This window comes from Phycisphaerales bacterium (assembly GCA_020852515.1).
Classification (GTDB): domain Bacteria; phylum Planctomycetota; class Phycisphaerae; order Phycisphaerales; family UBA5793; genus UBA5793.
The window spans coordinates 115343-171084 of record JADZAS010000014.1 but is presented as its reverse complement, the minus strand read 5'-3'; the positions used below and the strand labels follow the sequence as shown (position 1 = coordinate 171084).

The following is a 55742-nucleotide window of genomic DNA, read 5'->3' as shown; positions in this document are numbered from 1 at the left end:
CGGACAAACTGGTCGAACTTTCGGTCGCGCCGCTGTTTGGCGAGGCGATCCGCCGCATTCATCACAACGTTTCGGTTTCGGCGCTGTTCCGAAACCGCGTCGGGAGCAAACGATAATCGCCCGAGCGCGGGCGATGGTCTTATTTCACCCCCAGGGTTGAGATCGGGAAAGAAATGGGAAACACACCAACAGTTCGGGCCAGAAAGCGTGATCGCCTCGGAAGCCGCTATGCCCGCCGACTTCGCGCCGGCGGCGAACTTCCGGCGGTGATCTATGGCCACCAGCAGGATCCGCTCGCCGTCAGCGTCAACGAGAAGGAACTCATCACGCACCTGACGCACGGCCAGCGCGTCTTCAACGTGGCCCTCGAGGGCGGCGGCGCCGAGACCTGCCTCGTCAACGAACTGCAGTTTGACTTTCTCGGCAACAACGTCATCCACGTGGACATGACGCGCATCGACCTCACCGAGGAAGTCAGCATCCACGTTTCGATCAAGTTGAGCGGCAAGCCCGTCGGCCTCAAGACCGAGGGCGCGATCCTCCGGCTCGTCAAGGACAGCGTCGGCATCAAGTGCCTTGCCGCCGACGTGCCCTCGGAAGCGATCGTGGTGGATGTGTCGGCGCTCGAGGCCGGCGACTTCCTGACGGCCGGGCAGATCCAGTTGCCCGCGGGTCTCGCACTCGATGAGGACGCGGACGAAGTCATCGCCATGGTCTCCGTCGTGGCCGAAGAAGCCGAAGCCCCGGCAGAGGTCGAAGGCGCCGAACCCGAAATCATCGGCGAGAAGAAGGAAGCCGAGGGGGAAGGCGCGGAAGCGGAGAAGGAATGAAGGTGATCGTCGGTCTGGGCAATCCCGGTCCCGCCTACCAGAACACGCGTCACAACGTGGGGTTCATGGCGATCGACCGCCTGGCTCAGCGGCTCGCCCCGGGGGCGCCGCTGCGCAGCCAGTTCCAGGCCGCCGTTACCGAGACCCGCGCCGGCGCGGACAAGTGCCTTCTCGTCAAGCCCATGACATACATGAACCTCTCGGGAGCCACCGTGGCCGAAATCGTGCGGTTCTACAAGATGGATCCGGCGGACCTGCTCGTCATCACCGACGACGTCGCGCTGCCGCTAGGCGACATTCGCCTGCGCAAGAGCGGATCGGACGGCGGGCACAATGGGCTGGCGGACATCACGCGCCGGCTGGGGACCGAGGCCTTTCCGCGCCTGCGGGTGGGCATCGATCCTCCGGGGCGCATCGCCCGACACGACTACGTGCTGGGGCGCTTCACGCCCGAGCAGGCGCCGGTGATCGAAGAGCGGCTGGGCGTGATCGCCGACGCCGCGTGGTGCTGGGCCAACGAGGGCATCGACACGGCGATGAACCGTTTCAACACGCGCAAAGCGCGCAAGGATGATTCGCAGGAACAAGAGGACTGAACACACCGGCCGCGCCGCGGCCGCAACCCCTCTGCCGGTAAGCCGGCGGGAAAAGGATCTGATCATGACTGACCACAACGTGTACGAGTACGAAGCGATGTTTGTCTTCCCCCAGTCGCAGACGAGCGACATGGCCGGGGCGGTCAAGCACATCGAAGAGATCATCAACCGCTCCGAGGCGGAGCTGATCGCTCTGAGCAAGTGGGGCGAGAAGAACCTCGCCACGCCGATCGACAAGAACAAGCGCGGCCTGTTCCTGCTGGCCTACTTTCGCGCCCGCGGGACGCGCATGGCCAACATCGAGCGCGACTGCAACCTTTCGGAAATGATCTCGCGCTTCCTCATCATCCGCGCCGATCACCTGACGATCGAAGAGATGCAGGCCACCGACGGGCGCGACAACCTCAGCGCCGAGTCGAGCCTCCGCTCGGAAGGTTCATCGCGCGAAGAGCGCGAGCCGGTGGGCGCTGCGGCGGGCGATGACTCGGCTCCCGCGTCCGCGGAGTGAGTGAGGCGGCCCGAGCGTACGATCGTCGAAGCGACGAAAGGTGGAGCATCATGGCGTCCTACAACAAAGTCCTGCTCATGGGCAACCTGACCCGCGATCCGGAACTGCGCTACACGGCCAGCAATCAGCCGGTGGCGCAGATCGGCCTGGCGGTCAATCGCTACTACACCTCGGGCAGCGGCGAGAAGAAGGAAGAGACGACCTTCGTGGACTGCGAAGCCTGGGGCCGCACGGCTGAACTCATCAATCAATACTTCACCAAGGGTCGGCCGATCTTCATTGAGGGCCGGCTCAAACTCGACCAGTGGGAAGACCAGCAGGGGCAGAAGCGCTCCCGGCACAAGGTCGTCGTCGAGTCGTTCCAGTTCGTCGATTCGCGCGGCGGCGGAGAAGGCGGCGGTGGCGGCGGCGAGAGCCGCGGGCCGGGCGCTCCCCGGCCGGCGCGCTCGGGCGGCGCGCCTGCCGACGGGCCGCATCAACCCATCGACGAGGAAGACATCCCGTTCTGATTCACATTTCCCGTTGCGGTCCGGCGCGTGCCGGGCTGCTAACTTCCAAACCCATCAGATGATGGAAGGACAGCATCATGGCCAGAACCGTTGAATTGCTCCTGACGGAGAACATCGAAAACCTCGGCATCGTCGGCGACGTCGTTGACGTCAAGCCCGGATATGCGCGGAACTACCTCGTCCCGCTCGGCTATGCCGTGACCCCCACGGAAGGCGCCAAGAAGGCGCTCGCCGCCCGCCGCGCCGAGGTGGAGCGAGAACTCGCCGCCCTGCGCAAGGAACTCGAAGCGCTCGTCGAGAAGCTCGAAGGCTTCGAAGTCACCCTCGAGCGCTCGTGCAACGACCAGGGCTGGCTCTACGGCTCGGTCACGCAGCACGACATCTCCACGGCGCTGCGCGACGCGGGGTTCAATCGCGTCAGCGACCGGCACATCCGCATCGGCGCCGCGATCAAGCGCATCGATTCCTACGACATCCCCGTGCAGCTCGACAAGGACCTGCGCACGGAGATCAAGTTGTGGGTCGTGGCGGACCGCGAACTGAACCTCGGCCGCTCCGAAGAAGAGCAAGCGGCAGAGGGCGAGGGCGAGGGCGAAGAGGCCCAGGCGCCTGCGGAAGGCAGCGCGGCCGCACCCGAGGCGGCGGCCGGCTGAATCCAGCGTCCGCTCAACACGTTTTTCCGGCGACGCAGTGGGACGGACCCACTGCGTCGTTTGTTTGAGCGGCGTGCGCGGCGCCGCGGCGGGGTGCGCCGCTCTGATGGCTCGTATCATTGGAAACCGAGGTCAAGCGGCCGGCGCGGGCGGGTCGATGTAGTGGGTGCGAGGTGATCAGTGATACAAAGCAGTCGATCGATTGGAAGCGTCAGCAGGCTCGGCGCCAGGCTGTTCATCGCCGCGGCGGTGCATGTGGCGGCGCTGCCGCTGCCGGCGGGCGCGCAGATTCAAATCGACCCAGACGAGGCCGCTGCGGCGACGATCGAACTTGCCGCGGCCGCGCGGCGCGCCGTCGAAGCGCCGTATCTCAGTGAAGAAGAGCGCCGCGACAAGCGACTGTTCCACGGCGTGTGGAGCGACGCCGATCTCGACACGCCCGCGCGGCGTGCGCTGGCCGCATGCATCGCCGGTGACTGGCTCAACGCCGTCTTTGACGGTTCCGACGCGCCCGTGTTGTTGCAGGCTGAACGGCTGCTGGCGATCGGTGAAACCGACACAGCGCTGGCGCTGCTCGATGACGAACAATCGCCCACGGCGTGCCGGCTGCGGGCCGAGGCGCTGGACTGGAACGGGCAGTTCCAGGCGGCTGATGCGGCGATCGATCCGGTCGTGGCGGCGCTCGAGGCGGGCGAACTCGCGTCGGCGGTCGATCTGACCGAGGCCGCGCGCTGCCTGGCGTTGCGGGCGCGGCTGCGCGGCGAGCCGGCGTCGCAATACAGCGCGATCCTCACCATCACCAGCCGCGTGCACCAGACGATCGATCGACTCTACTGGCCCGCCAAGCTGGTCGAAGCGGAACTGCTCGCCGACAAGAACAACCCGAAGGAAGCCGCGGCGGCGGCGACGGAAGTGCTCACGCTCAATCCGCGCTGCGCCGAGGCATGGGCGATCATCGGCCAACTCAATCTGGACAGCTACAACTTCGCCGGGGCCGATTCGGTCGTGCAGGAACTCGATCGGCTCGCGCCCGATCACATTGGCGCGCGGCTGCTGCTCACGCGGCTCGATCTCGTGCAGGGCATGGCCGACTCGGCCGAGCAGCGCGTAAACCTGCTGCTGCGGGAAATGCCGCGCCATCGCGATGCGCTGGCTCTGCGTGCGGCGGTGGAAGCGATCCGCTACGACGAGGACGGGCTGCACCTGGCGCTGCGCGACTTCGAGGAAATCTCGGGCCGCAACCCCTGGGCGTGGTACACAGCGGGGCTGTACCTCTCGAGCAACCGGCAGTACGACTTTGCCGCCGAAATCCTCGGCGGGGCGATCGAGCGGCAGCCCAACTGGCCGGCGCCGCAGGTCGAACTCGGACTGATGTATCTTCAGTCCGGCAACGATGAGGGCGCTCTGAGCACGCTGCGCCAGGCGTGTGCACTCGATCCTTTCAACGTGCGCGCGGCGTTCAGCCTGCACCTCATCGAGAGCCTGCAGCAGTACGAGACCATCGCATCGGAACACTTTGAGATCCGCTTCGATCCGCAGTCGCCCGACCGCGCGCTGGCGATCGAGATGCTCGAACCTCTCGAGGCGATGCACCACGAGATCACCACCGCGCTGCACCACGCGCCGGATCGGCCCACGCGCATCGAACTGATGCCCAACCACAGCCGCTTTGCGGTGCGCATCTCGGGATTGCCGCAGATTCACACGATCGCGGCGTGCACGGGTCCGGTGATCGCCATGGAAGCGCCGCGCGAGGGGCCGGATCACTTCGGCACCTACAACTGGTTGCGCGTGCTGCGCCACGAGTACGTGCACACGGTAACGCTGAGCCAGACGAAGAACCGTATTCCGCACTGGCTCACTGAGGCCGCGGCGGTGTGGCTGGAGGACGCCCCACGCGACTTCGGCACCTGCCAGATGCTTGCCAGAGCATCGCTTGACGATGACCTGTTCACTCTCGACGAGATCAACTGGGCTTTCGTCCGACCAAAGCGGCCGAACGATCGCTCTCTCGCCTACGCGCAGGGCCACTGGATGGTGGAGTTCATGATCGAGCGCTTCGGGCACGCGGCTTTTCTCGAACTGCTCGATCAGTATGCGCAAGGCTTTCGCGAAGACATCGCCATTCCCAGCGCGCTGGGCGTCGGGCGGATGCAGTTCTACGAGGAATTTCTAAGCTGGGCCGGCGCGCAGGTGCAGCAGTGGGGCATGGCGCCCGAGCCGTCACTCGAAGACATCATCCGCAAACACCTCGCAGACGACCCGGAGTATGCGGAGCAGCGAAGGGAATCCCAGCGCGAGTACGGCAGCCTGATCGCCCGCGCGATCCGCGCCGCGTCAAAGGAGGCGATGGATCCGGTGGATATGGTCCGCCGGGCGATGGCATCGGTGCCGGATCCGCGGCTGCCGCGGCCCACGGTCTCGGATGGCATGCTCGATCGGTGGCTCGAACTGTATCCGGATCATCCCGATCTGCTGCGCATGCGCATCACGCGATGGCGTGGAAGCCGGGCGCTGGGGCCGGACATGATCCCGGTGCTGGACCGCTACGCCGCGGCGCGACCGGTCGATCCGCTGCCCCAGCAGATGCTCGCGGCCATTCACCTCGAATCGAACCAGCCTGAAAAGGCGATCCCGTATCTCGAGTCGATCAACCGGCTGCAGAAGTACGATGACACCTACGCCGTCGAACTGGCGCGCCTCTATCAGCAGCAGTCGCGCTTCGACGTGGCGCTGGACCGGATCGACAACGCCGTGCACATCGCTCCGTACGACGCGCGGCTGCGCGAGCAGGCCGCCGCGATCGCGATTCAGGCGCGCGATCTCGACGACGCCCGGCGGCATCTCGTCGCGCTCACGCTGCTCGAACCCGATCGCGAACAGCACGCGAAGCGGCTCGAGGCGCTCGATCGCATGATGCAGCCGGGTCAGTAGCGGTTACTCGCCTTCATCCAGATCGACGATGCGCTTGACCTCGATGACGTCGATGCGCAGGCCGGGGTCTTGGACCGCATCGCCGATCACGCCGACGTTGAGATTCAGGCGGCGCTCGACGTCGAGGCGGTTTTCGGGCTTGACGCTGAGATAGGCGATGGTGCGTCCCGTGAGTTCATCCTGGATCCGGTAAAGCAGCGGCAGGCGCCGACCGTCGAACACGTTTGAAGAGGCGAGACGGCCCTGAGCGGTGAAGACGGGCCGGCCGGCCTCGTCGCGCCAGATCTCGACTCGTTTAACGACGACGGGTTCGGATGCAGCGCGAGCCGCGTTCTTGAGTTTGCGCATCGCGTTCTGCTGGTCGAGGCGAATCTTGAGCAGATCGATCCGGATCTCGGCGACGCGCTTCTCGCCTTTCTTCTCAGTCTTCGCGGCGAAGGCTTCGTACGAACGCAGCAGCGGCTCGATCTCTGCGTCGAGAATCGCCACCTTGGTCATTTCGGCGTACAACTGCTCCAGATTCGGCAGTGTTGCTTCGATCTCTTTTTCTTTTTCTTCTTCTTCAGGCGCGGCCGGTTGCTCCACGGGCTGTTGAGTCGCTTGCTGTTCTTCGGCTGGCGCGGCTTCAACGACTGGCTCAGGCGCGGGCTGCTCGATCTCGGGCTGGGGCTCCGGCTGAACCGGTTCCGGTTGCGCCTGTTCCGGTTGCGACGGCTGCTCGACCGGGGCCGCCTCGGGCTGCGCCTGCGGCTGCTCGTCGGGTTCGCCTTGTGGCGTGGTGGGCGCCGGCGCGTCCGGCTCCGCCTTGGCCGCGTCTTCCTTCAGCTTCTTCTTCCACGCGGCGATCTCCTCGTCCGTCGCTTTGCGAAGGAATTGAGCAAGCACGTAGACATCCACCTGCTCGGGCATGTCGACTTTGAGAAACACGCCGCTCTCAGCCGTGGGCACTTCGCCCAGCACGTGGAGGATCGTGTCCGGCTCGATGCGCGACTTGCGGAAACACTGGGCCGGATCCTCGCTGATCGGATAGAGCACGGGCACGCGGCCGAGCGCGCGGACGGTGCCGGCCTTCTCGCCGTCGGCCACATCCTGGCGCGCGACGAAACCGGTCAGGCCCGGCGGGGGCGCGACGGCCGCCCAGCCGAACGTGTTGATGCTCTTGACGAGCACCACGTCGCCCTTCTTGAGCGTGCCGATCTTCTCGAACTGCTCCGCGCGGCCGCTGTGGATGTTGACGCGATCGGTATCGACCACCGCGTGCCACGCGTCGGACCCGGGCGGGTTCTGCGCAAGCGCCGAGTGCTGAACCGGGCCGATTACGGCAAGGATCGCCAAGGCGACCGCCACGACCGTGCTCCACCGCTGACCTACAGTACGCCATCGACCCATGATGAGGCCTCCCGGAAACTGGGTGTCGTTCATCATGACATCGTAGACGCGATCGCCGGCTTCCTCACCTTGCAGTGTCAGAGGACTCCTCGGCCGACGAACGCTCCGGCCGCGGCCGTGTGCCGGCGCCGCGGCCGCGGAAAGCCTGAACCCGATGGACAGGATGACGCCAGCCCATGCACCATTCTCGACCTAGCGTGACTGCCATGCCCACTCGTTCCGTTTTCCCCTTTGCGGTCTTTGTTGCGGGCATCGCGGCGGCCAGCGCCTCGCTGCAAGGCTGCAAGAGCCCGCTCAAGACCACCTCGGAAGCCGAACTGCGCCGGTCTCTGCAGTCGGCCGTGCATGACCAGGTCGGGGAGCGCCTCCCGCGCGACTTGACGCTGACGCCCGAACCAAGCGGCCTCGAAGGCGAGTTCATTCCCCAGAGCCGCATCGGCGAACTGGAGCGCATGGCCGGACCCGTCGCGAACACGGCGATGCCGGTCATCGAATTCGGCGCGAATCTGCAGGGCGAAGAGACCCGAACGGTGCCCGTGAGCCTGCGCGAGGCGATTCTTTCGGCGGTGGAGAACAACCTGTCGGTGCAGATCGGCGCGATCACGCCGGCGGTCCGCGAATCGGACATCACGCGGGCCGAGGCGCGCTTCGACGCGGTGTTCTTCTCCTCGCTCATCTTGACCAAGCTCGACGAGCCCTCGCCGACGGCGCTGATCCGCGGCACGCCCATCGGGCTGGGCATCCTGCAGCGCGACGAGCGCCAGCTGGCCACGGGAATCCGCAAGAATCTCATCACCGGCGGAAGCGTCAGCCTGTCAACGTCAATCACGCGCACAGAAGACGAGTCGCCCGGCCGCGAGACCGCCCCCGACCCCGCGTATGCCTCGACGGTCGAACTGGTGCTCGAGCAGCCGCTGCTTCGGGGGTTCGGCTCGGAAGAGAATCTCTCGGAGATTCGCCTGAATCGCAACGCACACCGCCGGGCGATCGAAGAGTACCGCTCGACGCTGCTGCAGACGGTCAGCGACACCGAAGCCGCATACTGGAATCTCGTGGCGGCGCGGCAGTCATTGCTCGTGCGCCAGCGCCTGCTGAACCGCGGCGTCGCGACCAAGGACATCCTCGTTCGGCGCGGCGAGTACGACACGGAGCAGGCCCAGATCTCCGACGCCATCGCGCGCGTGCAGAATCGGCAGGTGGATCTTCGCCGTTCGCGCGATGAGGTGCTCCGCGCTTCAGATCGGCTCAAGCAACTGATGAACGCGCCGGGCCTGCCGGTGGGCGGCGAAATGCTCATCGAACCCGTGGACGTGGCGGTCTCGGAAGGCATCACCTTCAACTACGCCGACATCATCTCGACGGCGCTGCAGAACCGGCCGGAACTGCGCCAGGCGCTGCTGGCCATCGACGATGCGTCGATCCGGCAGATGCTTGCCGAGAACCTCCGCCTGCCGGCGCTCGATCTCTCTACCACGGTCCGCTGGAACGGCCTGGACAACTCCTTCGAGGACAGTTACAACCGGCTCGGCGAGCAGGACTTCATCGATTACATCCTGCAGCTGCGATTCGAGCACCCCATCGGCAACCGCGAGGCGCAGGCGAACTACCGCTCGGCGCGCCTGATGCGCGTTCAGTCGGTGCTGGGCTACCGACAGGCCGTGCAGAACGTGACGCTGGATGTAAAGACGGCGCTGCACGACGTGAATCTCAACTTCGATCTGCTCGGCCCGACGCGCGATGCGCGGCTTGCCGCCGCCGAGAATCTGCGCACGATCGAAGTGAAGGAAGAGTTCACGCAGGCGCGGACGCCGGAATTCCTGAATCTCAAATTACAGCGGCAGGAGCTGCTCGCGGCGGCGGAACTCGAGGAGATCCGGGCCGTGGTCAACTACCAGATCGCCGTGGCCAATCTCTACAACGCCATGGGAATCGGGCTCGAGCGGAACCAGATCAAGTTCGCCGTCCCCGACCCTGGGCAGTAGGGGACGGCGAACAGGAAGAAGGAGAGAGTCGAAGCAAACGGGCGCGGCTCTCTTTCGGGAGCACGAGCCCGGGGCCGCCGGTGAAGCGGCCCGCAAACCGGGGCTTGGGAGGCGGACGCCGCGGTCGGGCGGCGCCCGCTTGAGGCTGGCCACGAGGCCCGGGTTCACCTGTACACTCGCAAAAGCCGCCGGGGGTGGACAAAAAACTCCCGCTGTCGGCGCCCCGCGCGGCTCATGGCTTGCGTTGCCAGCGCGCCGGGGCGTTCCTACTGTTGGGCTCTCATCGGGCTAGATTGTGAAATATGTCACGAATTCGCCGCGGCAGCCAGACCGGCCCCGGCATGAACCAGCAGAAGGACCCTCCCAGCATGGCTAGCAAGGGCGAAGTGATCCAGGTCATCGGCTCCACCTTTGATGCGCAGTTTCCCGAGACCGACATCCCCGACATCTACAACGCCGTAAAGGTCAACGCCAAGAATCGCGGCGTCGAGATCAAGATCACCGGCGAAGTGCAGCAACACCTCGGCGGCGGCCGCGTCCGCGCCGTCGCGCTCGGATCGACCGACGGCATGAGCCGTGGGATGGAATGCCTGGACACCGGCTCATCGGTTCGCGTGCCCGTGGGCGAGGCGGTGCTCGGCCGCGTGTTTAACCTGCTGGGCGAACCCGTGGATAAGAAGGGCCCGGTGCACGCCAAGGAAACCCGGCCGATCCACCAGATGCCGCCTGAGTTCAGCGAACTCTCCGCCAAGACGGAGATGCTCGAGACGGGCATCAAGGTCGTTGATCTCTTGTGCCCGTTCGTGCGCGGCGGCAAGATCGGCCTGTTCGGCGGGGCGGGCGTGGGCAAGACCGTCATCATCCAGGAAATGATCGCCCGCGTCGCCAAGAACTTCGGCGGCTACAGCGTGTTCGCCGGCGTGGGCGAGCGCACCCGCGAAGGCAACGACCTGTGGCGCGAAATGGGCGAAGCCGTCTACACCGACGCCGACGGCAAGCAGGCGCGCGTGCTCGACAAGGTCGCCATGGTGTTCGGCCAGATGAACGAGCCGCCGGGCGCGCGTCTCCGCGTTGCTCTCTCGGCGCTGACGATGTGCGAACAGTTCCGCGATGAGTCCGGCAAGGAAACCCTGCTCTTTGTGGACAACATCTTCCGTTTCACCCAGGCCGGATCGGAAGTTTCCGCGCTGCTGGGCCGCATGCCTTCGGCCGTGGGTTACCAGCCCACGCTCGGCACGGAGATGGGCGAGCTGCAGGAGCGCATCACTTCCACCAGCCGCGGCGCCATCACCTCGGTGCAGGCGATCTACGTGCCGGCCGACGACCTGACCGACCCGGCCCCGGCGACGACCTTCAGCCACCTTGACGCGTTCGTCGTGCTCGAGCGTTCGATTGCGGAAAAGGGCATCTACCCCGCGATCGACCCGCTGGCTTCGACGAGCCGCATCCTCGATCCGGGCATCGTCGGCGAGCGGCATTACAACATCGCCAAAACTGTGCAGGGCATCCTGCAGCGCTACCGCGACCTCAAGGACATCATCGCGATTCTCGGCGTGGATGAACTGAGTGAAGAGGACAAACTGACCGTCAGCCGCGCGCGCAAGATCGAGCGCTTCCTCTCGCAGCCGTTCCACGTGGCCGAGGTGTTCACCGGCCAGCCGGGCATCGACTCGAAACTCACCGAGACGCTTGACTCGTTCGAAGCGCTGTGCAAGGGCGAGGGCGACGACCTGCCGGAAGGCGCTTTCATGTACGTCGGCACGCTCGAAGACGCCCGCGCCAAGGCCGCAAAGATGGCCAGTGCATAAGAGCTGCCCCTGACAATCCAGACTTCAGGGCCTGCGACATCGGTCGCGGGCCCTTTTCATTGGTGATTCGCCCGCGCAGTGCCATGACGGCAGGCGCTCGCGACATCTGCCCGCAGCGCCGCAGCGCGGGAGGTTGTCATGCTTACACGCCGAACACTGACGATTCGCGCCCTGCTGTCAGCAGTCATCGCGGGATCGCTGCTTGCCGCCGCTGGGCCGCGACCGGCCGGGCGCCAGTCGCGGCCGATGACGCCCTTCGTCACCTGGTCCGGCGCGTTCAGCCAGGTGCGCCAGCCGGCGATCGAGCGGGCGGTGAGCCGCGAGCAGTGGGCAGCGCTGTGGAAGCGCCACGTCGGCCGCAATGGCGAGCGGAACGCGACGAACGTGCTAGTCATCCCCGAGATCGACTTCGATTCGTGCATGGTAGTTGCGGTCTTCGGGGGCGAGATGACGCAATGCAACGGCAGTCGCATCGTTCGGATCGACGAGTTCGACGATCACCTGCTGCTGCGCTATGAGCGGCTGGATTTCGAAGTCTCGGTTCGCAACGGCGCCGATGCGCGGCTGGTGGATGTGACGCCGTACGGCATCTTCGTGCTCCCGCGTTCGCACAAACGAATCGTGGTCGAGGAGGCGGTGCCGAGCATGTTCGGCCGGCCGGCGGACGCTCGGGCGGTGGGCGAGATTCCGGCCTTCTAAGCAGGGGCACGGAATGAAAGCGCCCCCGGGCGCTTCTTTGATGCCGGGAGCGGTTATCTGGGGCGTCCCATGGAGAGGGATGGCCGTGGCGGCGGCCGGCGCTGTCGCCAGGGGGCGAATTGTCCGATGGTGACAGGCTGAATGAGCATGTCCGGCCGGGGGCCGGCGCTATGATTGCCACCCATAAGGCGGAACATTTCCGGACGGCACAGCGGCCGGCCCGCACAGAGCACACGACCACATTCCAGGAGGCTGAGATGTCCCTTCTTTCCATCGATCATTCATCGCGCCGCAAGGCGTTTCGGCGCGGCTGGACCTGCGGGCTGATCCTCACGGCCGGCCTGGCCACCGTCGCCTGCGGTCAGGACCACCCGGCGCCGCCCGCCGCCACCGCCGCCGGAGACTCTGCCGCCTCCAGCGACGTCTACTTCGGCCCCAAGTTCAAGAAGGACCGCGTCGTCGTCTACGAGTTCCGCGCTGAGAACATGAGCGTCCAAACGCAGAACGACCTGGACATGATCGACTCCAACTTCGTCAACTCGGTCATGCGCTTCACGGTCAATGACGTCAACGAAGACGGCTCGGCGGACCTGACGATGACCTACGACCGCATCTTCACCTCCGGTGAGGCGTACTTCGGCGGGAGTTACGTCTTCGACTCCACGCAGGAAGCGCAGGACCCCGACACCGACGCCAAGATCATCGACGCGCTGCGCCAGCTGGCGAATTCGACCGTCAAGTTCCACGCCGATGCGCACGGCAACGTCGATCCGGCGAGCGTGACGGGCACCGAAGACGCCTGCGCCGCGATGGATGAAATCGTGGCGCTCAAGGGCCGCGTCGGCGAGTTCAACTCAAACGGCCTGGCCGAACTCTTCGAGAGCACCTGGCGCGTCGGCAACGAAACCTACTCGCGCAACGTCACGCAGCCCTGGCAGGACGTCCAGAAGACGCCCGTCGAGGGCCTCGGCACCTGGACGTTCACCAGTGACTACCAGCTGCTCGACCAGACGCCCGAAGAAATCGTGCTGGGCATGAAGATGGTCATGGACCTCGAGTTCCAGCCGCCCGACGTGCAGATCGAGGGGATGCTCAAGGTGCTCGAAACCAAGTTCGACATGCTTCGCGGCGACTTCCGCTACCGCTGGGATCCCGTGAACAACGAACTCGTCGAGCGCAGCGGTGAACTCGAGTTTCGCTGGCTCATCGTGCAGGAAGGCATCTTCGAGGGCGAAACCGTCCGCACCGACCAGCACCAGCACGTGAAGTCCTCCATGACGCGCATCGAAGGCTGATCCGCCACGCGGCGCGACCGATCGAACATCGAAACACCCCCGGGTCGTATACTCGGGGGTGTTTGCGTTGCCTGGCGGCCGGCTTGAAATTTGAATGACCATGCGTTCGCTTCCCATCCTCATGCCGCGCACGAGCGAGCAGCGGTATTCGTGCCACGGTTGCGCCGGCTGCTGCCGCGACTTCACCGTTCAGTTGCGGCCTGACGATCTTGCCAGACTCGAAGCGCAGAACTGGACGGAGCGTCTGGGCCAGTCGCCCATCGTCGAGTTTCGCGGGCGGCAGTGGCTGCGCCAGCGCGAAGATGGCTCGTGCATCTTCCTCGAATCGGACGGCCGCTGCCGCATCCACGCGGAGTTCGGCCTGGAGGCCAAGCCTCTGGCGTGCCAGATGTTTCCGTTCATGCTCTCGCCGGGTGAGAAGGGGCTGCGCATCGGACTGAGTTTCGCGTGCCCTTCGATGATTCACAATCGCGGGGCCGAGATTGCCTCGCACGCCGACGACGTGCGGCGGATGGTGCGGCTCATGCCAGAGATTGCGCAGGGCCGGGTGCGACCAGTGCAACTCAACGCCAGTCTCGAAGCGAGCGGCGAAGAAGAGGAGCAGGTCGTCCGCACGTTCGAGCGGGTGCTGGGCCGGGTCGATCTGCCGATGAGCACGCGCCTCGACGGCGCTGCGTGGCTCACGGAGATGCTCGCGCAGGCCAAACTCGAAAATGTACGCGGCAGCCGGCTGCGCGACCTGCTCGATCTGCTGGGCGATTCGTTTGAAGAGGAGATCGAAGCCGCACCGCCTCAGCCACCGACGAAGAGGCAGATGAAGGTGTTGCGGCAGATCGTCTTCGCGCACGTCGAAGATGTGAAGATCGGCGCGGCCCATCGGCGCGGCATCGGTGGGCTGGCGATCGGACAATTCTGGCGGCATCACACGTTCGGCCGCGGCAGTGGCGCCGTGCCGCCGTTCGCGCGCGGCTGGCCTGAGGGGCTCACGTTCGACATGGCCGATCGAGCCGGCCCGGCGACGGATGATGCGCACGTCAGCGCCGTCGACGCCATCTGGCTGCGCTACCTGCGCTCGCGCATCATCACCGGCCGGGCGTGGGGGCCGGGGTACTACGACTGGCCGATCATCGAGGGACTTCAGGCAATCTGGATGATGGTCGCGGCGACCGGCTGGCTGGCGCGGCTGCACGCGGGGGCGCAGGGGCGGACGGAAGTCAACCTCGCGGACCTGGAAGCCGCGCTGCTCCGCACTGACCGCGCCGCCGGCCGGGCGCCGTGGCTGGGCTCCAAGGGCGAGCGGCTGCGCCTCGCCTGGCTCACGCAGGGCGGCGGCCTGAGGCGGCTGGTGCACGCGATGCGCTTCACCGACGAGACTTCGGAGGAAGACGACGAGGCGGATGCAGGTGATTCTCCGGAAGTGCTCGGCCGCTGATGACGTTTGCAGGTCGGGGGCTACACTTTCCGCTTCCGCGATGCGCATCGCGGTTCATGCTCACTTCTCAGGGTGAAAGGGCGCCTGCCCATGAAAGTTCACGAGTACCAGGCCCGCCAACTCCTCGCTGACGCAGGCATCCCCGTTCCGCCTGGCGTCGTCTGCACCGATGCGACGCGCGCGGCTGAAATCTATAAGCAGGTCTGCCGCGATGCGGGCACCCAACTGGCCGTGGTCAAGGCGCAGGTGCACGCCGGCGGGCGCGGCAAGGCGGGCTTTGTCAAGCTCGTGCGCTCGGCGCAGGAAGCCGAGGACGCCGCCAAGTACATGCTCAGCCACCGCATGATCAGCCCGCAGACGGGCGCGGAAGGGCTCGAAGTCAAGAAGCTGCTCATCGCGGCCGGCGTCGATATCGCCCGAGAGTTCTACCTCGCCATCACCACCGATCGCTCGCGCAACACCAACACGCTCATCGCGTCGGCCGAGGGCGGCGTGGAGATCGAGAAGATCGCCGCCGAGCGGCCGCAGGCGATTATCAAGATGCCGCTGCATCCGCTGGTGGGCCTGCAGGCGCACCAGGCGCGCGAGGTGGCGTTCCGCCTGGGCTTCACGGGCGGGCAGGTCGGCCAGGCCGTGAAGATCATGCTCAACCTCGCGAAGCTGTTCGTTTCGAAGGACTGTTCGCTGGCGGAGATCAATCCGCTCATCGTCACGCCGCCGACGGAGTCGCAGCCCGACGGCGTGGTCATGGCCATCGACGCGAAGTTCAACTTTGATGACAACGCGCTCTTTCGCCACAGCGACATCAACGAACTCTTTGACCCGACGGAGGAAGATCCGGCGGAACTGCGGGCGTCCAAGTTCGGCCTGTCGTTCATCAGCCTCGATGGCAACATCGGGTGCCTCGTGAACGGCGCGGGTCTGGCGATGGCGACGATGGACATCATCAAACTGCACGGCGGCGAGCCGGCCAACTTCCTCGACGTCGGCGGCAGCGCCACCGAAGAGGCGGTGACCGAGGCGTTCCGCATCATCCTCGCCGACAACAAGGTGCAGGGCGTGCTCGTGAACATCTTCGGCGGCATCATGCAGTGCGACCGCATCGCGCGGGCGATCGTCAACGCCGCCAAGGAAGTGGGCTTCAGCGTGCCGCTGGTCGTGCGTCTCGAAGGCAGCAACGTCATCGAGGCGCGTCAGATCCTCGACGCGGCGCGCAAGGAAATCCCGACGATGTGCACCGCAGGTGATCTCACCGACGCGGCCAAGCAGGTGTGCGCTGCAGTGGCGTAGTCAGCGCGGGTTGTTCACCCAGCCGAACGGTGTGGTCCAGTTGCCCATGTTGTACTTGCGGCCCTTGACGGCGAAGAGGAAGTCCCACGCATCGAGATCGCCCGGCTCGCGCCAGTCCCACCGACCCGCTTCCGCAGCGCGGATACCCCACACCGAGCCGTCGATGAAGCCGATGTTGCCGACGCCTGTATGGCGATCGGTAATCTGGTCTTCGTTCGCCCACGCGCCGTCGTCGATGTCCTGATTCCACCAGTATTCATCTTCCTCCACGAGCGATGGCGGCGGGATCTGGTTGAGTGGCGAGTTGTTTCCTTCTTCAGGGCGCTCGCGATAGAAAAAAGGCCACTGGAGTTCCAGCTTCGCGCCGCCCATGTTGTGCGGCATTGTGTAACTGAACAGCTGATTCGCCAGGCGCTTTTCGGTTGGGCATTCGAAGATCAACTCGACCTCCTGCACGTACTTCCACAACAAGCCGTTGTAGGGCGGCAGGTTGTGCGGAAAGACGTAGCCCTGTCGCGGCGGGTTGTTCTTGCCGCACCAGTCGAGTCCGCGGGGATGTGTCGCAGTGCCGGGCAGGATGTTCTTTGGATCATCCTGCGCGTAAAAGTGCTGAGCGAGCAGAATCTGCCTCATATTGCTCTTGCACTTAGCGTTCCGCGCCGCTTCGCGCGCGGCCGAGAGCGCCGGCAGGAGCAGGGAGATGAGCAGGGCGATGATGGAGATGACCACGAGCAGTTCGATGAGGGTAAAGCCACGTTCGGGGCCGGCGCCGACGGGACGCGACGCAGGCCTTGCCGGAGAACCATGCTCCATGAGTCTCTCCTTCGAACCGGTTCAGAAGCGCAGGCGAACGGACAAGCCACACGATGAGTTGAAGCGGATGTACGAGCCGCCGTAGTACGAATGCGAGCCGCGGTACCCGCCGTAATGCCCACCCCCATACCCACCGTAGTAGCGCGAGCCGCACGAATACGAGGGGCGATAGCAGAAGGCGTAATTCGAAAACGACGGCCGCCAGTAGTAGTAGAAGCCGGGGTAGTACTCGTAGCCGTACCACGCGCCGTACCCGTAGCCCGACCGGTAGCGCCGGGCGTAGTACATGTTCTCGTAGTACGAGTAGTTCAGGTGCCGGCGATGGGCATAGGGATCGAGCCGCAGATCGACTTCACCGCTCGGCTGGCCGCCGCTGATCACTTCCGTCCGCACGTAGCCGGGCTGGATGTACGCGGCCGTCTGAACCGGCGCGAGGGTGGAAGCGCTGCTTACGACGCCCTGTCTCGTGATCAGCCGCGCCCGATTCGGCTGCGAATACACTTGGCTGTAGGTCCGCTGAACCGGGCGGGCCTGGATGGTGACGCCCTGATCCCGGCCATCCACGACGACCTGCCCAACCGCGACCGAGGCCAGCGATGCGGCGATGCAGATTGACGCCACGCCGAGACGGGCCATTGAGAAAATGCGACGACGCGACTTGATGTTCGGTGACATATGCTGACTCCGTTCCGCGCCCGACCGCCGGGACCTATGCCGTCTCTTCGATAGCATACCTGATTCCGGCAGTTCGTGCACGTCAAATCCGAGGTTTTTGCTCCATTATCAGCTTCCATGCAACTCTATCCGCTTCGTTTCAAACCCGTCTTCGTCCCCAAGCCGTGGGGAGGCCGCCGCATCGCGAGCCTCGGCCGCGACCTGCCCCCATCCGGCGAGCCGATCGGCGAGTCGTGGGAGCTGGTCGATCTGCCGGGCTGCTCGAGCGTAGTCAGCAACGGCCCGCTCGCCGGCCGGACGCTCCACGACGTGCTTGCGGCCGACCCGCGAGCCGTGCTTGGCGACGTGCGGCCCACGGGAGAGGGCGGCTTTCCGCTGCTCGTCAAGTATCTGGATGCGCAGCAGAACCTCTCCGTGCAGGTTCACCCGGATGCGGCCCATGCGGACCCGGATCGGGGAATCCGCAGCAAGACCGAGGCGATCTACATCCTCCACGCCGAGCCGGGTGCGGTGGTGTACCGGGGAATCAAGCCGGGCATCACGCCGCAGCAGTTCCGCAAAGACATCGAAAGCGACCGGGTCGTCGAAGATCTGATCCAGACGCCGGTGAAGCAGGGGCAGTGTCTGTTCCTGCCCGGCGGCACCTGCCACGCGTACGGCGCCGGGATCATGGGCGTGGAAATTCAAACGCCCGGCGACACCACCTATCGCCTCTACGACTGGGGTCGCACCGACCGGGAAATGCACATCGATCAGGCGATGGCGTGCATCGATTTTGAGGCCCGCGACTTCGCGCGAGCCGAGCGACGCACCCACGTGGCCGGCGTGTTCACGACGATGAGCAAGCTGTGCTCGTGCGATGCGTTCACCATCGAGAAGGTGCGCATGGTCGAGGAATACGGCCAGGAGATTCCGTACGACCGCCCGGCGGTCTGGGTGGTGCTCGAAGGCGAGGGCGTCATCACCGGCAGCGCTGCGGGCATCGACGTGGAGTTCGGCAGCGGAGATGTTCTGCTGCTGCCCGCCTGCCTGCACGACGCGGCAGTGAAGATCCGCCGGAATACCGTCTGGCTCGACGTCCAGTTCCCCCGCGCAGGGACCGATATCCTTCTGGCGTAGCCGGTTTCCCGCCTGCCCGGATTGGAATACGACGCCCCGCCAGGCGTCTGATTGATGACATGCCGCTTGCCCTGACCGAACACGATCTCGGAAGGCTGATGAAGGACCTTGGGCCTCGCCTGCTGGCCCTGGCCCGGGGAATCTGCCGCGATACGGCGGTGGCCGAGGACGTGGTGCAGGAGGCGTTCGTCAAACTGTGGAACAAGCCGCCGGATGGGCCTGAGCAGGTCGTGCCGAGTTGGCTCAAGCGGGTGGTGGTGAATCTCTCGATCAACCACCTCCGCCGCAGGCGCAACACCGAGCCGCTGCCCGAGTTCAGCGACGACCGCAACCTGCGGCACGAGCAGCGGCCCGACAAGGCCGTGGACCTGGCCGACAACATGGCGCGGATGCAGCGGGCGCTGGGGCGCCTGCCCGATGACAAGCGGGCGATTCTGGTGATGAAGGTGTACGAGGAGATGAGTTACGACGAGATCGCCACGGCCCTGGAAGTGCCCATTGGCACGGTCATGAGCCGGCTCAATCGCGCGCGAGCGGCGCTGCGCGATGAGATGGAGGCGGAACTGAACCACGCGGAAGCGGAGCCGCTGATCTTCCCGCTTCGACGCAAGCAGGGGTGAAGACGACCGAGGTGATGACCATGCAGCGCTACGAATGTCAGGACGTACAGGCCGTGCTTTCAGGGCTCCTCGACGGCGAACTCGATGCGACGACTTCGCATCTCGCCGAGGCGCACCTGTCGCAGTGCGCGCCGTGCCGGACGCTGCTGCAGCAGGCGGAAGAGACGGATGACCTGCTCCGCGCGACGGTCGGGTCCTATGCCGCTTGGCCATCTGACCTCGATCGCCGGATTCGCACGGAGGTGTTCGGCCAGGCCGAGGATGCAGCGCACGCGCGAGGCCGCAGGCGGTTGCTCTTTGCCGCGTGGAGCGGCTGGTCGATCGCCGCGGTCGTGATGCTCGGTTTCGGATTGGCGCTGTCGCAAGGCTGGCTGGGTGGATCCACACAGCCCGGCGGGAGCGTGGCGGTGAACGAGATCGCCGCACCCAGTTCGCCCCGGCAGTGGGTCCCGCCAGTGGGCAGCGAGATGGCCAGCACGACGCTGTTCGACCGTCAGCAGCGCGATGTGCCGGCTGTCGGTGAGATTGCCGCGGCGCCCGAGTCGCCGGAAGTTGGCGGAACTGTCGAAGCGCATCCCGGCGGCGAAGCGTTGGCGACGGCGCCGGCGGCGGAGAGTGAGCCGGCCGAATCGGCTCGGCAGCGCCCCGAGACGCCGTCGTTCAGCCAGGCGGCCCTCGCGGGAGTCGAAGCAGAGATGGAGGCGTCCGGCTGGCTTCAGGCGCTGGCGGCGAATCTCCCGTCTCGTGCGGTGGAGGAACCCGAGCCGGCGCCCATCGCGGCCGAGCAGCCGGAGGAAACGCTGGCAATCGCGAGCGAACCGGCCGGGAACGCGGGCACGGGCGAGGTGCTCCACCAGGCGTCGATTCTGCTGACGGTACTGGAGCAGGCCGGCGATGAATCGTTCAGCGACGTGCGCCTCGTCCAGCAGGCGCTCAGCAGTGATGATGTGCTCGAACGGCTGGCGGTGGCGCGCAATGATCTGCAGTCCCCCGATTCCGTTGACCTCGTGAACCGGGCGTGGTCGATGCTGGAGTGGACCAACGGCAGCGTCGATCAGGATGAACTGGAGCGCGTGAAGCGGTCCATTGCCATGCAGGATCTTCCGAGGCGTCTGGAGCGGCTCAGTGACGAGTACTGGAACTGATTCGGCGCGAGGCGGCCCCACGGCGTGGGCGGGAGCGGCGGCCACGGCATCCATCGGCGTGCTGCTGCTGCTTGTTGCCGGCGGGTGCAACACGACACTTGCCGATTACTCAAGGCGCCCGCCGGTGACGGGACTGGCCGCCGAATCGAACCCCGGTGCGACACCAGGCGCAGCGCCCGGCGAACCCGTTTCGCGCGTGATTCAGATCGAACCCGAGCCCCAGCGCGACGCCCAGCTGGATGCGCTGGTGAAAGAGTCGCTCGACCACCTGCGCTCGGGGGAGATTCCTGAAGCCCTTGAAGTGCTCACGCAGGCCCAGACGGTCGAAGGCTGGATGCACAGCGAACACGCCCCGGCGGTGCTCTTCTGGACCGGGCACTGCTACGACCAGCTGGGCGAGCGGAATGCGGCCATGGCGTCGTTCCGGCGCATTACGATCCAGTACCCGCGATCGGCGTTCGCCGAGCGGGCGGTGCGGCGGCTTCGTGAACTGCGCAGCCGCCAGGGACAGAATCGCCCGTAAATCTCGCCGTTGGCCGGCCCTGCGCGCGGCGTAGGCGGCGGTGGGCTCCTATATTTCTGACTCATGGCCAAGAAGCTCCCCAAGTCGCTGGCGATCCTCGATGAAGACCTCTGCACGGGCTGCGAGGCGTGCGTCTCGGTCTGCCCGGTGGACTGCATCGACACCCTGCCGGGGCCGCAGTTCCAGTCGGTCATGCAGGCCTGCCACATCGACCTGCCGCGCTGCATCGGGTGCACGCTGTGCGCCCAGGTCTGCCCGTGGGATGTCATCACGATGGTGCCCACCGACCAAGTCGTGCAGGTGGAGAAGTACGCAGCGCAGTTGTCTTGACGCGAGTGGTTCGATACCGTTGGCGGGTCTGCGTCGCGATCGAGATCGTCCAGTAAAAACCGGCCGCACGGCGCGGCGACGGATGGCAACGATCAAATCGCGCGAATCGGCTGAATGAATCGCAACGACCCTGCCGATAGGTATGGCACTGTGAATCCAGAGTCGACACGTCGGATGTTCCTGCTCGCGGGACTTGGCTTTCTCGCAGGCTGCGCCACTACGCGCCGGTCAACGTCGCTGCCTGATGTGCCGTGGTCCTACGGCCGGGCGCCCGGCTCCGGTCAGTCGCCACGCAACGACTACCCCGTACTCGAACCGACGGCCCCGAACCCCGTGCAGCCACCGCCGTCGCAGACGTTCGGCGGCATCATTCCGCGCAGCGGCTGGGCGGCTGGCTCACCCATTCCCACGCGGATGGACCCGCTCACGGGCGTGCACCGCATCACGCTGCATCACGACGGCATGACGCCGTTCAGTTCGACGAGCCAGGGCGACGCCGCAGCTCGCATCGATTCGATCCGCCGGGCGCATCAGGCGCAAGGGTGGGGCGACGTGGGCTATCACTTCATCGTCGATCCCGCCGGCCGGGTCTGGGAGGGCCGCCTGCTCCAGTTCCAGGGCGCGCACGTCAAGGACAAGAACCCGGGCAACATCGGAATCGTCTGCCTGGGCAACTTCGAGCGCCAGAGCCCGACGTCGGCTCAGGTCGATGCGCTGCGCGAGTTTGTCTGCCGCGTTCAGTCGGCGTACCGCATTCCCACCTCGCGCGTGCAGACGCACCGCGAACTGGCGCCGACGCTGTGCCCCGGCGGGGCGATGCAGGCGCGGATCGCGCAGTTGCGCCAGGTCGGCGCCTTCGCCTGAGCTTTCCACCGATTCTTCAAATGACCCGTTGATTCAGTTCCAGCTGCAGCCCTTGGGCCAGTCGGTGGCCTGATGCTGCACGTCGGCCAGCAGCCGCTCGAGCCCGCGCAGTTGCGATTCGGTGTACTCGGCCCGCTCGATCGTGTCCGGCTCAGCCAGAAGGCGATAGCGGCGCTCGGCGTCTTCGGCGGTGGTCATGAGCAGGTGGCCGACGATCTCGATGAGCACGTGCGAGGGGATGTCATCGCGCTCGAACCACTTGAGCACATCCGCGCCCAGCCGCATGCTCGACAGCGGATCACCTTGGAGCAGTTCGCGCACGCGGTGGCGCCAGCCGACGAGTTCGGCCTCGTGGTTTTCCGGGTTGGCGTCCAGCGGCGCCAGGCGGGCGATGCGGTACGGCCGGCCTTCGTCGGGCATCTCTTCCTGAACGACGGTGGCCCGGCAGATGCCCTGGAGCATGATGTTGTAGCGGCCCATGGGCAGCCGCTCGTACTTCTCGATCTGCCCGAGACAGACCACCGGCCGGATCGGCGGGTTGCCGTGGTACTCCTGCTGCCAGCGGTTGCCCTGGAAGGTCGCCATCGCGATCTGGCTCGAACCATCCAGCGCTTCACTGACCATCTGGATGTAGCGCGGCTCAAAGATGTGCAGCGGAATCGTCGCGTGCGGGAGAAGGCAGATCCCCGCCAGCGGAAACAGTGGGAAGCGGCGGCTGAAGTTGATCTGGATCATCTCCGGCATCGCCCGATTGTACGCCGGTGGGCCCGCGCGCTGACAGCGGCCGCACGGACGGCAGAAAAAGCCACGATGCCCGACGGCGCCAGGCGCCGCCGGACATCGTGGGCGAAGGAATGAAAGGAGGCTGATTGATCAGGCGTCGGGCTGGGGCGTCTCTTGAACCTGCCTGCGGATTTCCGTCTGCTGCTGCTGGATCTGCTCGAGCATCTCGCGCACGCGCTGCATCTGCTCATCCATCTGCCGCATCATCTCTTCCATGTCGGGCGCGGCCTGGCGGAGCATCTGCTCCGTGTCCAGTTGGAAGCGGCGGATCTGCGGCTCGGTCAGCCTGAACGAGCGGATCTGCGGAAGCGACTCGATCTCAATTTGCCGGTTGAGCGATTCAGGCGTCATGAACTGCAGCATGTGATCGCCTTCAGTGACCAGGCCGAACTGATCCGCCTTCCACTGGACGAGCGCAGCTTCGATTGTCTTCTTCTCGCCGCGGCGCATGACCGTCAGCGAAACCTTCGTCTCGGGCTCTGCGGCCGCAATCGCCTTGCGCAGTTCGTCGGCGGCGACAGATTCAAAGGACTCTTCGCCGACGGTGGCGCTGACGATGATGTCCCCGGCCTGCAGGCCGGCGCTGGCGGCGGGTGAATCTTCGACGATGCTCTGCACGCGCACGCCGGCATCGCCTCCGAGGCCGAGGTAGTCGCGCAGGTCGCTGCTGATCGGCGCAAGGTGGACGCCCAGCATCGACTTGGGCTGCGTCCAGAGGCCGAAGTTGGCGCCGGCAAACGTCTCACCCAGGTTCTTGAGATGTTCCGCATCAACCTGGAAGTTCAGCGCCCCCGGGCCGTCAACTTTGAACAGTTCCATCGCGCCGCCGTCAAGATCATCCTCGTCAAAGACCTGGATGTCGAGGTCTTTCAGCGCTTCGCGCAGTTCATCCATGTCATCGACTTCAATCTGCTGGCCGTTGACCCAGAGTTGAATCTGGTCTTCGCCATCCACGACTTTGCGCTCGATGCGGATGTCCTGCTTCTCGCCGTCAGGCGGGGCCTTGGACGTGACGATGCTCGTGACGTTGGTGCGCGACGGCCGGACGATGACCGTGTCCGTCGAGTCGCGCTTCTGCACCGCGACCTGGGCCTGGGCGGCGGAGGCGGCGACCAGAAGCGAGGCACTGGCACAAAAAAGGGCGGAAAGACGAGAGCGGGTCTGCATGGGATCCATCCTTTCAACTGCGAAGGAAACGACCGGTCAGCCGCCGACCGACTTGCCGGCGGCGTCCTGGCGCTGCTGCTCGAGGAGCAGTAGGTCCGTCAGCACCTCCTCAATACGACGCAGTTGAGCCTTGATTCCGGCCAGTTCTTCCTGCAGGGCCTTCGAATTCGGATCCGGGAAGACGGGGGCATGCTGCGGCATCGCCATCCCGGTCTGTGGATCGGTCTTCGGCACCGCAATGGACGTGGGCCTCGCTGCCTCGATGAGATCCCGGATGACCTGCTCGTTGTCCGACGCGTTGAGCGAGATCAGTGGGGGGCGGACCTGGGCCATCGCCACGGGGTCGTAGCGGTCGAGGCGCACGGCCAGCTCGGTTTCCCGGCCGCGCCGCACGAGCACGACGTTGACCAGATCGCCGGGCACCGCGGAGGCCATGATCTCCGAGAACTGGGCCATGGTCATCGGCCGCCTGCCGTTGCACGCGACGATCACGTCGTAGACCTCGAGGCCGGCCCGGGCGGCGGGCAGGTTGGGCTGAACTTCGGTGATGGTGAGCGCCTCGCCGGGCTTGACGTTGAGTTGAGCCGCCAGCACTCCTGAGACCGGTTCGAGCAGCACGCCGAACATTGCGCGCGGCGAGACGTGGAGCACATCGCCCGCCGGGTTGACAAACGTGATCGTCCGATCGGGCAGCAGTTCGATCGCGCGCTTCTCAATCTGCACCCAGTCGCTGGTCCGGAACGTGTCATTGCCGATGCGCAACTCGTAGGCGCCTTCAGCCGACTGCCGCACCTCCACGCGGGCGCTCGCGTTGATCGAATCAGGCGGCAGAGCCGCCGCCGGACTCTCTCCCGGCGGATTCGCGTTGCGATTGTTCTGCGCCAGGGCTGACCCGGCCGCCAGCAGTGCGGCCGCGAACAGCGCGGCCTGCAGTAATCGGCTCGAGTGTTTCATGCAGTTGCAGTGCATTTCGGTTTTCATGTGCGTCATCCCCACGTCAAAGGCGTCAATCAATACCGGCTCGCGAGAAGCACCGGCTGGTTGGCGGCCTCGCGCAGCACTGGGTTGGAGTTCTCATCCAGCTGGATGTTGTACAGGTCCACGCTGCGGCGTTCAACAATCGGCCGAATGTACGTTACGACTTCGCCTGACTCCGTCCGGGCGACGTCGCGAATCTCGATGGGAAGTTCGCCCACCACGTGCGGCTGAGCCAGGTACTGCACCAGCAGTGTCTCCTGCGCGGGCGGGATCGTCGGCGCCTGCGGAAGCAGCGTCGAGCCAGCCCAGACAACGCCCATGACCAGCGCCGCCGCCCATCCCAGCGCCGGCCGCCACGAAGTCATCGACCAGCGGCGCGAATGCTCCGCGCCCTGCGGCGCCGGCAGTTCGACAGTCATTGCCGCACAGACTTGAGCGTCAAAGCCCTTCTGGAGCGTCGCCATCATCCGCTGCTCTTCGGCCAGACGCCGCCAGGGCTCGGTGCTCTGCCCGGCCAGGGTGCGGAATTCATCCCAGTGCTCATTCTGAGCCGTGCCGTCAACGATGGCGTCGATGAGTTCTTCGAGTCGGGAAGGGATTTCGGATTCGTGGTGCTTCACGTTGGTCATGATCAGGTTCCTTGCGTGCCGGGACTGCACGTCTGCGTGTGTTCATCGGGAGACGGCTCGCCCGTGCGACCGAGCCACTCCTCGCGGAGCATTTTTCGAGCGCGGCTCAGCCGCGTTTCCACCGTGGTGCGCGGCAGGTCGAGCAGTTCAGCGATCTGACTTGACGAGAGGCCGCGAACGCACCGCAGCAGCAGCGGCTCTCGGAATTCGAGGGGCAATGTCATGGCGTGCTCGAGCAGGCCGGCCGCTTCGTCCAGCGTCTGCCGAGCTTCGCCGGGCTCCTTGAAGCGGTCCTGCACGTAGAGGTCTTCTTCCATGGAGTGGTTGCCGCGCCCCTTGAACGAGCGGGCGGCTTCGCGGGCGATGTTGATCGCGATGCGCCGCAGCCAGGGCCGGAACGACTCGGCGTCGCGAAGGGTGTGCAACTTGGACACGAACTTGACGGCCACGTCCTGCATGAGATCCTCGATGTCCAGTTCCCGCGGCTTGTGAGAAAGGAGTACGGCCGCGAGCCAGGGGCGATGCGCCCGCCAGAGGTCGCTTTGTGCCCGGTGGTCACCCTGCATGGCCAGGACCACCACGTGATCCGGTGCTTCCGTTCCCTGGTCGGGCATCACTCCTCCGGATGCGCGCCGCAGCGCCGCTGGGCAGAAAACCGCTCTCCGGCCGCCCTGCACAACAGTAGGGGCCGCCGGCAACGCCTGATTCGGCTGCAGCGGCAGGTCCGGATGCACAAAAACGCGCGAAATCGGACCTTCGCGGGCGATGAGTATCATTCCCGCCATGACCCGCCGCCCCGACGACTTTCGCATGCCTCTCGGAGATCACCTCGAGGAACTCCGGACCCGGGTCATCATCTGCCTCGTCGCCCCTCTTGTTCTGGCGGCGCCGACGCTGTATTTCGGCAAGCAGATCCTCGAATGGCTGCTTGATCCGATCCGCGAGGTCATGATCCGCGCCGGCCTGCCCGGCCGCATTCAGTTGCTCTCGCCCACCGAGCCGATGGTCTCGTATTTCAAGATCGCCCTGCTTGCGGCGGTGCTGGCGGCGGCGCCGGTGATCCTCTGGCAGTTGTGGAAATTCATTGAGCCCGGCCTCTACGAGCGCGAAAAGAAGGTCGCGTTCATTCTGCTGCCCGCCAGCACGCTGCTGCTGGTGCTGGGCATCACCTTCAACTATTACGTCGTGTTCCCGATGACCCTGCGCGTGCTCGTGGGGTTTGCCCAGGGCATGCAGCCGACGGTGTCGGTCGCGCCGCCTGCCGGGGAAGTCACGCCGCCCCAGGTGCTCGACGGGCTCATCACCGTGCCGCACTACGAGTACGACCCGCCCGAACTCAAGATCGGCCAGATGTACTACAACACGGGGCTGCACCAGTTGCGCATGCGCGGCGAAGACGGGCAGATGTACGGCGCCGATTTCCAGAGCGACACCGGCTTTGCCCAGCAGTACGAGATCAAGGCGTACCTGAACATGATGCTCGGCATGACGCTGGCGTTTGCGATTGCTTTTCAGTTGCCGCTCGTGCTGCTGCTGCTGGGCTGGGTGGGGGTCGTGGACATCAAGTCGCTCAAGTATTACCGCCGGCACGCGCTGCTGGGCTGCGCCATTGCCGCGGCGGTGATCACGCCGCCGGACGTGACCTCGATGATCGCGCTGCTCATCCCGCTCTACCTGCTTTATGAACTCAGCATTATCCTGCTGCGCTTCGTGCCGGGCGGGCGGCTTTCGCCTCCTGAACAGTGAGCGATAACTCGCGCCGCGGGCCCGGATAAACTCGTCGATCCCGCGACTTTTCCCATTGTGCGGCCGCGGGCGTATATCACGGGAAGGACGTGGGCGTATCCACCGATGAAGGCATGACTGAGAACCAGCCGCAATCCGGGTTCCTTGCGAGGGGCGGCCCTCGGACCGGCGCGCTGGGCTCGCTTCTGGGGTGGGTGAAGCGCTTGACGATTCTTCGATCGACACCACGGGGCCCCGGCCAGGCGCCAAGCCGCGCGACCGAGCGCGACATCCGCATGATGCAGCGCGCCATCGAACTGGCCCGCAAGTCGGCCGCCGCCGACGAAGTGCCCGTGGGCGCCGTGGTCTATCGGGGCGATGAGATCATCGCCGAAGCCCACAACCTCCGCGAGGCGGTGCGCGACCCCACCGGGCACGCCGAACTCATGGCCATCCGCAAGGCGGCCGAAAAGCTCAAGACCTGGCGCCTGAGCGACTGCTCGCTGGCGGTCACGCTCGAACCGTGCCCGATGTGCGCGGGGGCGCTCGTGCAGGCCCGGCTCGGGCGACTCGTATACGCCGCGGCGGATCCGAAGGCCGGGGCGGTTCACTCGCTCTACAACCTGTGCACCGACAAGCGGCTGAATCACAGCGTCGAGATCGTGCACGGGGTGCTGGCGCAGGAGGCGGGCGAGCTGCTCAAAGCCTTTTTCCGCCGCCGCCGCGCCGAACAGAAGTCGCAGCGCGATGGCACAGCCGCCCCGGGGCACCGCCGCCGCATCGGCTGAACCTCCTTGTCACGCGGCATTTGCGCGATGTGAATTCTTCACACTCGGTAAAATCGGCGGCGCAAGCGGGTATACTCCTTGGCCGCAGATTCGGCGATCGGCCTGAGGAGGGCCCGAGGAATGCAGGCGCGCAGCGTCGCTCTCGACAGCAAGGTGCTCGTACTCAACCGCCTGTACATGGCAGTGCGCGTCATCTCCGCGCGGCGGGCGTTTCGACTTCTCGTCAAAAACCTCGCCGAAGTCATCAGCGTCGAAGACGGCCGGTACTGCAACTACGACTTCCAGACCTGGACCGACCTCGCCCAGCTCCAGCAGCAGTTCGAGCGCGACCGGCACGACTGGGTGCGCACCGTGCGCTTCGACATCGCCGTGCCGCGCATCATCCGGCTGCTCGGCTATGACCGGCTGCCTCAGCAGCAGGTCAAGCTGAACCGCAAGAACATCTTCGCACGCGACCGCAATCAGTGTCAGTACTGCGGCCGCGCCTATGCCACGAGCGAGCTGAGCATCGACCACGTGATTCCCAAGAGCCAGAAGGGCAGCGACACGTGGGAGAACCTCGTGTGCGCCTGCACGGGGTGCAACGCGCGCAAGGGCGGCCGCACGCCCGATCAGGCGAGCATGACGCTCGTGCGCCGGCCGATCCGGCCCAAGCGCAACCCGATGATTACCCTGCGCCTGGGCGATGATCGCTACGCCTGCTGGCAGACGTTCCTCGATAACGCGTACTGGTCAGTCGAACTGCGCTGACTCCCGCGCTAGTTGTTGCTGGCCGCCGGTGCTGCATGGCGCAGCGCGTCGATCGCGGCGCGGTAGTCGCCTGTCTTGAAGATGCTCGAGGCCGCGGCGATCACATCGCAACCGGCGGCGAGGCAATCGACCGCTTCGCGCGGCCCGATGCCGCCATCCATCTCGAGGCGCTGGTCCTCGCGCAGGCGCGAACCGATCGTGCGCGTCTTGTCCAGCGCCGGCGCGATGAACGACTGGCCCGAGTAGCCCGGGTTCACGCTCATGACGAGAACCAGGTCGAAGAACTCGATCAGCGGCAGAACGCGCTGCACGTCGGTGGGGGGGTTGATGGCGATGCCGGCCGATCCGCCGCGCGCATGAATCGCCTGCACGATCTGCCGCGCCGCGGCCGGTTCGCCGACGGCTTCAACATGGAACGTGAGGTGGTTCGCCCCGGCTTTCATGAACGGCTCGACGAAGGCGGCCGGGTCGGTGATCATCAGGTGCACATCGATGAAGACATCCGGAAAGTGCCGGCGGACGGCGGCGCACATGTCCGGGCCCATCGTCAGGTTCGGCACGAAGTGGCCGTCCATCACGTCGAGATGCAGCAGATCGGCCCCGGCGTCGAGAACGGCCCGGCACTCCTCGGCGATTCGGCCAAAGTCTGCAGAGAGGATCGAAGGGGCGATGAGCGGCAGGCGAGCGGGGGAGCGAAAGAGGTCCTTCATGCCGCATCTTAGGGCCGACGCGCGACCGGGCTCTGTCCCCTGCCGACAGTCCAATCGAGAGCGGATTCATTGCCACGGCTTCGTGCCGTGTCGACCACCCCGGCCGACCTCGCTATCCTTGCCTTCGCGTCGCACAGGGCCAGAGCCCTGTCGATCACGGGGTGTAGCTCAGTTTGGTAGAGCGTTGCGTTCGGGACGCAAAGGCCGCAGGTTCAAATCCTGTCACCCCGACTTTTCGAGAGATCAAGCCCTTCGGCGAGCACGTCGAAGGGCTTTCTCGTTGAAAGCACGAGGTTTGCGCCGTCCAGCCGGCAGTTCAAACAGACGATTTCGAGCAGTCGCCGCTTGGTGTCGTAATCGGCCGCAACCCACTGTTCTTGCAGGGTTTGCGAGAGTTCAAACACTTTCGCCGCCAACTCGGCCGTCTCGTCGTGCGAGCGGTCCAGCACGTCCAGTTGCAGCTTGATGGACGCCAGCCGGTCGCGGAGTTCCGTGTGCTTGCGGGCGAAAGTCTCCTGGTCCACATCCTCGGACAGCCGCAGGTTGAGCAGCCGGTCCTGCTGATTGACCAGCAGCGACGCCTGCCGCGTCAGTTCCTCCCGCTGCGCGCGGGAGTCCTTCTGCGCATCGCGCGTCTGCGAGGCGAGCACCAGGCGGAACCAGTCGCGGACCGCCGGGTCCTCGACCTTCATGCGGCCGAACAGCGCGAGCACCTGATGGTCCAGTTCCTCTTCTGTCACCCGCACCCGTGGATGCCCGGGCGCGGTGTAGCCGCTGCACCGGTAGTAGACGTAGTGCCGCTCGCCTGACTTCGTCTGCTTCGTCTTGCGCTCGCCGGTGACGGCGCGGCCGCAGTGGGCGCAGGCGATGCGGTCGCCGGCGTAGATCATCTGGTGGGCGTGGTAGACGTGGCCGCCGAGCAGCGCCTGCACGCGGTCCCATGTGGCGCGATCGATGAGCGGCTGCTGCCTGCCCGGATACCACTGGCCCTTGAACGGAATCTCCCCGATGTACGAGCGGTCCGTCAGCATCGCGTGCAGCTTGCTGCGGGTGAATCTCGGCGCTTCCGGCCGGTAGACCATGCCGTCGGCGTGCAGGCGGTCGCGCAGCGCGTCGAGCGTCAGCGGCTCGTAGGCGTAGAGATGGAAGATGCGCTTGACGTTCTCCGCCGCGGGCGGATCGACCTCGGTGACGCAGCGGCCGTCACGCCGGACGTTGCGGTAGCCGTACGGCGCCTTGCCGACGAACCAGCCTTCCTGGACGCGCCGGGCGAGTCCCTCCTTCACGTCGAGCGACTGCTGCTCGGTGTAGAAGCTCGCCATGTTGGCGAGCGTGCGCCGCATCATGCGGCCGGCGGGATTGTTCTCCGTCGGCTGCGAGACGGAGATGAACGGCAGGTGGTACTCGCTCTCCAGCCGCTCCAACTCCACGTAGTCGAACAGGTTGCGCGCGGCGCGGTCCACCTTGTAGAAGAGCAGCCCGTCCAGTTCCTCCGCGTGCTTCTTCGCGTAGGCGATCAGCTCGCGGAAAGTCTTGCGCTCGTCGCTCTTGCTCGCCGTCTCGGCGATGCGGAAGAGCCGGACGATCTCGCCGCCGGCGGTGACGGCGTAGCGCTTGAGGGCATCCTCCTGAACCGCGAGGGAGAATCCTTCCCGCTCCTGTTCCCGACTGCTGACCCGTGACAAGGCGACGAACCGTTTCATGACGCTCACTCCCGCGACAAAACCGCGAACAACTCTCCGGCGTTGCGGATCATTGTAACGGCGTCTTCGGGCGTGAGCCTCTCGGCGTAGTACGGCTGCCAGACCTGGAGCGTGCGGCGGATGAGCTCCGGCGTGATCCACTCCGGTGTACCAGGAGGGACGGCGACGACCGTGTCGTTGCGCGCCCTCTCCGGTTCTGGATGGACCTGCCGCGTCCGCACGCCGTCACGTCCTCCCTCAGGCCTGTTGCTGCCGCGACATGCGGTCGCGCAGGCGGTGGTAGGCGTCCGTGACTTCCTTGAATCGCTGCACCGCGAGTTCGACCAGGTGCGGCTCGACGTTCTTCCCGGCGAGGCGGTCGGGGTGGTACCTGTGACAGGCGACCCGATACGCCTTCGTGACCTGCTCGAAAGTGGCGCCGCGTTTGAGGCCGAGCAAGGCAAGGTCGGCGTCGAGGGAGCCATCCGGCGACGGCGCTTCCTGCGTTCCCTCTTCATCGGGATACCAGCGGTGGTTCGGGCGACGCCCGTTGCCTGCGGTGCGCCCTGCGCGAGCGCGTTGCGCTGAGAGCGATTCCAGGACCTCGACAATGGCATCGAACTCAGCCTGTGCCTGTCGCAGGAAGAAATCCCGGCCGGCGGGCGAGTAGCTCACAGTCGGCAGAACACTCAGCCTGTAATGGAACATCGTCCTGCCGTTGGCCTCCGCGAACCCGGTCACAAGGACCACCGGGACATCGCTCCAGCGCAGGTCACGCTCGCACGGCACGCGCGTGACGGACCGATCGCCCCGGCGGTAACAGTCAACCACCTCGTCGCGCTCCAACGCGACACAGCCGCGGCTGGCCAGGTACTGCGCCACCGCGCCCCTGACATCACGGAGCGGCAGGTCCAGCGACCGGGTTCCGGTCCACTCCACGGTCACCTCAGGCGCGCGCCTCTTGCTCTTCGACCAGGCCAGTGCCGCACCGCCGAGAACGAGTTCGATTGCAGGAATCAACAGGTGATGCATGGCGTCACTCCCTTTCCTGTTGCGGGGGTTCGGGTTCGCGGCCCTTGTCGGCGTCGCGCTGCTGCTCCGCCTGCTTGAGGCGCTCTTCGAGAATGGACGGTTGCTCGTCGGGGTCGCGCGATTCACCCTGCTTTTCGATCATCACCTCACCGGGAGTTTTCGTTCCCGCGATGCCATATACAGTGGGCTGCGCCACATTCGACTCGGGATAGAGAGCGCCGCGGAGTTCCGCGAGGCCCTGGCGAAACATGGCCGAGGCGTGCCCGGCGCCGATCTTCTGCGTTGGCTCTTCGCGTGCCATAAGTGTGCTCTCCTGTGATTGAGTGCGTTACCGTCCGTCGCGCATGCGGCGGAAGGCGTCTGCTACGTCGCGTTGTTCCAGGAAGGAATCGTGAAGCGCCATCGAGCGGTGGTGCTGGAGCGCGCCGCTCATGCCGGTCGAGACGGCGGCGCACACGCCGGCCAGCACCAGGTATGCAGCGAGCGGCACGCTGAAGGTGGCGGCGCACAGGGCGAAGCAGCCCATGTAGACCGGCTCGATGACCGTCTTGATGCGGTGCTCCGAGCTGCGCTTCCAGACCTTCGCAAGCGTCGGCGTGCCGTTGTAAAGCGTGTGCGGCTGCGGCCCGCCGCGCCGGATGCGTGCCTTCGACCGTATCCGCGCGCTGAGCAGCGCCACCCAGTAGAGCGCCAGGAAGACGAACATCGGCTCGGCGCTATAGCCCTCCCAGAAGGCGGGCCAGAAGAAGATGCACACCGCCCCGGCTGCTGCCTGGAGGCCGAAGTAACGCTCGCCGAACGAATCCGATCGGCGCAGAATCACCTCGACCGTGACGGCGAGCGACCGCGTGAGGAACGTCATGACGCTCGCGAACTTGTTGAACTCGTTCTTCGAGAACAACGGATCCGGTTCCTGTCTTTGCAGCATCGCTGAATCTCCTGTCTGTGTGCGCGCAGTGACCGCGCGGGCGGTCTGCGCCGCCTTTCCTTGCCGTTCACTTGACGCTGGCGTTATGCCCTCTGGTTGAACTGCACCGGGAGCCAGCTGCGACCCGATGCGTTGAACACCTTTCCGTTCTGAAACACGATGCCGTCTACGATCCACGAAGGAGGCCCGCCCGTGCGCAGCCGCGTGAACTCGCGCGGCTCCACCTCCGCCTCCATGACCTCTGAAAACCCGCCGCTGGTCGTGCCGTTCTCGCGCACCCAGTCGAGGCCGAGCAGCGCGCTCACCTGGTCGTCCGCCGCGTGGGAGTGATTGCCGCTTGCCCGGCACTGCAAGGTGCGGCCGATGAGCCGCGAGGCCCACTCGTTCGTCACCGGGTCACTGTTGCCGTGAAAGACCTTCGTGTTGAGGTTGGCCAGCAGCGAGTCGGTCTCGACGCGGCCCTTCTCGTTGCCGCCGAGGGCCGCCACGAAGTTGCTGTAGTTCTGGCTGAGCAGCACGGTTGCGACCCACGCCGACCGGCACGTCGCCTGGAACTGGAAGTCGTAGCTGGTGAGGAAATGCTGCGCCTCGTCGGCCCAGATAAACGCGGGCCGGGGATTCTCCTGCACATTCCGCCGTTCGAGTTGTTTCTGCGTGCAGTATTTCCACAGCACCTGCGCGAACTGCCCGACTTCACCGAACTCCTTGACCGGCAGGTCGATGAGGATGATCTTGCCGTCCTGCACGGCCTCCGGCGTAATGGTCGTCTCCGTGCAGAACATCTCGCGGAGCAGACCGCGGTTGAACGGGTCGAGCCACCCCAACACCGTTGCTTGGATGGTGCTTCGTGTACGCTCCGCCAGGGCAGGCCATTCCAGCAGAAAATGGTCGCACGCCACCCCGAAATCATGCTGCTGCCGCGGCGTCTTCGACTTCGCGTCCGCCGCCTTGATGCAGCGGAAGCAGGCCGAGGATTCCTGGAACTGCGGGTCGCACACCTGCGCCGGCGACGTGGGCGCCGTGAGGAACACCTTGACCAGTTCCGGCACCGACACGCTCCCGGTCGCCAGCGCGAGAATGTCCACCGCGCAGCGCAGGCCCATCAGGCCGCGATCCCGCCAGAAGCTCCCGTCGTCGCTCGCGCCGCCCGTCCGGCGATTGCGATCCTTGATCTCCATGACGTCCTCGAACAGCGTGACGATGTTCTCGGTCAATCCCGCGCCCGCCCCCTGCCGGGTCAGTTCATGTGCCAGAAAGTTGAAGCGACGCGTGCAGTCTGTCCCGACGACCACGAGATCATCCAGGCGATTCGTGTCACGGCAGTAGCCCTTCCACAGGGCGCGTTCGTCCGCCTTGGCAGTGAGCACCAGCCCGCCGAATCCGCACGAGAGCATCGTGCGGGCGATGAGCCGGCCGGAGCCGCTCGTCTTGCCCGAGCCGGTCGCTCCCAGGATGAGCGTGCCCTCCACCGCGTCGCGTAGCGTCCAGGCGTCGTCTCGCGACCAGTGCAGCAGCGGCAGCGCGAGCAGGTCGGACGGCTCGCGCACGGCGCGCTTGCGTTTCCTGAAGAGTCCGAGCATGGGTTACTTGCCCGCCTTTCGCTTGGCGTCCTGTTCCGACTTCCACAGCGTGGCGATGATGAACAGCGTGACGACTCCGATGAGCTCCATGATGAATCTCCTACTTGCCGTTGCCCGAGATGCTCCTGGCGACTTCCGCCAGCGGCCGACCGTCGGCGCCGGCGTGCCTGAGCTGCTCGGCAAGGTCCATGAACCAGTTGACCACCGCATCGACGGTGAGCGTCGGCGCGGAGACGGCGACCGACCGGCCCTCGCCGAGCTTGATGACGACGCGCTCGCGAGCGACGCGCTGCCGCGTGCTCGTGCGTGGAGCGGGCCGTCCCGCCTTGACGGCCCTCGTCTCCGCGACCAGCCGGTCGCGCGTCAGCCGGCCTTCGAGCACCGCCTGGATCAGCCGCTCGCGCTCCGCCGCGTCCGGCACGGTGACGATCTGGTAGGCGCTGCTCATCGGGATGCGCCCCGCGTCGATCAGGTCCTGCACATCGCGCGGCAGGACGAGCAGCGAGAGCAGCTTGGAGATGGTGCCGGGCGACGGCCGGCCGAGCCGCAATGAGGTTTCCGCCGCCGACCAACCCGTCGCCTGCATCAGCTCGTGAAGAGCGCGGGCGTGCTCCGTGACCTTCAGGCCCTGGCGCTGGGTGTTGGCCAGCAGCTGGAGGGTGACACGCTCCGCCGGCGTCGGGGCCTTCTCGGCGATCAGCATCGGCACCGTATCGAGGCCTGCACGACGCGCGGCGTCGAGACGGCGGTGCCCGTCGTCAACGACCAACGCGTCGCCCTCATAGTGTCCGAGCAGAGGCACCAGGATGCCGTTCTGCGCGAGGCTCTGCGCCAGCGACGCCTGCTCTTCCTCGTCGAGCCGCGCCCGGATGTTGCCGGGCGACACGGGCTCGCCAGTCGGGATCTGTTGAACGACGTGTGCCGGCATGGTCAGTTCCTCCCGGCCCGGTCGCGCAGGTTCTGGAGTTCGACCTCGTCAAGCAGCTTGCGTGTCTCCCGGTCTTTGAGCGCCGAGCGGCCGGTCAGGATGGCCGCGATGATGTAGACCGCGTCGTCCACCGGCAGGCCGGGCAGTAGGTCCAACGGTGAAAAAGTCAGCAGGACCAGGCCCGACACGACGAGCCACTTCGTGACTTCCAGCGCCACGGCCCTGAGGCGACTGGCCGGCAACGACAGCAGCACGATCATGGTGAACGCGAGCAGCGACCCACAGATCACTAGTGTCTTGAGTAGGGACAGGAATTCGGCCACAGCAGGCTCCTTTCACGACGACCTCACGCGCGACCTTTGCTCGGCCCTTCGGCTGCGCTTGCCGCTCCGCTACCATCTGGCCAAAGTCTCGCCGGTTGCACCGGCAGTGTGAATGACGCGCACCGGGATTTCTCGGTGACGTTTGGGGTTGGCACGATGAAGCAGGCAAGACAACGATCGGCTCCTCTCCGCCTCGATGAGGTCGAGCGTCTGCGCCTCGCACGGAGCCTCACGGTCGAGGACCTCGCAAAGAAGGTGGGCGTCCAACTCCGCAATGTCAGACGTTGGCTGAGCGGCGAACAGCGGGTCTACTTCAAGAACCTGAGACGATTGGCGGCCGTGCTCGGAACGACGACCGATGCCATTCGCGCCGATCTCCCCGAAGCCGTTCCGCCTCGCCCACTCAAGCCGTGTCGGTTCGTCATCGAGATCCGTCTCAAGGGCTACCTGCACTCCGTGCAGCAGAAGGACCACCTCGTGCGCCTGACCCCGGACATCATCCAGGCGCTTGCGCAGGAGGGCATCACGATCACGGGGCAGAAGTCAGGCGTAGTCACATCCCGCATCACCGGCCCGGCGGCATGGCGTGTTCTCATCGCTGTTCCCGCACGGGAAGGTCGCCGGCGCTGCTGGGCGATGTTCGCCATCAAGCCAGCCAGGGTGAGGACCTTCATGGATGCGGGCGAGTTCAACGCCGATGGCGCCACTGATGGCGAGCTCATCACGTCCGGCTGGGGCAGCAGAGTCCCGCGAGCACAGATACGTCAGGTTGCCCGACTGTTCGGCTGCGACGAGGACACGGTCCTGGACCTGACGGCAGCGCAAGCCCGAGACCGTTAAGAGTTTATTTACTCTTTGGATGTAGCCTCGTCATCAGAGAGGAAGACGAGGCGTGTTACAGCATAACTACGACGTTGCGATCATGAACATGCTCAACGAGCTTGGCGGCCGATACGATCTCAAGCCGTACGACTTCTCCGCCGTCGTGTGCGGCCGCGATGAAAGGCCCTACGGCATCGAAGTGCGCTTTGAGTCGGCTCCAAACGATGACAACAAGGAGGCGGCCCTCGACCGCATGCTCACGAGCCTCGGCATCCCGAACGACCCCGATCAGGCGCCACGGATAACCGGCTCCGAAGCCGACGTCTACAACATCATTGAAGCCGCCTTGCAGCGGGCGCCGCGACAAGCGCGCGGCAGATAGTCAGCGCGGCTCCGCCTCGTTGGGTCGTGATGACTCAGGCGCGTTCGGCTTGCCCATCACCGCGACAAGAATGGCGTCTTCCATCCCGTCCAGATCGAATGACGACTCCTCGGTCGCCGCGATCAGCGACGTGATGACGAAACGCACATATGACGCCTGCTTCGCGACATCGCCCGGGAACAACCGCCGCAGCAGCCAGATGAGCCGCGTCAGCGGGTGCGGGTACGCATCGGCATCGTCGCAGAACGGATAGCGGCTCAGCAATTCCGGCGACAGTGCGAACAACAGGAACAGCAGACACACGGTGCTCGCGGCGGCTTCCCCATCGGAACACATGGCGCGGAGATGATCAACGGCGAAGCGGTCAGCCTCCGCTTCCAGCCGGTGGAACACGTCGCGCGGTGGTCCGCTCTTCGAGGCGTACGCGCGACATACGCCCACGTGCCCGCACTCATAGTGACCGATCTCGTGAAGAATGACGAAGCGCTCCATTGCAACCGACACGCCCTGTTCAGCCGACCCGGAGTTGCCCCGCCTGGCGTCCCATGCGGCGATGGCCGCCATGCGCGCGGGGTCCACCGTGCAGCCGAGCGCGTCATAGGCCGCAACGAGCAGCGAAGACCGCCACCAGGACTGCGGCGGCGAGTCACCGGTATCCGAATCAATCGGCCGCGGTGCTTCAAACGAGTTCACACCCAATGCCCGCGCGACCGTCAGCCCCCACAGGCGCAGCTTCATCAGCCCGATGGAGACCGCGATGCACTCATCCCCCTCGTCGCCGGCATGGCCGGCCAACGCATCAAGCGACACGCTGGCCAGCGCCCCGACACGCGCAAGCGAGAGGGCATGCGTCTTCAGACCAGGGCGCAGCGCGGCCAGGGTGGCGGTAAAGCGTTCACGGATCAGCGCGTCGGCCCATTGTTGCGAATAGAGCAGCCACGATCTGCCATTGATTGCCCCGTGAACACAGCCCGCCGAAGTATCGACGGCAAGGTCGGCCGGGTTCCACCCCATCTCGATCAGGCGATCGTGCAACAACCCGAACGATTCATCCTGAAGTGCGCGCAGAGCGTGGGATGCCGTCATGGATGGTGCCGGCGGCGCAGACGCCGAGTGCGGTTCCCACGCAGCGGGCTGATCTGACTCGCTGTTCACACGGTGCTCCAGCAGGGGACATGCTCACGCCACTTGTGAGCATACTACTGCCGACCCTCCCCGGCCTGGTGAGCGGGTGCGCTCGATTCGCTGCACACCCCGCTCCGACCCTTCAGGAGGGCACGGGCGCCGCCGCCTTCGCCGGTGTCTCCCTCAGGTACTGGTAGAGTGTCTCGCGGCTGATGCCGAACTCGCGGGCGAGACGTGCCTTCTTCTCGCCGCCGGCGGCGCGAACCCGCAGTTCGGCGATGCGCTCCGGCGAGAGCGCCCGCCTGCGGCCACGATAGACGCCGCGCTGCTTGGCCAGGGCGATGCCCTCGCGCTGCCGCTCCCGGATGAGTTCGCGCTCGAACTGGCCCACCGCGCCGAGCACGGTGAGCATGAGGTTCGCCATCGGCGAGTCCTCGCCGGTGAACAGCAGGTTCTCCTTGATGAACTGGACGCGGATGCCGCGGCGGGTCTGCTCCTGGACGATGCGGCGCAGGTCGTCCACGTTGCGGGCGAGACGGTCCATGCTGTGGATGACGATCGTGTCGCCCTCGCGGGCGTAGGAGACCAGCGCCTTGAGTTGCGGCCGGTCGGTGTCCTTGCCGGAGGCGTGGTCAGCGAAGAGGCGGTCGAGCTGCACGCCTTCGAGCTGTCGCTCCGCGTTCTGGTCGTACGTGCTGACGCGAACGTACCCGATCCGTTGCCCCTTCCCCGACACCTGCTCTCCATGAACTGTCAGGCGACATCTATGACATCGCGCCGCACCTGTCAACAAATACTTGAAGTGAGTCCAGTCTGACAGAACGGGCCGGAACTGTCTGACATCAGGATGGGGTACACCCTAACCTGACATCTCACGCGCCGCCCGGCGAGCCTGTCATCAAACCGTAACACAGTTGTGATAGGATGAGCTTGATATCGTGTATACAACTATACAACGGGGGCACAGATGTCAGATCAGGAAATGCCAGCGCGAGCGCTGTCCGAGGAGGATATGCAATTGGGGATGCTGGCCTTGAGGCTTGCGGAGCGACTGCGCAACAACAAGGACCTTGTGGCCGGATTGTTCTCACGGACTTCCGCCGATCCTTCACCAGCCGCAGACTCACCGCAGAGTGAGTCGTTCGCTGCGGCGCTGGTGGATCACCTGCCGGAGGAGCAGAAACGCCAAGCCTCCCTTGGGCTGAAACTGGCAGAACGGTTGCGCGCCGACAAGGGCCTGCTGGGCGAGTTGTTCTCACAGACGCCCGCCGATCAAGCACCAACAGAAAGCGTGACGCGGAATGACTCAGCGGCCACGACGGTCAGGGATCACCTGCCGGACGAGCAGGCGCGGCAGGCCGCGCTCGCACTGAAGTTGGGAGAGCGTATACGCGGCGACGAGGGGCTTGTGGCCGAGTTGTTCTCATGGAGTTCCGCCGATCAATCAACACCGTCGGGCGCATCACAGCCGGTCGAGACGCACGTCACGCCGCAGGACGATCACCTGCCGGAGGAGCGGGCGCGACTCGCGGCGCTCGGACTGAAGCTGGGGCAACTGGTGCAGGAGGGAGAGGGAATCGTGACGCCCATGTTCGGACAGGCTACGTCCGCTACCGAGCCGCAGCCGGGTCATGGCCTGCCTGAGAACGCGCGCAGAGACTCCGGTCGCACCGACCCGGCTCGCGGCAGGTAGACCGGCACCGTTCATTTGAAGACCTTTCTTCCACCGTCGATGTGATTGTAGTCGGCGGAGACCGCCGCCATCGGAGATCCCCACGCGCGGTGGAAGGTGCGATGCGCGAACGACATGCGCCGGTGCAGCGTCAATACTCAGCAGCGCAACTGTAACAGAAATGTCATTCACAAGCGGCGCGCGATGCGCTATGGTAGGTCACGTCAACAACCAACGCCACCATGTCCGCACCCAACCCGCTCCACCTCGCCAACACCGCCCAGCAGATGGCCCGCAGTGCGCCGGCCTCCGACGCCGTCGTCTTCAACAAGGTCGCGATGGTCTGCATGGGGGTGATGGCGGCGGCCTCCGTCATGCAGGTGCTTCAGCCCCTGCTCCGCGACCTCAACCGCAAGCACGCGGCCGAGGACCAGCACCGGGGGCGCGGCCGCGGACGCTAAACGTCACCACTCGATTGAGTCGATCACCGTCTCGCGGTCGCCGGCCTGCAAACCGATGGTCCGGTCCGCCTCACGCACCCACGACACGCGATGCCGGGCGATACCCTCGAAGAGCCTGACAGCGGGACGAATCTCCGCGTTGAGGTTGCGCCCTTTGATGCGGATCTTCTGGCCCGCCGCCGAGAGCGTGATACCCTCCGACGGGTCGAAGGCGACACGCTCCAGCCAGCCGTAGCCGATGGCGACAATGGAGCCGTCTTTGCGGCGCAGCTCCAGCATAACGGCACGGTCACGGATGCCCCGCAGCCAGCCGAAGGCGCCGAGGTCGTCGCAGGCATCCGCTTCCGCATGGTCGGTCGCAATGCCGAGGCGGGAATCCCGGTTCGTCACGTAGCGTTGCAGCACGGCGCTATCGCTCATGGATCAGTCGCTCCTGTTCATGGTGCATGATGCGCGCGACGGCGGGGATGGCCAGCCGTTCCAGTCGCTGAATCGTGGCGGCCCGCTCGCGCAGGTCGCGCCCGGCGACGAACTCCGTCGCCGTGAGCCGGTCATCCGTCCGGCTCACCGCCTCCAGCAGGGCTTCCTTGTCGTCGGTGTAGATGGTCGCCTGCTCGCGGCCGCGCGAGACCGAGACGTAGAACTGTTCGCGTGACGACGCCGGCAGTGAGTCGGACGACTGACCGATGAAAACCCGGTCCACCGTCTTGCCTTGGGACGCATGGCTGGTCACGACGTAGCCGTGTGCCAGGTGGCCGTAATCCTTCGCGACGGTCCATCCGTTCGCGAGCACGATATCTCCGCCGGCGTCGAAGCCGCGCACCGCGTAGAGCGCCCCGTTGTTGAGCCGGTGCCGGCCGTCGGCCGTGGTCCCGTTGCGCGTGATGCGCAGCACGTCGCCGGGGGCGATCGGCAGCACCGACGGCCGGTAAACCTGGAAACGCTCCGCCTGGTCGAGCGGCAGCGGCGCATCGCCGACCACCACACGCTCGCCCTTGCGATGCCCCTTCGCGTTCTGGTGATACACGAGCACGTCGCCGGGTGCGTAGTTCAGCGGGTCGGCCTTCTCGGCTTCCGTCAGGTTCGCACTCTCCAGCGCCAGGAAGGTGCGCTCCCCCTCGCCCAGCCTTCCCGCCTGCTTGAGCCGGGCGCGAATCTCATCCGTGATCCACTCGCCCTCCAGGTGCGTCGGCGACACGACGAGCGCCGTCTTGCCCGCTTCCACCGTCGCCACGAAATCCTCCGCCAGTGCCTTGTAGCGCTCGGTCTCGCCGACCTCGCGTATCCAGCCCAACATGTCCAGTTCACGAAAGCCGTCCTCCGTCCGTCCCTCGGAGAGCGCCCGCACGGCTTCCCGATAGTCGCCGCGCTGCCGCAAAATCTCCCGTATCTCCGCCGGGACCAGCCCGGCTTCTTCTTCGAGCAGCCGCAGGGCCGCGCCACGTTCGACGCTGCCGTGCTGCCGCCGGTCGCCGGAGAGAATGACCCGTGCGTCGAGACGCTCCGCCAGGTCGAACACCCGGCCCATCATCCGCGAGCCCAGCAGCCCGGCTTCGTCGATCCAGATCACCTGCCCGGCGATTTGGGCCTGCAACCGCTCGTCCACCAGCAGACGCGCCACCGTGTCGGCGTCGGCGAAGCCCTCGACTTCGCGCAGCACGTCGCGGCTGGCGTCGGCCGAGGGGGCGAACACGAAGACCCGCCTGCCGCCGGCCTCGATGCCCTCAACCGCTTCCTTCATCATCGTCGTCTTACCCGTGCCGGCGGCGCCGCGCACCAGGATCACCCGGTCGTTCGAGTCCAGCACGTGCTGTACGGCCCGTCGCTGGTCGGCGTTCAGCCAGTCGCGTTTGAGCGCGTAGCCGGGAACGCCGAGCGGTCGGCACGTTCCGCGGCCGCTGCGCGCGAAGGCGAGCATCCGCGTCTCTTCCTCCAGGACGCTGCGCGTCGTGGCGAGCCGCCGTCCCTTGCGCTCGGCCACGACCAGGTGCTCCGCCGCCAGGCTGCGCATGACAGACTCCGGCGACGCCTTGCCCATCGCCCGCTTCATCGCTTCCGCGAGTATCTTCCGCTCCGGCACGACGGCGCTGCGCTCGAAGCAGTGGCCGACGGCGTGCAGCGCCGCCTCGCGGGCCGCCCGGCCGTCCTCCGGCAGGGTCTCCATGCCGAGCCGGGCCTTCACCCCCTCAAGCGCCGCCAGCTCGTCGGCCGTCATGCGGGACATCCACTCGCCCCGCAGCTCGTCGAGCGTCAGGTCCTTCTGCTTCTTCTCGCGCGTCTTCGCGCCGAGTTCGCCCTTCGCTTCCGGGTTGGTGATGCCTGCTTCGCGGGCCTTCTCTTCAATCAGCGCCGTCCGCCGCGAGAACCTGTCGATGGCGGACTGCGGCACGCCGGCAAGTTCCCAGCCCTGCTTCGTGCGCTGCGTCGGCAGGCCGAGTTCCTCCAGCCGCCGGGCCAGTCGCGCGTGAAAGACCGCCTCGAAGAACGGCGCGTCACGCTTGAGCGCGGCAAACTGGCCTGCTTTCCAGCGGGATTCGTCCCCGTCCCACGTCGTGTTGAACACGAAGCAGTGGGCGTGCAGGTGGGGGTCCGGCACGCCCTCGACCGGCCTGGCCGTGAAATGCACGAACTCGCCCATGACGAGGGTGCCGGTCGTGCGGTCCTCGTTGCGCCCGCCCGCGCGCACCCGCGTCTGCACCTCGGCCTCAATGTCCTCCATCGTGGCTTCGACGGAGTCGCGGAAGGCGTCCAGGATGCGCCCGTCGCGCGTGAGGCCATAGAGGATCGACACCGACTTCGGCACGTGGAAGTTGAAGTCGTAGCCGACGCGCCGCTCGCGCTTCGTGCGCGGCGTCAGCGGTGCGCCCGTCGCCGGATGGCGGTTGTCACACAGCGCATCCCAGTCTTCGCGCCCGACAGTGCCCGAGAGCCCCAGACGCGCCGCCCCGTTGCCTCTCCAGACACCGACGAGTTCCTGCCCCTCCGAGTAGTAGTCGGAGGTCGAGTAGTAGCTCTTGGCCCGGTCCGGCGAGTTGTTCTGGGTGATGCGAAGCATGGTGACGCGATAGTTCCTACCGCGTCATTCGCAATCGTCAAGAACTTGTTCGCGCGGGGGTTGATTTCTTTCACGGCGCGCGTTTCACGGACGACGCGCACTGCACCCCGTGGCTGATTGCGGCCACGATGAGCCTATCGAAGCGGACGGAACTCGACCCCGTACAGCTGTGTGAGCGTGTGGCGGCCCGACGTGGAAGCGTCCTCCACATCGCTGAGCAGTGTGAGCGCCTCATTCTCAAGGCGCTTCCGCTCCTCAATCGGCCAGAGCGGGTCCCCATCCGCACCATGCCTGACGCAATCGAGAAGCCACTGGTCTCCCGCCATGTACAACCCGATCTCACCTATCCGACGAAGTGCTTTCGTCCACTGCGCGCCGATCTGCAACGCCCTTGTGTCCACGTCGAGAGACGAGATTGCAGCAATGTCGGAAGCGATCGACTGCAACCTCCGGCCCTTGGCAATCTCACCGCTCGGCAGCGTGCGGAGCTTCTCCAGCTCAACAGAGAGCGCGGACCAGTACCGATAAGTCGCGCCTTTCTGTCGCTCGAATCGTCGCTCCTGCTCCGCCTGCGTTGCTGATTTGTGTGTGCTCGCGCCCTGGCGGACTTGTACATCCGTTGAGGTCGGTGCGTGGCTGGGAGCATTCACATCAGCGATCAATGCCTCGTTACCTACCAATGCAGCCGATGAACCCAGCAGTCGGAGCGGAATCCCGACGAGCAGCGCACCGGCAACCGCTCCGCCGCACGCAATCCATGCAATCGTACCGACTCGCGGTCGTCTCTCTCCCGCGTGTGTCCGGCCGGCTTCCGCTCGTTCGACTGCCGGGTCAACGGTCGGTCGCACCACCATCGCTGACGCCGGGTCCACGGTCACCCCGTTGCTTGCGGCCTTGCGAACCGCATCGGGCAGCGACGCGGCTTCGACCCGGACTCTGACCGGCTTCCCGTTGCTCCCACGGACGCCGTTGATCTCGAACATGATCCGCCCTGAGTCAGCCGGCGCGCCTCCACGCAACGTACCCGGCGCAGCAACAGCTCGCGCGCTGGACTCGTGGAGCGTCATGCTGCGGCCCTTCGTCGCCGGGAAGCGGTCGCGCCGAGCAGCGCGAGCAGCGCCAGCGAGCCGGGTTCCGGGATGCTGGTGAACTGCGGGTTGAAGATGTACTGGTCGGCCGAGCTCCCGAACCCCGTGCTGGCGGTGAAGCCGACGAGCGCGGTCGAACTGCCGACGAGCGCCGGGATGTCCACGGCGTAGGCCGCGTCGAACGAATCGAGCGTCACCGTGTCGAGGATGCTGACGCCGAGGATCGAGCCGTCGTACTGGAGCGAGACGAGGACCGGGTTGCCGGCGCGGAGATCGACCGGACTGATGGAGGGCGACCCGCCCCCGAAGAGCCCGTCGGTGTACAGACCCGACCGTGAGGGCAAGCCCAACTCCAGCGTGACGGCGACGCTGTCCTCGATGCCGTCGTACCCGCATTCATCGCCGGGTGAGGCCCCGAGCGCGTGGATGCCGTCGGGGTCGTTCTGAAGAACCAGGGCGGCGCCGAACCCGCTGCCCGTCGCGCCGTTGAGCGCCTGGTAGGTGAAGGACGCGGTGAACGCCGACACCGTCTGGGGCGTCTCGTGCCAGATGCTCCGTGTCTGCTGCAGGACATCGTTGAGATAGGTGAGGCGGATGCCATTGTCCACCAGCATCGGGGCGGGCCCATCGTCCCCCTGGTTGATGGTCCACTCCGAGAAGTTGCCAAAGCCGGTGATGTCGGCACGGGCGGAGTATGCGGAAGCCAGCGAAACGCCGGCGATGAGCACACGGGCAAGACGGGTATGCATGATGATCCTCTTTCCTCTCCAGGGGCCAAGCACGACAACGGCCGGCGATGCCGCGCACACAGGCGGCGTCCCGGCTGAGCCAGGTCCAGCTGCAACGGACCCTCACAGCATCAGGCGGAAACTGCGCCCGCGGAGGGCAACGGAATCTCCGGGCTTGCGCGCTTTTTCCCCGTGTGCGACGGATGCGGCGCTGTTGAAGGCCTGTCAGCCCGGTCGGGTCAGCCACCTCCGCCCGGGTCTCCGCCCGCCGATTGGCCGGCATCGAGTTCGGCCAGTCGCCGCCGCCACTCCGCGGCCTTGGCCTGGGCCGCCTCGCTGGACGGGGCCTGCTTCTCGAAGACCTCGACCAGCCTGGCGATGTTCTCGCGCAGGAAGCGCGGCGGGATGCCCTCCGCGGCATCGAAGCTCTGCTGCGCCCAAAGAAGGTGCGTTTCCGCCTCGGCCAACCGGCCGGATTCCACCAGGCACCAGCCGAAGTTGCTGTGCAACCGTGCCACGCGCGGGTCATCCTCGGGTAAGCCGCCGGAGGCCTCGGCCAGCGCACGCTCGTAGCTTTCGATCGACTCATCGAGACGGCCCAGCAGGTGGAGCGTCCTGCCGATGTTGCCCAGGAGCAGTGGGATCTGCGGATGCCCCTCGGGGGAGAGCCGCCGGAGCATGTCCAGCGCAGCGGTGTACGGTGACAGTGCGTCGCCAGGTCGGCCCATTGCGTCAAGGCAGAACGCCAGGTTGTTCAGGCACACGGCGGTGCCCGGATGGTCCCCGGCGAAGAGACGCTGCGACATCGCCAGCGCGGCCTCGTACTGCGGCAGCGCCTCGTCGAGGCGGCCGGTGTCCTGCAGGCAGCCCGCCAGGTTGCCAAGGCCGTTCACGATGAACGGGTGGCCATCGGGATAAAGGCGTCGGAACATCTCCAGCGCCTCGCGCTGCGGGCCGATCGCCTCCGACGCGCGCCCCAGATCGGACAGGCACACCGCCACGTTGTTGCTCGCCAGCGCGACGTTGAGCGAGTTGCCTGCCTCCAGCGCCCGGTACATCGCCAGCGCCTGCTGGTGATGCGCGAGCGCGTCATCCAACCGCCATAGCGCGCGGAGCACCTCGCCCGCGCTGCTCAAGCTGAGCGCCACGTCGGGATGGTCACCGGGAAAGAGCCGTCGGCGCATCGCCAGCGCTTCCTGCTGGAATGCCAGCGCCTCGTCGTACCGCCCGAGCCCGAACAGGCTGTCGCCGACCTCCTGGATGTTCTTGGCCAGGTCGGCCCGGTCGCCGGACGCCACCCGCCGGCGGATATCCAGGGCGGATTGCGCGTCCGCGAGCGAGGCGTCGAGGTTCCCTTCCGTCCGCAGCAGCGACGCCCGGACCGCCAGCGCGTTCGCGTGCTCGATGCTCTCGGCGCCCGCGATCGACGCGGCAAGGTCGGGCAGCGTGTCAAGCATGTCGTGCGCCGCCCTGAACTGGCCGATCTCGCGATAGGCGTCCCCGATGGTCATCCGGTGGTCGAGTTCCGCCTCGGGAGCATCGCGCAGGTCGCCCCGCCGGATGCGTTCCGCGGCGGCGTCGAGCGCTGCGCGGAGCATGGTGGTGTCGCGGCCAAGCGCGATGGAGGGCCTTGCCCCTTCCAGGAGGTCACGCAGCATGAGGCGCTGGCCTTCGACGTGCGCCGCCAGTCGCTCGCGCGCCCGCTCGGCGAGCAACGCGCGTTCGGACGCCAGCCCGATCCCGACGGCGCCCATCACCACGGCGGCGCCGACAGCCGACGCCGACACGACGCCTGTCCGGTGTCGCCGCACGAACTTCCGCAACCGGTACACGCGGCTGGGCGGCGCGGCCGCGACCGGGGCACCGGCGAGATGGTGTTCCACATCGGCCGCGAGCTCGGCGACCGAGCCGTAGCGGCGCGAACGGTCCTTCTCCATCGCCTTCATGGCGATCCAGTCGAGGTCGCCGCGTACCAGCCGAATGAGAGTGCGCAAATCCTCGTTCCTGGTATCCGCGAAGGTGGAAGCGCTGCCCGCGGCGCCTGTTGCCGCCCCCGTCGAGGAAAGCCGAGCGCTGGGCAGCGGCGGATCGGTGTCGCAGATGGTGGCCGCCAGCGCTTCCAGCGATGCCCCGCCACGCGACCGCAGGTCGAGAGGCGGCGTGCCCGTGAGCAGTTCATAGAGCACCGCGCCCAGGGCGTACACGTCGGCGCGCACGTCCACGTCGAGCCCGAGCCGCCCGGTCTGCTCGGGCGGCATGTACTCAAGCGTCCCGACGCCTCGCCCGACCTCCGTCGCCAGGCCGTCTTCGACCCCGTCACCGAACATCGCCTTGGCCACGCCGAAATCGATCACCTTCGGCACGGCCCGGCCGCCCCGCTCCGACACCAGGATGTTCTGCGGCTTGAGATCGCGGTGGATGATGCCCTTCTGGTGCGCGTGCTCAACCGCGCGGCAGACCTCGACGAAGAGTTCCAGCCGGCGGCGCACCGGCAGGCGGGCATCGTCGCAATACCGGGTGATCGGGACGCCCGGCACATGCTCCATGACGAAGTACGGACGGCCGCGCTCCGTGGCGCCGGCGTCGGTCACCCTCGCTACACCGGGATGGTCCATGATCGCCAAGGCCCGCCGCTCGGCGTCGAAGCGGGCCAGCACCTCGCGCGTGTCCATGCCCGGCTTGATGATCTTGACCGCCACCTTCGGGCGGACAGGATTCTCCTCTTCGGCCAGCCACACCTCGCCAAACGCTCCCTGTCCGAGCCGTTCAAGGAGCCGGTAGCGTCCGAGGCGCGATTGGGACGCGATGTCAGGGTCAACCGTGTCGGTCGCCTCGGCAAGCCCGGCGGCGGCGCAGGCCCCGCCCGTCCGCATGGTCTCCTGCCGCTGCGCGTGAAGCAGCGACTCGACTTCCCGGCGCAGGTCGGCATCGCCGGCGCACTCGCGGGTGAGCAGCTCGGCCCGCGCTTCCTCGCTCAGGTCGAGCGCCGCAATGAACAGGGACTTGGCCCGCCGGAACCGTTCGTCGGTCATGGCCGCTCCCGATCGTCATCCCCATCGAGCCGTCTGGCCAGCCAGGCCCGTGCGAACTCCCACTCGTACTTCACAGTTCGCTCCGAGACGCCGAGCACTTCGGCCGCTTCCGCGTTCGTCAGACCGGCGTAAAACCTCAACATCACAGCCCGGGCCGCCCTTTCATCGTGGCGTTCCAACTCCTGGAGCGCTTCTTCGAGCGCCATGTACTCGACGGCCTGTCCGTCCGCCGCGGCCAGTGTCGCGACGGCGTCAAGGTGCATTCGTTCGTGGCCGCCGCCACGCTTGAGCGCGCCGCGCTCCCGCGCGTAGTCGATGAGAATCCGGCGCATGGCCGTGCCGGCCGCGTCGAAGAAGTGCGCCCGGCTCCGCCAGGGAACCTCGCCGCCCCCGAACATCCTCATGTATGTTTCATGAACGAGAGCGGTCGCCGTGAGCGTGTGGCCGGTGCGTTCCTCGTTGAGCCGCGCCTGCGCAAAGGCGCGCAGCTCCTGGTACACCAGCGGCATCAGGCGTCGCGCCTTCTCCGCCGCGTCGAGCGAGTCATCGCCCAGCAATCGCGTCAGTTCACCCGGGGGTTCGTCCATGCCGTTCGCATTCTACTCGCACGGGCGGTATCACTCGATCCCAGGCACTGCGTATGCCGCGCTGGACACGCCCGCCAGCGTGTGGCATGGTCGCTCCATGGCCAGGGGAAAGCCCAGACTCCACCGCCTCGACCGCGCCGGAGAGCGGCAGCGCCGTGCCCGGGCCGCGGAACTCTTCGCCCGCGGCTGCACGCAGGCGGAGGTAGCGCGCCTGGTGGGCGTCAGCCGCATGACCGCTTCACGCTGGCACCGCAAGTGGAAGATCGAGGGCGGGGATGCGCTTCCAGTCGCCGGGCGCACCGGCTGCAAGCCCAAGCTGGCCGACGAGGAGCTGGCGCGGCTGGAGCCGCTGCTGCTCGCCGGGCCGGTCGCCTGCGGCTTCGATTCGCAGCGATGGACACTCGCCCGAGTCGCCGAACTCATCCGGCGCGAGTTCGGCGTCGCCTACCACCCCAGCCAGGTGCAGAAGATCCTCAACGCGCTCGGTTGGTTCCACCGTCCGCGCGGGCGTCCGAAGCGCGGCGCCAAGACGGGAACCGGCCCGTTCGCCTGGCGGAAGCGGACTCGCAGGGTGAAAGGCCGGCGGGGCGGCAGGCCGGCAGATGTGTGAGCTCCGTCCGGCCACGAGAATAGGGCCTGCCGTCGCCGGCAGGCCCTTTCCGAGCAGCAACTCGCGTTGCGGCTAGATCGTGCAGTCGCCGGAGTATTGAGCTCCGAGCGCGTTCACGATGCCGGCGGCGCCGAACACGATGGCGACGCCAATACCGACGATGATCGCCATGCCCCACGACACCTTGCCCAGGAGGGCGCCGATGCCGATGATGGTGATCGCGATAGTCGCCAGGCCCTTACCGGTATTGCCGGTGAACCACTGGACCACCGTGCAGAGCACGCTGCCCATCGGTGTGTCCTGGCCCGCGAAGGCCAGGTCCGGCATGAGCACGATCGCCACGCCGGCGAGCATCAACAGGCAGGCCTGCCATGTTAATGCAAGAGTCTTGGAGTGAGTCATAAAGACCTCTCGTAGTTGTAGAAAACGTGCCGATTCGACGATCTGGCACATTTTCAGACTAGCCCATTCCGCGGCGCTTGTCGCGCTCCTTTTTGTGATGGTTTTGTGACGGCCGCACCCGGCGCAGCAAACCGTTGACAGTGCTCACTTTTTGCGGGGTCTCGGTCCTGCCGCCGCAATGCCGGCGCTGCCACCGGCCCGGCAGATGGGTCTTCCGGTGCGCGTACCCGGAGCAACGCCGCCCGCCTCATATTCCTGGACCGCCCGCGGCGGATGTGGCAGTATCGCTCGATGGCCCAGTTACCGACGCACTCGCGCCAGCCACATTACCTACTCGCGGTCGCCTTGCCCCTCGTGCTCCTGGCGGCGCACCTCTGGTACTTCTACCCGTTCATTGCCGACGACGCCTTTATCAGCCTCCGGTACGCGCAGCGCCTGGTGAACGGATATGGGTTGACGTGGAATGACGGTGAATACGTGGAGGGGTACTCAAACCTCCTGTGGGTTCTCCTTGCGGCGATACTCCATCGGGCCGGCATGGATCTCGTGGACGCGGTTCGCCTGCTGGGCATCGCTTGCACGCTCGGGACCTACGCCGTCCTCTGCTGCTACCTGCGATCGCTGAGAATGCCGCCGGCAGAAGCCTGCTTTGTGCTGTGCTGCTTCGCGGTCAACGCCACCGTCGCCGTCTGGGCACTCGGCGGCCTCGAAGCACCCCTGGTGATGCTGCTGTTGACCGGCGCCGTGTTCGCCGTTCGCGGATCAGTATCTGGGCGACCGGGAGCCGGCCTGTCGGTGGCCGCGCTGCTGCTCGGACTGCTTTGCTGGACGCGCCCCGAAGGACCGATCTACGTCCTCTCCCTCGGCGCCGGCATGCTGGCATACTCCAATTCACCGCTGCGCGACCGTGTTCGCGACGTTGTCACGGTCAGCGCAGTGCCCTTCCTCTTCTTCGTCGCCCAGCTCTCGTTCCGCCTGGTCTATTACAATGCGTGGGTCGCCAACTCGGCTGCCGCCAAGGTGGCGCCATCGCTCGCTCATATGGAACTGGGCATCCTCTACACCTGCCGTGCGATGCTCTCGGTGCTTCCCATCGTCGCCTATTGCTACCTTGGACGGACCGCTGTCGCCGCCGGCAAGTTCAGCGACCCACTCGACCGGACGGCCATCCTGATGATCCAGGTCGTCGTCGCGTGCGTCATTCTCGCCGGCGGCGACATCTTCCGGGACGGGTTTCGATTCTACGTGCCCATCTTTCCGCTGCTCCTCTTCCTCGCCGCACGTGTCGCCGCCGCCCGCGCGGCAGTGACCCCGAAATCGCAGCACCCCGTCTTCCTGTCAGTCGTGGCTGCCACGATTGCTATCCAGTTCAGCATGGTTGAGTTCCGCGACCCCCGCGGTACCGACCTGTCGTTCGTCACGAACGTTGTCGCGATAGGCAAGGCGCTCAAAGCGCGGTGCGGCGATGCGCGACCACTGATTGCCGTCACCGCCGCGGGCGCCATTCCATTCTACTCGGAGCTTCCCGCCCTGGACGTGCTGGGGCTGAACGACGCATACCTGACGCAACACCGATTCGACCCTGGCAAGTCCTTCGGCCAGGGGATGCTCGGACACGAGCTGTTTGACCCCGCGTACGTGAAGCGACGGAGGCCCGATATCCTCGTTTTCGACCTGCCCAACGTCCAGCCTACCTGTCATCCCGGTTCCTGCGATGACCTTCTCAAAGACTACGTCTCCGACGTGCTTGTGATCCCGGGGCACCGCGTGCCGATCTATGTCCGGCGTGACAGCACGAAGGCCTGTGGAACGCCATGAGCGGTGCGGCCCTTTGACGCCCCCCGGCGGAAGGGCCATCCACTCGGCGCACGCGGAGCAGTCCGGCCTTTAGCACCATCGCCGCTGCTCTTGAACCCTGTTGACACACGGCCAGGCACGATGCGACAGAAGCACAGGCCCCTCGCATGCACTTCCTGTCCGGCAATGCGGGGTCGCCCGGGCGTTGACGTGCCGGGCTCGTCTTAACCTTTCCCCGGTCTCCTGCACCCACACACGGCCTGATTGACGGCATCGCTACAGCCGCCGCCGGTCCGGTCAAGCAGAAAACCGGTTCCTCCCAATCTTCACTGCGTTGCAGACCGGGTCCCTCCCGTTTTCCGCTGTGACCGGTGCGCTCCGCCCCGGCTGGAGCGGCTGGTGTACGCGTGCCATCAGGCCGCGATGGGCGCGGCCGGAAACCTCAGAAAAGGAGACTCACATGTCCGACACGAACACCAACGCTTCCAAGGCTCCCACGCACATCGCCTACCAGGTGCGCGACCGGGAGGGCAAGAAGGGCTTCTGGACCCGCATCGGGTCCGCCTGGCCGCACAACGACGGCAAGGGCTTCAACATCCAGCTCGAATGCGTGCCTTTGGACGGCCGCATCACGCTCCGCGTCGCCAGCGACAAGAAGGACTGACCCATCCGCAATCGGGCGGGCCGCAAGGCCCGCCCTTCTCTATCGAAAGGAGCATCACATGACCAATGAACCGACCAACGCCGACCGCGCCGCCTGGGCGAAAGACGCGCTCGCCGCCTTCACCGTCCGCACCTACGGCGGCGACCATCCCGACACGATGGACCGCGGCGACCTGGAGACCGCCATCTTCGACCTCATCGCCGATCTGCTGCACTTTGCGAAGCAGCAGGGCTTCGACACCGGCAACATCGTCACCGAAGCGTGCTACCACTTCGAGTGCGAGCTGCGCGAGGAGGTGACGCCATGACCGCCGTCGCCCTCATCAACCCGTTCTTCGCGGCGCGGCTCCGCCGCAAGTCGCGTCCAGTGGCCGCGGGAGTTGCTTCCGCACCCGTCGAAAAGCGAGTCATCGGCAACGCCACGCTCTACCGCGCAGACTGCTTCGACATCCTGCCGACGCTCTCCGGCATCGGCGCCGTCGTCACCGACCCTCCTTACGGCATCGGCTTCCAGTACCGCAGCTATGACGACGCGCCGGAGAAGTACGACGCCATGATGGAACGGCTCGTGCCCGAGCTGGTCCGCATCACCGGCAACGGCCCGTGCTTCGTCTGGCAGAGTCCGCTCACCGCCGAACGCTGGCACCGCTACTTCCCCAAGGGCTTCCGCATCATCGCTGCCTGCAAGGTGTATCCCGAGCAAGGTCGCCAGCGTTGCCTGAGCTGGGACCCGGTGATTTTCTGGAGCGGCCGTTCGCTGCTCAAGGACGAACTGCCCCGCGACTGGCACGTCGCCGACCTGCGGCCGTGGACCGGCTACACCGGCGACAACCCCGTGCCCTGTCCGCGACCGCTGGAACAGGTGCGCTGGTTCTGCGATTCGATTCCCGCCGATTCCATCCTCGACCCGTTCATGGGCTCCGGCACTACCGGCGTCGCCGCGGTGCTGGCCGGCAAGCGCTTCGTCGGCATCGAGCGCGACCCGGTCTACTTCAACTACGCCTGCAAGCGCATCGAGGCGGCGCTGAACGGTTCATCGCCGGAGGCGCGAGCATGAACTTTCCGGTTTACACGCGGCACAGCCTGAGGCATTCTTGAGCATGTACACCGTTGACGGAGGAGAACAATGACGCAATCCACGCTTCACCAGTTCGTGCTTTCATCGCTGTCCCTGCCCGAGCGCGTCGCGCTCGCCCAAGAGCTCTGGGACAGCGTTCACGCGGACGCCTGCGCCGCGCCCTTTACGCCCGAGCAACTCGCGGAGATTGACCGCCGCGTGGCCGCCCTGGACGCCGGCGAGATGACCAGCGAGCCGTGGGACACGGTCCGTGACCGGCTCCTCGGCGCTTCATGACCCGCGTTGCCCCGCTTGGCTTCTCCGCCGCCGCGAACGAGGACATTCGCACCGCCTACCACTGGCTGGAAGAGCTGCGTCCCGGTCTCGGCCGCGCCTTTGTCCAGGAACTCGACCGGCTGACAATGCACATCCGCAATAACCCCGCAATGTACCAGCGAGTCCGCGGCGAGTGCCGCCGAGCGGTGCTCAGCAGGTTCGACTACGCCATCGTCTACCGCGTGTTCGACGACGCCGTGCAGGTCGTCGGGGTGCTGCATTGTCGCCTGGACCCGGCTGTCGCCGCCGACAGGACAGAGGCCGCGTCCGGCTGACGACATGACCGCTCCATCCGAATGAACTCCGGCAACAGCCCAGGACGCACACCATGTGCCCGCCGGAGAGAACAGCTGCTCTTTGACTGGTCGAAGCCAGGCGACACGCCCGTCCCCTCACCGCTTCCCCAGCCGCATGTGCAGGAGCCCACAATCGGCGTACAGGACCAGCCCGCAGCCTCGGAACAACCAATCAACATTCCACCGGCCGCCCACTCCTATCCGCCCGGCCATCCGTGGCATTACTGCCGCGAGGGTGACAGCGCTGCGCCGATGCCCGTCGATGCCATTCCACCGGCGACAGCCATTGAACACACATTCGACCGCGAACTGCCGAGGTCAGGCCCGAAGAGGATCGTCAAGGCGCGCGAACTGCTGAACGCGGAACGTCAAGGGCTGGAAGCGGACCGTCAGCGATACCAGGCGATCGTCGAGCGCGGCGCCGACGCCCTGAGCCGCTACGACCGCGAGATCGCTCACGGCGGCGACCTGGAGATGGCCCGCGCCAGCGCCCTCGCTCTCACCTTCAACCACATCGCGTGGCGACTCGGCCGCATCGCCGTCCTCGAACGCGAACTGTCCCGCGCGAATGCGCGTGGTCGCTGACCGTTTCCGCGCGCAGTACTGCGCCTCCCTCCCCTGACTTCCGCGTGCTCGCCACGGCCCGCGGCTGTGTCGCCCGGCTTCCTTCCGTGGGGGTTGACCTGTTGATGCACATCCTGGCGTCCGCCGCCCCCGCGTGCGGCCTGCGGCCTCAAGGGGACCGTGTTGTCGCTTCGCTCCTGCCCGCACCATCCCCTTGACGCGGCGGCTTTCCACGGCCGCCGTCCGGTGTGCATCGGTCAACCAGCCACGAAAGGAGACTCAACCGATGGACACACCGCTCACGCATGCCGAACTCCGCCAGTTCACGGGCGACCTCGAACGCTTCCGCTGCCCGCTCGCCCGCGGCGTCATCTACACGCCGGGCATCCGGTACCTTGCCAGTCGAGGCGGCGCGTACTGGCTCATCGACGAGATTGCGCTGGCGATCGCTGGGGGCGATGTTGCCCGTGCCGGCAGATCCGACGAGCGCGTGCTCAGCCTGCACTTCTGGCGGCTCGAAGTCCGCGAGGACCGCTCGGCAACGCTGACCGCCCGCGCCGACTACGGCGTTGCTCCCTTCGTCACCCGCCATATCCCGTGGACCGACTTCCCGCTCGACCACGTGGACGTGTGGGCCGGCTACGACGGCCGCTACTGGACGCTCTACCTGCCCTCCGAACACTGAGGGCTTCGTCCCCTCATCTTCACGACGCTGGACAGCGGGCGCCGTTCCGGCTGTCCAGTTCTGTGCGCGCCGTTGCGAGCTGCCTCCCTGCTCCCTGGTTCCCGCATCGCGCCGGAGCATGGTCCGCGCCAGGCGGGGCATCGCCTGTCTCGTCCCATGCGCGTGAAGCCGAAGAAGAGGAACCCTCGGACTCGGGACCATACCGGCAGATGGGTGGGTTGAACCTGGCGTGTCCGCCGCCCGTCGTGTCGGGTCCCAGCCGCCGGTGAGGACCCGACGACGACGGCCGTATACGGCAGATTCAGCACAGTTGAACGACTGACTGGGAATTCCGCCCAAGACGCGCGCTGAATCTCCATCGCA

The 55742-nt window shown here is 66.2% G+C and carries 60 protein-coding genes and 1 tRNA gene (1 of these 61 cut by a window edge); 36 read left to right on the top strand and 25 right to left on the bottom strand.

From position 1 onward, the window contains the following. From IT430_09670 to IT430_09640, 7 genes are all read left to right on the top strand, one after another. Positions 1-116, top strand: the final stretch of a protein-coding gene (locus IT430_09670; GenBank protein ID MCC6908196.1) for a ribose-phosphate pyrophosphokinase. It extends 847 nt beyond the left edge of the window; 116 of the gene's 963 nt are visible here — the last part of the coding sequence; its start codon lies off the left edge, out of view; it ends in the stop codon at positions 114-116. A gap of 57 nt (positions 117-173) precedes the next feature. Continuing rightward, positions 174-830, top strand: a complete 657-nt coding sequence (locus IT430_09665) for a 50S ribosomal protein L25 (GenBank protein ID MCC6908195.1) — start codon at positions 174-176, stop codon at positions 828-830. Continuing rightward, positions 827-1426, top strand: a complete 600-nt coding sequence (locus IT430_09660; GenBank protein MCC6908194.1) for an aminoacyl-tRNA hydrolase — start codon at positions 827-829, stop codon at positions 1424-1426. Before IT430_09665 ends, IT430_09660 begins: the two co-directional genes overlap by 4 nt. A 64-nt stretch (positions 1427-1490) precedes the next feature. Further along, entirely contained in the window at positions 1491-1934 is a 444-nt protein-coding gene (gene rpsF, locus IT430_09655; protein ID MCC6908193.1) for a 30S ribosomal protein S6, read from the top strand. A 50-nt stretch (positions 1935-1984) separates the two neighbouring features. Continuing rightward, entirely contained in the window at positions 1985-2443 is a 459-nt protein-coding gene (locus tag IT430_09650) for a single-stranded DNA-binding protein (GenBank protein ID MCC6908192.1), read from the top strand. A gap of 77 nt (positions 2444-2520) precedes the next feature. Then, positions 2521-3096 (top strand): 50S ribosomal protein L9, encoded by a 576-nt coding sequence (gene rplI / locus IT430_09645; protein MCC6908191.1) that lies wholly within the window; start codon positions 2521-2523, stop codon positions 3094-3096. Between the two features lie 180 nt (positions 3097-3276). Then, positions 3277-6030: a hypothetical protein gene (locus IT430_09640; protein ID MCC6908190.1), complete on the top strand. Its 2754-nt coding sequence runs from the start codon at positions 3277-3279 to the stop codon at positions 6028-6030. A 3-nt stretch (positions 6031-6033) separates the two neighbouring features. On the opposite strand, the gene IT430_09635 is transcribed toward IT430_09640, so the two are convergent. Further along, positions 6034-7419, bottom strand: a complete 1386-nt coding sequence (locus tag IT430_09635; GenBank protein ID MCC6908189.1) for a hypothetical protein — start codon at positions 7417-7419, stop codon at positions 6034-6036. Positions 7420-7625: 206 nt separating this feature from the next. On the opposite strand from IT430_09635, the gene IT430_09630 reads away from it, so the two are divergent. The 6 genes from IT430_09630 (at position 7626) to sucC (ending at position 15925) form a co-directional block, all read left to right on the top strand. Next, positions 7626-9401, top strand: a complete 1776-nt coding sequence (locus IT430_09630) for a TolC family protein (GenBank protein MCC6908188.1) — start codon at positions 7626-7628, stop codon at positions 9399-9401. Between the two features lie 368 nt (positions 9402-9769). Next, entirely contained in the window at positions 9770-11209 is a 1440-nt protein-coding gene (gene atpD / locus IT430_09625; GenBank protein ID MCC6908187.1) for a F0F1 ATP synthase subunit beta, read from the top strand. 138 nt (positions 11210-11347) lie between these two features. Continuing rightward, positions 11348-11908, top strand: coding sequence for a hypothetical protein (locus IT430_09620; GenBank protein MCC6908186.1), 561 nt, complete (start codon positions 11348-11350; stop codon positions 11906-11908). Positions 11909-12165: 257 nt separating this feature from the next. Next, positions 12166-13203 (top strand): hypothetical protein, encoded by a 1038-nt coding sequence (locus IT430_09615; GenBank protein ID MCC6908185.1) that lies wholly within the window; start codon positions 12166-12168, stop codon positions 13201-13203. 94 nt (positions 13204-13297) lie between these two features. Further along, on the top strand, positions 13298-14635 hold the full coding sequence (locus IT430_09610) for a YkgJ family cysteine cluster protein (GenBank protein ID MCC6908184.1): 1338 nt from the start codon (positions 13298-13300) through the stop codon (positions 14633-14635). Positions 14636-14725: 90 nt separating this feature from the next. Continuing rightward, on the top strand, positions 14726-15925 hold the full coding sequence (gene sucC, locus IT430_09605) for an ADP-forming succinate--CoA ligase subunit beta (GenBank protein ID MCC6908183.1): 1200 nt from the start codon (positions 14726-14728) through the stop codon (positions 15923-15925). Here the strand turns inward: sucC and IT430_09600 are convergent, their stop codons facing one another. Further along, positions 15926-16738 carry a DUF1559 domain-containing protein gene (locus IT430_09600; GenBank protein MCC6908182.1) on the bottom strand — a complete coding sequence of 271 codons (813 nt, stop codon included), beginning with the start codon at positions 16736-16738 and terminating at the stop codon, positions 15926-15928. 21 nt (positions 16739-16759) lie between these two features. Continuing rightward, a complete protein-coding gene (locus IT430_09595) occupies positions 16760-17413 on the bottom strand; it encodes a hypothetical protein (protein MCC6908181.1) in 654 nt (217 codons plus the stop codon). A gap of 117 nt (positions 17414-17530) precedes the next feature. Here IT430_09595 and IT430_09590 point away from each other — a divergent pair, with 117 nt between their 5' ends. The 6 genes from IT430_09590 (at position 17531) to IT430_09565 (ending at position 22014) form a co-directional block, all read left to right on the top strand. Next, entirely contained in the window at positions 17531-18532 is a 1002-nt protein-coding gene (locus IT430_09590) for a class I mannose-6-phosphate isomerase (protein ID MCC6908180.1), read from the top strand. Between the two features lie 59 nt (positions 18533-18591). Next, complete coding sequence (locus IT430_09585; GenBank protein MCC6908179.1) at positions 18592-19152, top strand: sigma-70 family RNA polymerase sigma factor; 561 nt, start codon at positions 18592-18594, stop codon at positions 19150-19152. Beyond that, positions 19149-20297 (top strand): zf-HC2 domain-containing protein, encoded by a 1149-nt coding sequence (locus tag IT430_09580; GenBank protein MCC6908178.1) that lies wholly within the window; start codon positions 19149-19151, stop codon positions 20295-20297. The genes IT430_09585 and IT430_09580 overlap by 4 nt, the downstream gene beginning before the upstream one ends. Beyond that, positions 20278-20820: a hypothetical protein gene (locus tag IT430_09575; GenBank protein ID MCC6908177.1), complete on the top strand. Its 543-nt coding sequence runs from the start codon at positions 20278-20280 to the stop codon at positions 20818-20820. Before IT430_09580 ends, IT430_09575 begins: the two co-directional genes overlap by 20 nt. A gap of 63 nt (positions 20821-20883) precedes the next feature. Beyond that, positions 20884-21150 (top strand): 4Fe-4S dicluster domain-containing protein, encoded by a 267-nt coding sequence (locus IT430_09570; protein ID MCC6908176.1) that lies wholly within the window; start codon positions 20884-20886, stop codon positions 21148-21150. 114 nt (positions 21151-21264) lie between these two features. Next, entirely contained in the window at positions 21265-22014 is a 750-nt protein-coding gene (locus IT430_09565; protein MCC6908175.1) for an N-acetylmuramoyl-L-alanine amidase, read from the top strand. Positions 22015-22047: 33 nt separating this feature from the next. On the opposite strand, the gene IT430_09560 is transcribed toward IT430_09565, so the two are convergent. From IT430_09560 to IT430_09540, 5 genes are all read right to left on the bottom strand, one after another. Next, entirely contained in the window at positions 22048-22758 is a 711-nt protein-coding gene (locus IT430_09560; protein MCC6908174.1) for an LON peptidase substrate-binding domain-containing protein, read from the bottom strand. Between the two features lie 129 nt (positions 22759-22887). Beyond that, positions 22888-23964, bottom strand: a complete 1077-nt coding sequence (locus IT430_09555; GenBank protein ID MCC6908173.1) for a PDZ domain-containing protein — start codon at positions 23962-23964, stop codon at positions 22888-22890. A 36-nt stretch (positions 23965-24000) separates the two neighbouring features. Next, a complete protein-coding gene (locus tag IT430_09550) occupies positions 24001-24945 on the bottom strand; it encodes a PDZ domain-containing protein (GenBank protein ID MCC6908172.1) in 945 nt (314 codons plus the stop codon). A gap of 29 nt (positions 24946-24974) precedes the next feature. Then, on the bottom strand, positions 24975-25571 hold the full coding sequence (locus IT430_09545) for a hypothetical protein (protein MCC6908171.1): 597 nt from the start codon (positions 25569-25571) through the stop codon (positions 24975-24977). 2 nt (positions 25572-25573) lie between these two features. Further along, complete coding sequence (locus IT430_09540; protein ID MCC6908170.1) at positions 25574-26185, bottom strand: sigma-70 family RNA polymerase sigma factor; 612 nt, start codon at positions 26183-26185, stop codon at positions 25574-25576. A gap of 169 nt (positions 26186-26354) precedes the next feature. Between IT430_09540 and IT430_09535 the strand changes: the two genes are divergently transcribed. The 3 genes from IT430_09535 (at position 26355) to IT430_09525 (ending at position 28834) form a co-directional block, all read left to right on the top strand. Then, entirely contained in the window at positions 26355-27317 is a 963-nt protein-coding gene (locus IT430_09535) for a preprotein translocase subunit TatC (protein MCC6908169.1), read from the top strand. 278 nt (positions 27318-27595) lie between these two features. After that, positions 27596-28084: a nucleoside deaminase gene (locus IT430_09530; protein MCC6908168.1), complete on the top strand. Its 489-nt coding sequence runs from the start codon at positions 27596-27598 to the stop codon at positions 28082-28084. A 120-nt stretch (positions 28085-28204) separates the two neighbouring features. Then, a complete protein-coding gene (locus tag IT430_09525; protein MCC6908167.1) occupies positions 28205-28834 on the top strand; it encodes an HNH endonuclease in 630 nt (209 codons plus the stop codon). Positions 28835-28842: 8 nt separating this feature from the next. Here IT430_09525 and rpe read toward each other — a convergent pair whose 3' ends face one another. Next, positions 28843-29544 (bottom strand): ribulose-phosphate 3-epimerase, encoded by a 702-nt coding sequence (rpe, locus tag IT430_09520; GenBank protein MCC6908166.1) that lies wholly within the window; start codon positions 29542-29544, stop codon positions 28843-28845. A gap of 157 nt (positions 29545-29701) precedes the next feature. On the opposite strand from rpe, the gene IT430_09515 reads away from it, so the two are divergent. Beyond that, a tRNA-Pro gene (locus IT430_09515) sits at positions 29702-29775 on the top strand. Here IT430_09515 and IT430_09510 read toward each other — a convergent pair. From IT430_09510 to IT430_09480, 7 genes are all read right to left on the bottom strand, one after another. Beyond that, a complete protein-coding gene (locus tag IT430_09510) occupies positions 29757-31247 on the bottom strand; it encodes a recombinase family protein (GenBank protein MCC6908165.1) in 1491 nt (496 codons plus the stop codon). The genes IT430_09515 and IT430_09510 overlap by 19 nt on opposite strands. Positions 31248-31484: 237 nt before the next feature. Further along, positions 31485-32258, bottom strand: coding sequence for a J domain-containing protein (locus IT430_09505; protein ID MCC6908164.1), 774 nt, complete (start codon positions 32256-32258; stop codon positions 31485-31487). 4 nt (positions 32259-32262) lie between these two features. After that, positions 32263-32559: a hypothetical protein gene (locus tag IT430_09500; GenBank protein MCC6908163.1), complete on the bottom strand. Its 297-nt coding sequence runs from the start codon at positions 32557-32559 to the stop codon at positions 32263-32265. Positions 32560-32586: 27 nt separating this feature from the next. Beyond that, positions 32587-33186, bottom strand: coding sequence for a hypothetical protein (locus IT430_09495; protein MCC6908162.1), 600 nt, complete (start codon positions 33184-33186; stop codon positions 32587-32589). A gap of 83 nt (positions 33187-33269) precedes the next feature. Continuing rightward, on the bottom strand, positions 33270-34766 hold the full coding sequence (locus tag IT430_09490; GenBank protein MCC6908161.1) for a TraM recognition domain-containing protein: 1497 nt from the start codon (positions 34764-34766) through the stop codon (positions 33270-33272). A 100-nt stretch (positions 34767-34866) separates the two neighbouring features. Further along, on the bottom strand, positions 34867-35694 hold the full coding sequence (locus IT430_09485; GenBank protein MCC6908160.1) for a ParB/RepB/Spo0J family partition protein: 828 nt from the start codon (positions 35692-35694) through the stop codon (positions 34867-34869). Positions 35695-35696: 2 nt separating this feature from the next. Further along, complete coding sequence (locus IT430_09480) at positions 35697-36017, bottom strand: hypothetical protein (protein MCC6908159.1); 321 nt, start codon at positions 36015-36017, stop codon at positions 35697-35699. Between the two features lie 135 nt (positions 36018-36152). On the opposite strand from IT430_09480, the gene IT430_09475 reads away from it, so the two are divergent. Further along, a complete protein-coding gene (locus IT430_09475; protein MCC6908158.1) occupies positions 36153-36857 on the top strand; it encodes a helix-turn-helix transcriptional regulator in 705 nt (234 codons plus the stop codon). A 52-nt stretch (positions 36858-36909) separates the two neighbouring features. Further along, positions 36910-37221: a hypothetical protein gene (locus IT430_09470; GenBank protein MCC6908157.1), complete on the top strand. Its 312-nt coding sequence runs from the start codon at positions 36910-36912 to the stop codon at positions 37219-37221. On the opposite strand, the gene IT430_09465 is transcribed toward IT430_09470, so the two are convergent. Beyond that, the gene (locus IT430_09465; GenBank protein ID MCC6908156.1) at positions 37222-38307 is read right to left on the bottom strand and encodes a hypothetical protein; all 1086 of its coding nucleotides are present in this window, start codon (positions 38305-38307) and stop codon (positions 37222-37224) included. A gap of 181 nt (positions 38308-38488) precedes the next feature. Further along, positions 38489-39082, bottom strand: a complete 594-nt coding sequence (locus IT430_09460) for a recombinase family protein (protein MCC6908155.1) — start codon at positions 39080-39082, stop codon at positions 38489-38491. Positions 39083-39313: 231 nt separating this feature from the next. On the opposite strand from IT430_09460, the gene IT430_09455 reads away from it, so the two are divergent. Together IT430_09455 and IT430_09450 are read left to right on the top strand one after the other, a co-directional pair. Further along, positions 39314-40039: a hypothetical protein gene (locus IT430_09455; GenBank protein ID MCC6908154.1), complete on the top strand. Its 726-nt coding sequence runs from the start codon at positions 39314-39316 to the stop codon at positions 40037-40039. A gap of 221 nt (positions 40040-40260) precedes the next feature. Continuing rightward, positions 40261-40479, top strand: coding sequence for a hypothetical protein (locus IT430_09450; GenBank protein ID MCC6908153.1), 219 nt, complete (start codon positions 40261-40263; stop codon positions 40477-40479). Between the two features lie 3 nt (positions 40480-40482). Here the strand turns inward: IT430_09450 and IT430_09445 are convergent, their stop codons facing one another. The 6 genes from IT430_09445 to IT430_09420 all read right to left on the bottom strand — a co-directional run bounded on the left by IT430_09445 (position 40483) and on the right by IT430_09420 (position 48969). Further along, positions 40483-40899 (bottom strand): hypothetical protein, encoded by a 417-nt coding sequence (locus tag IT430_09445; protein ID MCC6908152.1) that lies wholly within the window; start codon positions 40897-40899, stop codon positions 40483-40485. Further along, positions 40889-43534, bottom strand: a complete 2646-nt coding sequence (locus tag IT430_09440) for a relaxase domain-containing protein (protein ID MCC6908151.1) — start codon at positions 43532-43534, stop codon at positions 40889-40891. The genes IT430_09445 and IT430_09440 overlap by 11 nt, the downstream gene beginning before the upstream one ends. A 134-nt stretch (positions 43535-43668) precedes the next feature. Beyond that, a complete protein-coding gene (locus IT430_09435) occupies positions 43669-44517 on the bottom strand; it encodes a hypothetical protein (GenBank protein MCC6908150.1) in 849 nt (282 codons plus the stop codon). An 80-nt stretch (positions 44518-44597) separates the two neighbouring features. Continuing rightward, complete coding sequence (locus IT430_09430; protein MCC6908149.1) at positions 44598-45371, bottom strand: PEP-CTERM sorting domain-containing protein; 774 nt, start codon at positions 45369-45371, stop codon at positions 44598-44600. 218 nt (positions 45372-45589) lie between these two features. Next, entirely contained in the window at positions 45590-48382 is a 2793-nt protein-coding gene (locus IT430_09425) for a serine/threonine protein kinase (protein ID MCC6908148.1), read from the bottom strand. Next, positions 48379-48969 (bottom strand): sigma-70 family RNA polymerase sigma factor, encoded by a 591-nt coding sequence (locus IT430_09420; GenBank protein MCC6908147.1) that lies wholly within the window; start codon positions 48967-48969, stop codon positions 48379-48381. Before IT430_09420 ends, IT430_09425 begins: the two co-directional genes overlap by 4 nt. Here IT430_09420 and IT430_09415 point away from each other — a divergent pair. After that, a complete protein-coding gene (locus tag IT430_09415) occupies positions 48968-49579 on the top strand; it encodes a transposase (protein ID MCC6908146.1) in 612 nt (203 codons plus the stop codon). The two genes, IT430_09420 and IT430_09415, sit on opposite strands and share 2 nt — an antisense overlap. Positions 49580-49651: 72 nt before the next feature. On the opposite strand, the gene IT430_09410 is transcribed toward IT430_09415, so the two are convergent. Beyond that, entirely contained in the window at positions 49652-49981 is a 330-nt protein-coding gene (locus IT430_09410; GenBank protein ID MCC6908145.1) for a TrbC/VirB2 family protein, read from the bottom strand. 291 nt (positions 49982-50272) lie between these two features. On the opposite strand from IT430_09410, the gene IT430_09405 reads away from it, so the two are divergent. From IT430_09405 to IT430_09370, 8 genes are all read left to right on the top strand, one after another. Next, entirely contained in the window at positions 50273-51799 is a 1527-nt protein-coding gene (locus IT430_09405; protein ID MCC6908144.1) for a hypothetical protein, read from the top strand. A gap of 439 nt (positions 51800-52238) precedes the next feature. Beyond that, positions 52239-52442, top strand: a complete 204-nt coding sequence (locus IT430_09400; protein MCC6908143.1) for a hypothetical protein — start codon at positions 52239-52241, stop codon at positions 52440-52442. Between the two features lie 58 nt (positions 52443-52500). After that, entirely contained in the window at positions 52501-52749 is a 249-nt protein-coding gene (locus IT430_09395; protein ID MCC6908142.1) for a hypothetical protein, read from the top strand. Then, entirely contained in the window at positions 52746-53498 is a 753-nt protein-coding gene (locus tag IT430_09390; protein MCC6908141.1) for a site-specific DNA-methyltransferase, read from the top strand. The genes IT430_09395 and IT430_09390 overlap by 4 nt, the downstream gene beginning before the upstream one ends. A gap of 69 nt (positions 53499-53567) precedes the next feature. Beyond that, a complete protein-coding gene (locus IT430_09385) occupies positions 53568-53795 on the top strand; it encodes an addiction module protein (protein MCC6908140.1) in 228 nt (75 codons plus the stop codon). Next, the gene (locus IT430_09380) at positions 53792-54109 is read left to right on the top strand and encodes a type II toxin-antitoxin system RelE/ParE family toxin (protein ID MCC6908139.1); all 318 of its coding nucleotides are present in this window, start codon (positions 53792-53794) and stop codon (positions 54107-54109) included. Before IT430_09385 ends, IT430_09380 begins: the two co-directional genes overlap by 4 nt. Positions 54110-54130: 21 nt before the next feature. Beyond that, a complete protein-coding gene (locus IT430_09375) occupies positions 54131-54715 on the top strand; it encodes a hypothetical protein (protein ID MCC6908138.1) in 585 nt (194 codons plus the stop codon). 265 nt (positions 54716-54980) lie between these two features. Next, entirely contained in the window at positions 54981-55379 is a 399-nt protein-coding gene (locus tag IT430_09370) for a hypothetical protein (GenBank protein MCC6908137.1), read from the top strand. The last annotated feature ends 363 nt before the right edge of the window (positions 55380-55742 follow it).

Coding starts and splice junctions, on each gene's coding strand:
- IT430_09665 (MCC6908195.1), top strand. CDS start 174: ATGGGAAACACACCAACAGTTCGGGCCAGAAAGCGTGATCGCCTCGGA.
- IT430_09660 (MCC6908194.1), top strand. CDS start 827: ATGAAGGTGATCGTCGGTCTGGGCAATCCCGGTCCCGCCTACCAGAAC.
- rpsF (MCC6908193.1), top strand. CDS start 1,491: ATGACTGACCACAACGTGTACGAGTACGAAGCGATGTTTGTCTTCCCC.
- IT430_09650 (MCC6908192.1), top strand. CDS start 1,985: ATGGCGTCCTACAACAAAGTCCTGCTCATGGGCAACCTGACCCGCGAT.
- rplI (MCC6908191.1), top strand. CDS start 2,521: ATGGCCAGAACCGTTGAATTGCTCCTGACGGAGAACATCGAAAACCTC.
- IT430_09635 (MCC6908189.1), bottom strand. CDS start 7,419: ATGGGTCGATGGCGTACTGTAGGTCAGCGGTGGAGCACGGTCGTGGCG.
- IT430_09630 (MCC6908188.1), top strand. CDS start 7,626: ATGCCCACTCGTTCCGTTTTCCCCTTTGCGGTCTTTGTTGCGGGCATC.
- atpD (MCC6908187.1), top strand. CDS start 9,770: ATGGCTAGCAAGGGCGAAGTGATCCAGGTCATCGGCTCCACCTTTGAT.
- IT430_09620 (MCC6908186.1), top strand. CDS start 11,348: ATGCTTACACGCCGAACACTGACGATTCGCGCCCTGCTGTCAGCAGTC.
- IT430_09615 (MCC6908185.1), top strand. CDS start 12,166: ATGTCCCTTCTTTCCATCGATCATTCATCGCGCCGCAAGGCGTTTCGG.
- IT430_09610 (MCC6908184.1), top strand. CDS start 13,298: ATGACCATGCGTTCGCTTCCCATCCTCATGCCGCGCACGAGCGAGCAG.
- sucC (MCC6908183.1), top strand. CDS start 14,726: ATGAAAGTTCACGAGTACCAGGCCCGCCAACTCCTCGCTGACGCAGGC.
- IT430_09600 (MCC6908182.1), bottom strand. CDS start 16,738: ATGGAGCATGGTTCTCCGGCAAGGCCTGCGTCGCGTCCCGTCGGCGCC.
- IT430_09595 (MCC6908181.1), bottom strand. CDS start 17,413: ATGTCACCGAACATCAAGTCGCGTCGTCGCATTTTCTCAATGGCCCGT.
- IT430_09590 (MCC6908180.1), top strand. CDS start 17,531: ATGCAACTCTATCCGCTTCGTTTCAAACCCGTCTTCGTCCCCAAGCCG.
- IT430_09585 (MCC6908179.1), top strand. CDS start 18,592: ATGCCGCTTGCCCTGACCGAACACGATCTCGGAAGGCTGATGAAGGAC.
- IT430_09570 (MCC6908176.1), top strand. CDS start 20,884: ATGGCCAAGAAGCTCCCCAAGTCGCTGGCGATCCTCGATGAAGACCTC.
- IT430_09565 (MCC6908175.1), top strand. CDS start 21,265: ATGAATCGCAACGACCCTGCCGATAGGTATGGCACTGTGAATCCAGAG.
- IT430_09560 (MCC6908174.1), bottom strand. CDS start 22,758: ATGCCGGAGATGATCCAGATCAACTTCAGCCGCCGCTTCCCACTGTTT.
- IT430_09555 (MCC6908173.1), bottom strand. CDS start 23,964: ATGCAGACCCGCTCTCGTCTTTCCGCCCTTTTTTGTGCCAGTGCCTCG.
- IT430_09550 (MCC6908172.1), bottom strand. CDS start 24,945: ATGAAAACCGAAATGCACTGCAACTGCATGAAACACTCGAGCCGATTA.
- IT430_09545 (MCC6908171.1), bottom strand. CDS start 25,571: ATGACCAACGTGAAGCACCACGAATCCGAAATCCCTTCCCGACTCGAA.
- IT430_09540 (MCC6908170.1), bottom strand. CDS start 26,185: ATGCCCGACCAGGGAACGGAAGCACCGGATCACGTGGTGGTCCTGGCC.
- IT430_09535 (MCC6908169.1), top strand. CDS start 26,355: ATGACCCGCCGCCCCGACGACTTTCGCATGCCTCTCGGAGATCACCTC.
- IT430_09530 (MCC6908168.1), top strand. CDS start 27,596: ATGCAGCGCGCCATCGAACTGGCCCGCAAGTCGGCCGCCGCCGACGAA.
- IT430_09525 (MCC6908167.1), top strand. CDS start 28,205: ATGCAGGCGCGCAGCGTCGCTCTCGACAGCAAGGTGCTCGTACTCAAC.
- rpe (MCC6908166.1), bottom strand. CDS start 29,544: ATGAAGGACCTCTTTCGCTCCCCCGCTCGCCTGCCGCTCATCGCCCCT.
- IT430_09510 (MCC6908165.1), bottom strand. CDS start 31,247: ATGAAACGGTTCGTCGCCTTGTCACGGGTCAGCAGTCGGGAACAGGAG.
- IT430_09505 (MCC6908164.1), bottom strand. CDS start 32,258: ATGCATCACCTGTTGATTCCTGCAATCGAACTCGTTCTCGGCGGTGCG.
- IT430_09500 (MCC6908163.1), bottom strand. CDS start 32,559: ATGGCACGCGAAGAGCCAACGCAGAAGATCGGCGCCGGGCACGCCTCG.
- IT430_09495 (MCC6908162.1), bottom strand. CDS start 33,186: ATGCTGCAAAGACAGGAACCGGATCCGTTGTTCTCGAAGAACGAGTTC.
- IT430_09490 (MCC6908161.1), bottom strand. CDS start 34,766: ATGCTCGGACTCTTCAGGAAACGCAAGCGCGCCGTGCGCGAGCCGTCC.
- IT430_09485 (MCC6908160.1), bottom strand. CDS start 35,694: ATGCCGGCACACGTCGTTCAACAGATCCCGACTGGCGAGCCCGTGTCG.
- IT430_09465 (MCC6908156.1), bottom strand. CDS start 38,307: ATGACGGCATCCCACGCTCTGCGCGCACTTCAGGATGAATCGTTCGGG.
- IT430_09455 (MCC6908154.1), top strand. CDS start 39,314: ATGTCAGATCAGGAAATGCCAGCGCGAGCGCTGTCCGAGGAGGATATG.
- IT430_09450 (MCC6908153.1), top strand. CDS start 40,261: ATGTCCGCACCCAACCCGCTCCACCTCGCCAACACCGCCCAGCAGATG.
- IT430_09445 (MCC6908152.1), bottom strand. CDS start 40,899: ATGAGCGATAGCGCCGTGCTGCAACGCTACGTGACGAACCGGGATTCC.
- IT430_09440 (MCC6908151.1), bottom strand. CDS start 43,534: ATGCTTCGCATCACCCAGAACAACTCGCCGGACCGGGCCAAGAGCTAC.
- IT430_09435 (MCC6908150.1), bottom strand. CDS start 44,517: ATGTTCGAGATCAACGGCGTCCGTGGGAGCAACGGGAAGCCGGTCAGA.
- IT430_09430 (MCC6908149.1), bottom strand. CDS start 45,371: ATGCATACCCGTCTTGCCCGTGTGCTCATCGCCGGCGTTTCGCTGGCT.
- IT430_09425 (MCC6908148.1), bottom strand. CDS start 48,382: ATGACCGACGAACGGTTCCGGCGGGCCAAGTCCCTGTTCATTGCGGCG.
- IT430_09415 (MCC6908146.1), top strand. CDS start 48,968: ATGCCGTTCGCATTCTACTCGCACGGGCGGTATCACTCGATCCCAGGC.
- IT430_09420 (MCC6908147.1), bottom strand. CDS start 48,969: ATGGACGAACCCCCGGGTGAACTGACGCGATTGCTGGGCGATGACTCG.
- IT430_09410 (MCC6908145.1), bottom strand. CDS start 49,981: ATGACTCACTCCAAGACTCTTGCATTAACATGGCAGGCCTGCCTGTTG.
- IT430_09405 (MCC6908144.1), top strand. CDS start 50,273: ATGGCCCAGTTACCGACGCACTCGCGCCAGCCACATTACCTACTCGCG.
- IT430_09400 (MCC6908143.1), top strand. CDS start 52,239: ATGTCCGACACGAACACCAACGCTTCCAAGGCTCCCACGCACATCGCC.
- IT430_09395 (MCC6908142.1), top strand. CDS start 52,501: ATGACCAATGAACCGACCAACGCCGACCGCGCCGCCTGGGCGAAAGAC.
- IT430_09390 (MCC6908141.1), top strand. CDS start 52,746: ATGACCGCCGTCGCCCTCATCAACCCGTTCTTCGCGGCGCGGCTCCGC.
- IT430_09385 (MCC6908140.1), top strand. CDS start 53,568: ATGACGCAATCCACGCTTCACCAGTTCGTGCTTTCATCGCTGTCCCTG.
- IT430_09380 (MCC6908139.1), top strand. CDS start 53,792: ATGACCCGCGTTGCCCCGCTTGGCTTCTCCGCCGCCGCGAACGAGGAC.
- IT430_09375 (MCC6908138.1), top strand. CDS start 54,131: ATGAACTCCGGCAACAGCCCAGGACGCACACCATGTGCCCGCCGGAGA.
- IT430_09370 (MCC6908137.1), top strand. CDS start 54,981: ATGGACACACCGCTCACGCATGCCGAACTCCGCCAGTTCACGGGCGAC.